The sequence below is a fragment of the Bacteroidota bacterium genome (genome assembly GCA_030706745.1).
Lineage (GTDB): Bacteria > Bacteroidota > Ignavibacteria > Palsa-1295 > Palsa-1295 > PALSA-1295.
In genome coordinates this window covers 1-57671 of record JAUZNX010000015.1, presented here as the reverse complement: position 1 = coordinate 57671, position 57671 = coordinate 1, and the positions used below count along the sequence as shown (strand labels likewise).

Sequence of the window (57671 nt, the reverse complement as noted above, 5' to 3'; positions counted from 1 at the left end):
AGTTGGGCATCAAGACAACTCCGGTGGCTCGCGCGGAGGATTCAAGTTTCTATTTGCTGCTGCGACGGATGGGACTGGAAGACAGGGGGCGATCTTCCGCTCGACCGATTCCGGAAAGACTTGGCAATCGGTTGCTGGCACGCCCCCACCGACATTAACTTGCTTCGCGGCCAATGACACCTATGTCTTCGCGCCGACGGTGCAAGGGCTGCTCCGGTCGGCCGATGATGGTGTGACGTGGTCCAATACAGCTCTACTTAGTGGAAATGAAGTGCTTGGCGTGACGGCGGTTGGTGGCTACGTCATAGCGGCGACCGATTACGGCATCTGGCGTTCGACGAATAACGGCGATAGCTGGACACGGGTATACGACCCTGGGTACGGCAACTTCGCCACCAATGGACGAGACATCCTGGCCAGTAATCCGGGCCTCGGAGTTATCTATTCACGGGATACTGGCCGAACGTGGACCGAGGTAGCAAGCACGATTCAGACTCGGGAAGTTAACGGCGTTGTGTTCGATAGTATCTATATGTATGCTGGCACATACCAGTATGGGATCTATCGATCCAGCAATCGTGGAAGTACCTGGCAGCAAATGCCACTGACATCCTACCCGTACTTTTACGGGCTTGCCACAATGGGTGACACCCTGTTTGCGGCCAGCGATCGCGGTCTCCTTCGATCCACGGATTTCGGATACTTCTGGACGCCGTTGGGGTTCAATAACTCATATACGCAGAGTGTACTCGCCATCAGCCGCCCATACATTTTTGTCGGTACCTTCGGCTATGGAGTGAGTATGACGTCGGACCAAGGGAAGACGTGGAGTACACTCGATACAGGTCTGACCTATAATGTCGTGTATGGATTGGGGATGAAGTAATAATAGACCGTCATGAGAAAAAAAATGTCGCTCGCAAATCTTCTTGCCGGTACCCTGCTATTCGCCGCGTCTTCGATTTCCGGTTGCAATTGCTCGTCGGATCCGAATAGCGGTGGCTCAGGCAATGGTAATGGCGGAGGCGCGTTTACGGGTGTATCGTATCTGTTCGCTGGTACGGACAAAGGCGTGTATCGTTCGAGCGACCAGGGTTCGAATTGGTCGCTCGTCTCCACGCAACCGACGGGCAGGGCCATGATGTGCTTTGTTACCAACGGCAAGTATCTTTATGGTGGCAGCACCGGCTTAGGCACGTTCGTCTCCACTGATAGCGGTATGACGTGGCAATCGACTTGCCCAGGTATCCAGACTGAGTATGTTTATGGCCTCGGCATGTTTGGCCCATTTGTCCTTGCCGGCACGGGCGGTTTGGGCGTGTGGCGCTCCTCCGACAACGGTGCAAACTGGCAGGTGTGGCAGTCTGGCCTTAGCCTCGGTGGGCCATACAACTCCAATCTCTCGTCGTTTGCCTCGATCGGGAGTTCGCTCTTTGTCGCGATGCAGACAGGCGGGTCGTGCTTTCGTTCGAACGATTCGGGACTCAACTGGGCGCTTGCGAACAATGGTCTCAATAGCCAGGGCGCATTCCAAATCCTGGCGATCGACACCATACTATATGCGGGCACGCCAGACGGCATATATCGGTCTAGTGACAAGGGTGGCTCGTGGCGACCCTCGAATGCAGGGATACAATCTCAACTCGTGCTTACGCTGCAACAGCATGGCTCGACCCTCTTCGCTGGGACGAATGCGAATGGGCTGTTTCGCTCGACCGACCTTGGTGCAAGTTGGGCGTCAGTGCATGGAGTGCCATCTTCCGTTCGCGCTCTTTTGGTGAGGGGTAACTCGATCTTTGCCGGCGGGATGGATAGTGTGGTGTATCGCTCCACGGATGATGGAGTCTCGTGGGCACATGGGAATGTTTTTCCCGGCATCCAAGGTGTCTATTCGCTTGGTGCCCAGTAGTAATTCAACTCTTTCATTCTTTGCTCATGCTCATGCGAGTTCTGCTTACCGTGACTGTCGTGGCGCTCCTTTCTCAAGGCTGCTCGCCTGTCTGTACCGTTCCGGATGCGGAAACGAACCTAATGATCCCAACAAGCGGACCTGGCTTCCGATATGTTTTTGCTGGTACGAACAGTGGAGTGTTTCGCTCGACGGATTCGGGAGCAACATGGCACGTCATGACTACCCCCGCAAAGACATTCGCCGCGGGCTTTGCCGTGGGTGGCAACAATCTATATGTAGCCACCAACTATGGTGTATTGCGTTCGATCGATGACGGACTTAATTGGGTGACTACCGGCGCCCTCCCTGGAACGGGGACGGAATCAGTGTACATATATGGTCCCTACCTTTTCGCTGGCACGCCGTCAAATGGTGTTTGCCGTTCTTCCGACTATGGCCAAACGTGGACACGATTCTTTTTAGGGGGCTTCCGGTGCTTCGCGAGCAAAGGACGCGATCTGATTGCCGGGACCGACGATGAAGGGTTCATTCTCTCGACTGATTCAGGTGCGAATTGGCAGCCATTCAATAATGGCTTGCCGACCATGAGTATTAGTGGAGTTGCAATCCAGGGCACGTATTTCATCGCTGGGACGGACAACCTGGGTCTGCTTCGGTCGTACGATCGGGGACTTACGTGGCATAGCATGGATCCGGGCACACCATATATCTCAACGATCTGGTCGAACGGCAACACGATGATCGCCGGAACGGACCGAGCTACCATACGCTCAACCGATGCGGGCCAGACATGGCAATACCTTGGCGATGCGTTTAGTGGAGTCGCTTCCTCGATCGCAGTAAGCGGGTCATTCATCTTTGAAGCTACGCGTGCAGGTGGCGTGAAACGGAGCACCGACGCAGGCGTGACATGGGAGAAGATCGACACTGGACTTACCGAATCATACATCTACGGGATCGGACTGAAATGAAAAACCATATGAGCCTCTCGTCTCTCGTTTTGACCGCTTGCCTGTTTGCAGCGGGATGTTCGTCTTCCACGGAAACGACACCGGGGGGCTCGACGAACGGTAGCACGCACCCGGCAGGATTGAGCGTCCCCAAGATGATCGACTTTGGTACAGTCCAGGTGGGGAGTTCGATGGACACGACGATCGTCTATCGCGATACGGGCTCGGTCGCTCTCGCGATTACTGGGCAGAGTATTGCACCGGAGGTCTTTACGACTCCCGATTCGCTCACGTTCTCAATACCGGGCGGGTCATCGCGGAGTGTTCGGTTTCACTTCATGCCGTCAGATGCTAACGATTACTATGGCTACGACAGCATTCGCACGGATGCAAAGACCTCAGATGGCAGACCGGTGAGCGTTATTGTTACTCTTCATGGGAAGGGCATCGCCACACCACCACCTCCTCCTCCAGGCATAACGCAGCCAGGCCTCGGAAGCATATTCATCTTTGCCGATAGCGGCTCGTCAGTGCCAGACACCGAGCGAATCGTTGCCCAGCACCTCAATCAATTCGGCAAGTCGGACGTCACGAGTTATGCTGCCGGAAGTTTGACAAGATATGCAAAATACGAGATCAACGGCGATTGGAGCGTCTATGAAGACAACAGGGAATCGGGGCTTTGGGATGGATTTGCCCGAAAGAGCCTCTGGAAGACCTATCCAATCGGATCGCAGGCAACGAACACTTACACTGTTTTCGATTCGAGCTACTCCAACGCGCAGGGGCTGATTCAAGGGACTCTGACCGAGAAGTATCAATACATCCAGACGGAAGAATTAGCGGTCGCAGGCGTAGCCGTGCACTGCATACTTATCCGTTACACCATGACGCAGAGCGTCACGAACGATAATTGGCAGGAAGTCCGAACGCTCTGGTATGCGCCCGCACTTGGTTGGGTCGTTCGGGATGAAGGGCATTACACCAATATCACCACCAACCAGCAAAGCTACTCCTTCCGAATGTTGAAGTCCTTCATTTTGAAGTAAGGAGTAATGCGTTGAATTCGTCGCGGAGCTTCCGAAGGTTTCGGTGAGAACTAAACTTTTCGTCCCAAGCTTCCTCTAATGAGTTTTCGAATCTATTTGTATTTCGTATGCGTCCCCGAACTTCAATCGCTTTTTCCTGTCTTCTGATGATCGTGGTGATTGCGGGCTGCTCAAGTAGTGCAGTCTCTCCGCCGGCCGTCACACGGACATTCACACTCTCCGCCGGATCGATCGATTTTGGATCGTCGCGCGAGGGATTGTGCACGGACACGCTGCATGGCATTCCAAAAGAAACCATTCTTACGATACAAAACACCGGTAGTGACACGCTCCGCATTGACTCCGTCACGAGTCAATCGGCCTCGTTTAGCGTGCTCTTTTCGTCATCGAAAGTTGCTCCGGGCGATACCGGTTCGATTCGAATCCGATTCTGCCCCACGACATTGGGAAGCGCCAGTAGCAGCGTAACCATGACCGATAATTCAACCAACGGAAATACTACCATCATCGGGATGATGGGCAATGGTGTTCGTTACTATCCGATGGTTGGATCCTATTTTACGTATGATTTCCAGCAGGTTGACACAGGCATGCACCCTATCGGAAGTCCACAAACAACAACGGTCAATATTATCGCAAGTGGGATTACGTATCAAGGCAAAACGAATGTTGAGCTGACATCTGACTCTACCTATTTCAAGATTGAGGACAATGGCGATTTGAGTATATGGAGCCTGGGATTTCCGACCTACCCTGCGACGGTCCTTGTTGACAGTGGCTGGCTGACACTTCCGGTTCAGACTCAAGGTCAGAATCTCCAGCTTCTGACCGACGATCGTAACTTCACTGACAGTGCGGGTGAGTCAATTGCGATGCATGTCAGAGATTCCGCCAGTTATATTGGCATGAGCTCTCTCGCCGTCGGTAGCCGGCAGTATTCGGCCATCGAAGTGCGTCTCACGGAATTGGCCTCATATGCCTCTGGCAAGGGTGAGCTTGGAATCTTCCGGGCATTTGACGGGTACTTTAGTCCCGAGATCGGTTTTGTGATTCAACAAGCAAGATTCGGAGGATCAGAAGTCATCGCAGGTAAAAGGGTCATTCAAAAGAAGGGATCGGGAGATTTTCGCAAGCTGAGGGCCTTCACGCTCAGATAGATTTGAGGACTGACAAGTATATGAGAATTCAACGGATTGCTTTGGTCGCGTCGTTTTTGGTTGTGGGTGGGATGTGGTGGAGTGGCTGTTCCTCCTCGACTGGTCCGGCAACATCTTCACGTGCCGGCACGCTCGTGCTGCCAACGACCATCGATTTTGGCGCAATGAGTGTCGGCCAGCTCCGTGACACCTTGGTGCCGTTTCAGAATACCGGTGGGGACTCATTGACGATTACCTCCGATGGCCGGAGCTCCGCGGATGAACTCGATACAAATTTCTTCAATCCGGTTGGAATTGGAGCCTATGGTTTTCGAGCAATGCACGTGCAATTCCAGCCTCTCGCGACTGGCCTTCGAACGGTACATGACACCATCCACTATTCCGTTGGTGGCAACGGGGCGCTGGCAGTCATGACGATTACCGCGAATGCAGAGGGGAGCGGCAACACTGGTGGTGGGACTGGTAGTCTCTTCGTCCCGGCAACCGTTGATTTTGGCATTCTGCCTGTCGGCGCCTGGCACGACACGACGATCGTGATTGCTAATAATGGGACCGTGGCGCTCACGATTACTTCGAGCAGTCTGATGAATGGTTCGGAAGCCAGAGACATGAGTTTCGCAGTCCCAATGACGTTGCAACCTGGGAGCTATCAGATTATTCACGTACAATTTAATCCGAATTCGATAGGCGTTCATGTCCATACAGATTCCATCCGCTATACGACTAATGGGACTAACGCCATCGCAACTATTGTCTATCGTGGACAAGGTGCAAACACGGGTGGTGGCACAGGCGGTGGCACCGGCGGCGGCGCAATTCCAGGACCGGGCAGCACCTTCACGTATGACACATGGCAAGTCGATACCAACGGCAATTCGAGCACGCATTCCGATTCGACTTATTCCATTGTCAGTAATTCCCTGGCATTTTCCGGCAAGACGAACGTGCTTGAAATGAGAGGGCCGGACGGCTCCCTGAGCTACTATCACGTGGAAACGAACGGAGACGTTTCGACCTATCTCGATCTGAGTCAGTTTGGGCTTCCGATCCCAGTCACTGCGAGTTGGTACACCATTCCGTTAGCAAGCCACAAAGAGATTACCCAGATTATCGATTCGGCGCAAGGCTTCGTGCTGAGTTCCGACGCGAAGTACCTTGCGTCGCCATCGGTCAGCGCTGCGAACCAGACCTTCGCAACGCAGCAAGGTTCGTTGAGCTTCACGGCATCGTATCAACTCGGACCAATCGCATTGCCACTCGGATCGCTCACCACGACGATCTGGTACGTGCCCTCGATCAAGTTCTACGCGAAGCGGATGGATGCACAATCAACGATCAGCGGTCTCGGCGGTACGGCGAAGAGTTCGTCTTCGAATTACCTCCTAAAGTCGCTTCAGGTAAGGTAGTGTAACAGGCAGGGGCACGCCACCCTCGGCGTGTCCCGCCAATCAACTCGTGGCTAACCCGCGCCTGGGCGCTTCACTCGTCGCGAAGATATTCTCGCGTACGATCTTCGCCAGCACATCGACAGCAGTGTCCACCTCATCGAGCGTGTTATAGAGATAGAAGCTGAGTCGGCAGCTTCCTTCGAGCATGAGCGCACGGTGTGCGAGACTGGCGCAATGGCACCCTGCGCGGGATTCCACGTCGAATTCGTTAAGCGCGTCAGCCAGATCGTATGGGCTGCGACCTTCGACATTGAACGCCACCAGTGACGTTCGTTTGGAGGCATCTAGTGGTCCATAGATTGTAATTCCTGGAATCGTCTTCATCCGCTCTAACGCACGTTCGGCCAGTGAACGAGTATATGCGGAAATCCGGCCCATTGCCTCGCGAACCGCTTCACGCTCGATCGGCTTGCCCGTCATAAAATATAGATCCTCTTCAGGACTCAAGGCGAGATCGAGCAAGATCCGAAGCGCCTGTGCAGATGCGATTGCGCCAAGGATATTCGGCGTGCCTGCACTGAATTTCCACGGCAGGTAATTATACTCGACGCTATCGACGGCTACTTCTTCGCTGAGGACCATGTCGCCCCCATAGAGGAACGGCGGCATCTGTTCGAGCAAGTTGTACTTCCCGTATAGAACCCCGACGCCAAATGGCGCAAGGACTTTGTGGAAGGAGAAAGACAAGAAATCCACATCGAGCGCTTCAACATCAACGTAGGTGCTTGGTACTAATTGGGCACCATCGATCAGCACATAGCTTCCGCTTGTGCCGTGAGGTTGGTTGTAATCGCTCGCGTGCGCAAGCTCCGTGATCCGTTTGACCGGATTCTTCGTGCCGAAGAAGTTGGAAGCGCCGCTCACCGCGACGAGCTTCGTCCGGTCATCAATTTGTGCGGCCAGATCTTCCATATCAAGTTCACCCGTGCGGGGATCGAAATCGACAACGCGCACTTCGATTGTACGGCCAAACTTTGGAAGAATCTCGCGGGCCAAACCATACCACGGCACGTAATTGGAGTTGTGCTCCATCATCGTAGTCACGATATTGTCGCCATCGCGAAATTCCGTCATGAGTGAATACATGACGGCGTTGTGCGCTTCGGTTGCATTTCGGAAGAGTGCAATATTGCTCGCGCTCTTTGCACCAAGGAATGCAGCGATCGTATCATAGGCCTCCTCGAAGAGATGTGTCATCGTCTTGGAGGCCGAGGATTGTCCACGATGGACATTCTCGTAGTCCGGAGCGAGCGCACGATAGAGATCCGCGAGTTTGGCGGGCGGCTGCGTACTGGCGGCGTTATTGGTTACAATTCGGCCTTTGGCGATAGACGGAAAGTGCTTCCGAATCGCGGCGACATCAAGCGTACACTCTGTTTCAATCACGCGAGCTAAAGTCTCCAGAATAACTGAACGTTCCCGTGGGGAATTGAAGAAGGGCGAGCCGATAAACTCCCGTCGGAATCTGGCTATTTCTTATGCTGCAGGTCCTGCGCCCACTTGAGATTGTCCTTTGCCATTTGATTATTTGGATCGAGGCGGAGGGCCTCTTCACCAGCTTTTTCGGCCTTCCAGTAAATCCCAAGTGCGTTATACGCGGCGCAAATATTAACGTAAGCGATCGCGATATTCGGTTCGATCTGGAGAGCCGCCTTGCAGTCAGCGATACATTTATCATAATACCCATTTTGGTAGTCCTCCATACTGCGCTTGAGGAAGCCCTCCACGGTCGTTGGTTCAGGTGCGGCTGGTATTTCGCTGCGCAACTTGGCAACGTGATCCTCAATCTGCTTTTGCTGGACAGGGTTAGGATAGTGGCTGAAGTAAATACTCTTCAACTCGGAGTATGTCGAATCGATGACACCGAGCTTCTGCTGCGGCATCACGTTCGCAATATAGTCCGGAATCAGGCTTGGATAATCTGGGATATAGGTCTTCAGATTACCGGCCGCTTTGAAGCGGCGGTTCAATTCCGAAAACAAGGCGGTGTCCACGTTCACAACGGTTGCGGTTTGCCAAACGCCGGGACCGGGCACGGCGAAATAGGCGACGTTCAAGAATTTCTGAGTGGGTGGCTCGCTCGAGAATGTGATAGCGCCAAATTTGAAGTGGACGCCCCGTTCGTGCAGATAGCTCATTGGAGCTGATTTCTCATGCCCGATCGGGCCGCGTTTTACGAGTGGCATGTGCGCCACGAAGCTATCGCATAACCCCATCTGGTCGATGCAATGCGAAAATTTTGCGTAGTACGTGATCATGTTCATGGCTGCGGGGCCCATCACGCTGACGGGCAATCCCCGAAAGAATGGCTCGTAGTACCGGCCAACATCCGAGTAGGCTTGCATGAGGCTAATGGGCTTGCCGTAGCTTTGGAATCGATTGGCGGTATAAAAGTATCGCTCATCGGCAATGTAGGTGGGGTGGTCTTCGTCCACCACACTCATCGTCCACTGCGTGGCTTGATCGGGGGTTGGGTTCATCGGCTTATCCGGCCGCAATCCTTCGAATATGAGTAGAGTCGCAAGCACGGCAGCAATGGGCCACTGGTATTTGCGAAAAAGGGAGTCTCGGCCGAGCGATCGCTCGATGATAAAATACGCAAGTGGCAGGATCGGGACAATGAACCGGCCAAACATGAAATCCCCGCCGACTTTCGCGACATACACGAATAGATAGATGAGAGTGAACACAGCCGCCCCGAAGACAGGAGAACCGATAGGATTGGAATCGTGGCCAACCGCCACGGTGGATTCTTCCATGTCTGCACGATGCTTCTTCGTAAATGCTACTCTCAGATAAACGAAGAAGGGAAGCAAGATGACTGCGATCGTTGCCGACCAATACACCTTGACGAAGAGGGAGATATAGTAAAAGCCCTCCTCGAAATAATTCAAGCCTCCAGATTTTTGGTAGTACGTGTTCGGAAAAATGCTTCCGTAGTAGCCGCGTTTCCAAATCAAGTATGGCAGGCCGAGCAGCAGCGAGGGAGCAATGAGCAGCAATAGACTCCGATTCCTGACCTTCGCGGTGGCCTTGGTCATTCTCAGTTTCAGGAAGAGGAGCGCTATCGCGGTCACTGTGAATAGCGCACCATCGGGACGAGTCAGCGTGGTCAGGATGAGCGTAACTCCAACCGAAAGAAGCCGCCAGTTCTCAGGGAGCTTCGAGTAGAACCACAGGTAGAACGCGAGCGAAATGAGGAAGGTAAACAGGGATGTCTCAAGCCCGCCGGTTGCAAAGGCGGCAGCTTCTCTGTTGAGACCCAGCAACAGGGCCGCAAGTGGGAGAAATACACGACCGGGACTTGGGGAGCGGTCGTTTTCCACTTTCGCAATGCGTAGGTATATCAGCAACGTGCCTGCGAAGGCGGCAATGCCCAGCCACTCGCCAGCATCCACCAGGTCGGCTCCGAACCATCCGGCGATCGATAGAATGACAAACCAAAGAAAGTCGGTATAGCCTTCTACACGCTCTCCCGCGTTATAAACGGGACCTAGCCCCGCGAGAAAATTTTCGACATAGCGAAATGTGATGAAGGCATCGTCCGATACCCATTTCAGATCGATGGCATGATATAGTCCAATTGCCAGAACTGCTAAACCGGTCAGCAGGCCGATCCAGGAGGCTGACATGTCGCTTTGCTCAGGCACTGAAACCGAAGGTGGGGTTGGGGACAATTCCGTCTTCATAGCAGGCACGGCTAACGAATGGGTATCGATAGAAGTTTTTGGCCGGGTGTGAGTCTTCTGAATCTTCCCCCTGCTTTCAAGGAGGGGGTGGTGGTTGTTCAACGATCATCCCGCATCCGCCGGCCCGTGGCCACTTGTTTCGTATTTTTGGAGAAATGCGCATATCCCTCAACTGGCTTTCCGAGTATATCAGCGTGCCGTTCATCGTGGGCGATGGACCCGTGGAACTGTCCGATCGGCTTACAATGCTCGGCATTGAAGTCGAGGCCATCGAGCGGCCGGCAGAGAAGATGGCGAAGGTGGTTGTCGGCGAGGTGCTCGAAGTCACGCCGCACCCGAACGCCGATAAGTTACGGTTAGCGAAGGTCAATATTGGCGCTGCAGAGCCGCTCCGCATTGTCTGCGGAGCGCCGAATGTTCGGGCTGGGCTCAAAGTACCAGTCGCGCTTATCGGCGCCGATCTCGGCGAGGGATTCGTGATCAAAAAGTCGAAGATACGCGGCGAAACGAGTGAAGGCATGATCTGCTCCGAACGCGAGCTTGGCATTTCGAACAAGCACGAAGGCATATGGGAGTTGCCGCTGGAGTTCGAGACCGGGGCGCCACTTGCCACTGCGCTCGGGTTGGAAGATGTGATTTTCGAGATTGGCATCACGCCGAACCGTGCCGATTGCCTGAGTCACATCGGGATCGCCCGGGAGATTCGAGCAATTACCGGAGAAATGCTGCAACTCCCAGAAATTAAAATCGCACCCACTGGTGGCGAAATTGCTGGTCAGGTCCGCATTTCGCTGCCCGAACCGGAGCTATGTCCGCGATATGTCGCGAAGCTCGTGCGCGGCGTGACCATTGCGCCATCGCCCGATTGGCTCAAGCGTCGCTTAGAAGCCGTTGGCCTTCGTCCGATCAATAACGTCGTGGATGTGACGAATTTTGTACTGATGGAGTATGGCCATCCGCTGCACGCCTTCGATTTCGATGTGGTAGAGTCGGGACAAATCGTCGTCCGAACCGCGAAGGGATTTGCGGATGAGTATGTCACACTCGATGGCAAAACGCGCAAGCTCCCGCCGGGCGCGCTGCTGATTACCGATGGGAAGAAGCCGCTTGGCATCGCCGGCATTATGGGTGGCGAGAACTCGGAGATTCGGGACACCACGCGCAACGTCCTGATCGAGTCTGCTTATTTCCAGCCGGCGAGCATTCGGAGGACGGCAAAGGCACTTGGCCTTTCGACCGATGCATCCTATCGCTTCGAGCGCGGTACTGATTTCGATGTGTTACGAGCGGCCGCGGAGCGCGCAGCACAGATGATCGTAGAGCTTGGTGGCGGCGAAGCGGTAGGTGGACTGGTCGACGAGTATCCCGCTCCGATCGCGCGAAAGGAATTTCGATTCCGACCCGCACGCGCGAATATGTTGATCGGAATGCCAACACCCGAAGCAAGAATACGCGAGATTTTTGCGCGGCTCGATATTGAAATTGCCAGTGCGCGACAGGACGAGTGGACACTTCGCTCGCCATCGTACCGAATCGATCTTGAACGCGAGGAAGACGCGATCGAGGAAGTTGCGAGACTGGTTGGCTATGACGAAATTCCGACGAGCGCGTTCGAGGGCGCTCCACTTGGTATGGCACGTGAGCCGTTGAGTCTCCGAGAGTTCGATGAGTTGCTCCGCTCCACGTTAATTGCACTCGGAGCGACCGAATGCGTATCTGTGCCGATCATCGCGCGGGCCGATGCCGCTCGATTCGATCCGGCGCCAGTGGCGCTGCTCAATCCACTGAATGCCGAGCGCGATCACATGCGAACGAGTATTGCGATCAACTTGCTGGATGCAGCGCGCGTCAGTGAGCGCTTTGGGGCTGGTGGCGGCCGCATCTTCGAGGTTGGAAATGTTTTTTCCTACGCCACGAAGCCGCAACAATTAGGACACGTGCTCGAAAAGACGCAAATCGGATTGCTCCTCTTTGGCGAGCAGGTTGCGAAATCGGCATACAACGCACAGGCAATCGCCTCCGACATCTTCGCCGTGAAGGGTCTGGTGAATCTGCTGCTCACCCGATGCGGTCTGCCGCAGCCAGCATTTCGACCGGCTGATGTGAGCTATCTGCATCGGGGCGAGTCCCTCGAAGTATCGGCTGGAGGAAAGATTGTCGGTACTATCGGGAAGCTTGATGCTGCCATTGCCAAGCAATATGATTTGCGACACGACGCATATTTGGCGCTGCTGGATCATCCGGTGATTTACGAACTTGCCCGCTCGGCGCGCGCGGAGCCCAAGCACGTCAAGCCGCTTCCGAAATATCCATCCATGGAGCGTGACATCGCGCTCGTGCTGGATCGCGGCATAGCGGCGCAGACTGTCGAATCCGCGATTCAACAGGCGGCGCCGGGCCTGCTCATCGAGAGCATCCGTCTATTCGATGAGTTTCAGTCCAAAGAGATGAAGGGGGCCAGAGAGCGGAGTCTTGCATTTCATTTGGTTTTCCGGTCGACCGAGCGCACGCTGGAAGAAAAAGAGGTGGACGAGATAACGCATTCGATAATAAAGCACTTAGAGGGAGAACTTCATGCGCGACTTCGTGCTTAAGGGGTAGAGAAACTGCGTCTCCATGACTCCTGTCGAATCCCATAGTATGACTTTAAGCGTGGCATTGAATGCCAACCGCGAACAACTTGCGCGCGCCTTAGCACGCTTGGAACGGCTCACTCGCGATGCCATCGAGACGATTACGCATCAGCGTCAGGAAAAGCACCAACTGGAGCGGCGGCTCTCAGACCTTACCAAGCTGGTCGAGCAGGAACGCTCGAACTTCCAGCAGCGCGAGTCGCTCCTGAGCAGTGCCAAAAGCGAGACCGAGGAGCGAGCAAAAGCCTTTACCGAGCTGAGTGCCCGCTTGAATGAGCAGGAGCGATTGCTCGCCCAGCAGCTCGAGACCATTGGCCGTCTCGAATCCGACCTGGACACCCGGGCCATGCAAATCCGCGAGCAGGAGTCGGCTGAAGCAGCATGGAGGCATGAGCTGGAGGAGTGGAGTGGAAAGGTCGAACGGCTCGAGGCGCGCTTGGCGGAGACCACCGCGGAGCGCGATGAGATCAAGAAACAATTTTACGAGCGTGAGCGGGAGGATGCGCAGTACGTGGTGCGATTGAGTCAGGAGGACCGAACGCGCGCTGCCAAAGCGGTCGATGCTCTGATTGATCAGCTTTCCATTCTCGAAACGCGAATCACACTGACCCAGGAATGAATACCCTCGCCTTTTCAAGGAGGGGGAAGGGGGTGGTTAATCTTTAAGTACGATCATGGCACAAACGATCAAGGTCACAATTCTGGGGACAGACTATCCGCTCCGCTCCAACGATGAAGCGCTGACACGGCAGTTGGCCGCCGATGTCGATGCCGAAATTCGCGAGTTGCAGGCAAAGCTGCCCTCACAATCCACGACGACGCTGGCGGTGCTGAGCGCGCTGAATTTTGCAGAACATGCCGCGCACGCCGGAGAAAACGAGCACCGAGAGCTCGAGCGTCTCACCAGCGAGATCGAGACCATGGCCGCCGGACTCGAGCGCGCACTCGAAGAACGATAAATCCGTCAGATTTACCGCTCGATTGAGATGCTGCGGGTTTGTGCGTAGCCGTTCGAGAGCATGCGAAGATAATACAATCCCGGCGGAAGCCCTGCGACATCAAGCGTGAAGCTATCGCGTGCGGATGTCGCGCGCATGTTCTGTCCCGGGTTGACAGCGCGGCCCAATACATCGTACATCTCGACACTCAGAGTGCCGGGGGCCGCAAGATCACCCGCCATCTCACTCGCACCCGCCACGCGGACGGTGATTTCTGACTGTGCTGGATTAGGTTGCACACTCACAATCTCGAACGGCGACTGGCCCGACATGGTGCGTAGCAGTGTCGTATTGCCGCAGCCGGTGAAGTCGATCTCCACCGAATCCGGGCCGGACACCGAAAGCGCCGCACAATCGCAGTTCAGCCGCTTGCCATAGAGATGCGCGGAATCGAGATAGACTTTTGCCGAAGAGGATTCGAGTGCCGTCCCGAATGTAATTGCAAGCAATTGACTTGGCAACAGCCGTGCGTCGCTCGTTAACCAGAGGTCGAGTATGTTGTTGTTCGTGCTGGAGCGCAAGACGCTCGAGCCAGGAGGAAGTTGAAGACTCTGGACATTCAACGCATCATCATAGCGAATCGAAAGATGCACCGTATCAATGCCGATTAGAGAAGCACCTTGAACAAAATAGTATACCGTTGCGGAATGACCGGCAGCAACCGTCTTCAACTTGGAGCTGTCCGCAAATGTGCAGGTGATTTTTGAATCGAAGTAGGGCATAGAATCCAGATTCAACTTCCAAAGAATAGCACTATCCGTGATAACGTCCACTGATTTCATGAAAACAATATGGGCTTTCGCATAAAATCTGGAACCCGATACCAATTTGTTAGTAGAAGACTGTCCACACTGGTACTGCCAGGTCTGTCCCTTATCTGTCGAATGATAGCATCCTTCTCCGGTGGTGCCATACAGATCGTTAAGATCACCCTTGATGCAGCCACTTGAGGACATGTAGCAATAGGGAAGAGGGTCGGGCGCAACATAGGGCAACGCGCTTAGACTATCCCAAGTCATACCCGCATCAGTGGAGCGAAGGACAGTACCATAGAACGTCAAAGCGAAAAAAATGCTGGTGCCCGGGATGGCCAGCGGTTGTAGGCTACCGCTATCAAGAGAAAGAGTCTGCCAACTGTGTCCACCATCGGTTGTCCGCAGCCAAGGGATATTATCAGGACGGTCACAATAACCGCCGGCTTGAATTCCAGTATCGCCATTGACGAATGCAAATCCGTGATTAGAACCGCTTCCGCTTTGAGCCGGCACCCATGTCAATCCTTTGTCCCATGAAACTGCCAATGAATAGCCGCTAGCACCCCCAATGGTTGCCCCTCCGCCATAAAAAAGTCCGTCCGATGTACTATCGTAATAAATACTCCCGGGATCAACCCCATTGAGGGGTGTGTCAAACCAGGACTCGCCTCCGTCGCTTGTCTTGTAACATCCGGAAGACTGCCCCTCAAAGGCGCACCAACCAGTCATGCTGTCCTTGAAGGTGAAATCGTAAGCAATACCAATTGGCGATGTTACAACTTTCCATGTCTCTCCTCCGTCAGTGGTCTTTAGTATTCTTCCATCAGCACCTGTGAAGCCAATGCGAGGAGGACCTGACAGGTCGAGAAAATAAGTGTATGCGTATGCATAGCGCTCGCCCGAACAAAGCACTCTCTTCCACTGTCCAAACAGGGCGCTATCAAAGCTCGTCATTCCGAGCAGGAGAATAAGTATGAACAAAAGAACGGGAGGAGGTGTACGTCCTCCCGTTTTGCATCCGCTTAATGTGTTGGGCGTCCGCATACCTTAAAATAGAAAGAGTGGTTGTCGTAGGCACAGCCAGCCAACGAACCAAGACGAATATGGACCAAGAATCGGTTAGGCTGATTGAATTTGTCGAGCGGTGTCGCGTTGGCAATATCACAGGTCCCGTATGCGCTCGGTGTTACTCCATCCTTAAGAGTCGAGTTATCCGTAGGAGGTATGAATTGAGACATCCCCGTGGTATCGAGATCCTCGAGAGTAACCGTAATGGAGCCGTCCTTAAGGGTATCGTCATGGCCTTGCCAATCCTTGAGCGTCAGCACGACGAGGTAGGTTCCCTTCGTCGGAGCAGAGGCCTTAACGACCCGAGCGCCAATTCCATCCAACAAGGTACCATTGGAATCTACGTGGCCCCAAGCAACGATCGTGTTATCGGAATAGGTTGCTCCAGGAATTGACTTATACGAAGTTTGAATTGGTATTGGCGGCTGAAACTGCATCTCCAGCGTATGTAAGGCTACGGAGTGGCCATTGTTTGAAAGTACCCACGAATTCGCACGATGCGAATCGTCGGTTCCACTTCCGAACATCGCAAGGGCGGAATCGCCATCAACAACATAATAACCTCCCGAAGATTGGGGTACATTATACCTGCCAGAAACGAACTGCGTGAAACCACTTGCGATTAGACCTTCACCGCCAGCAATCGACGCACCTTCTGCAGCGGTGTCGATAACATTATTGAACCCACCAGAAATCGTCCCTGATGGCGAATGTATCGAATTGGATTGACCACCGCCGATCGCGGCGTTCCCGCTCGGCCAATAGACATAATTGAGATAACCTCCTGCGATTGAGGACCAGTACGCGCCTCGCTCAATGGTGTTTTGTTGGCCACCCGCAATCACCGTATAGATATCATTGGCCGTATTCGATTCACCGCCGCCAATTGCGGATGCATCGGATTGATATCCGATTGTGTTCGCATGACCGCCTCCAATTGTCCCCCACTGTGTACTGTCGATCACATTGCCTAAACCGCCACCAATGACACTACTATTCCAATTTGGCGGACAGTACGTGCGCGATCCGCCGAGAATCTGATTCTGTTTACCACCTGCGATCGTCGAGTTGGTACAGTTTGCGATCGTGTTGGATGCGCCGCCGCCGATGGTGCTGGAATCAGAGCCTGTCTTGATTGTATTTGACGTACCACCGGCAATTGTAGCCTGGTTGACTTCGAACTGAATATGATTGGATTCCCCTCCGCCAATTGTACTGGCTCTTGCCGATTCGATGACATTCCCAACTCCACCACCCACAAAATTATCTTGCGGAATGATATCCGAAGTATCGAAGATCGCGTTGATAAATCCTCCCGCAATCGTATTTGCGTCTCCGTCAATCCGAATCTCATAGCCGCCGCCAATAGAATTCCAACCGAGCTGACTTGCGTTGATCTTATTACCCTCGCCACCAGCGACAACCGAAAAATGCGTGAGCACAGAGTTAGTGAGACCATACTCACCACCGGATAGAACTGACGCACCGCTGAGTCCCGCGCCGAGTGTGTTGAAACTTGAATCGGCAACGATATTCGGCGAAGTTGCGCCTTCTTCGTAGCGCATGACCCGTTTGTTGCCGCCGGTTGCTGTGGATGCATCATTGTGAACATGAATCTCGAACGCCATGCTGTCACGAGTGCCAAGATAGTTCACCGTATCATGCGTGCCGCTATTGCCTGTCAGGCTCCAAAAATTGCCGACCGCGCCGCCGGTTCCAGTGACGGCATCCCAGGAAAGGAAAACGTTACTGCCACTGACGCTGTCTGCTTTCAGGAATTGTCCTTCGCTCGCAACAACTCGCGGTAGCGTGTAGGAGATATTTCCGGATTGGATTCCTGCTTTGAACGAGCTATAGTTCGTGCCAGAATATGTAAGGCTATTGTTGGGTTCATAGAAGCGTAATTCGCGGGCCGTACCATCGACGTTTCCGACCCAAATGTTGATGTCTCCAAAATAGGCGATGTTCGGAAATGGCCCTGAAAGCAGATTCGTGAGGTCGGTCACACTGTCCGAAGCGTTGAATCCTACGCTAAAGTCGCTCAACTTGAGCGAACGTCCGCCCAGGATTGTGGAGTACCTTCCATCAACTTCGTTTTGTTTGCCTCCGATGATGGCGCTATATTCATTTGCGATAATGTTTCTTGCGCCGCCGGCTATGACACTATAGGCTTTTGAGACAGAGTTAGAATCTCCGCCGCCAATCGCACTTGAATTTCCCGTTATCCTGTTCGAATCGCCACCGGCAATGACGCTGAAATTGTTCCCATTATCCGACCCGTCATTGCCAGATCCGATCCTGTTATTCTGTCCGCTAATGATCCCCGAATGCTCGCCTTGGAGCAGGTTCGATTCGCCGCCGCCAATAATCGAAGAGACGGAGAAGAACGAAATGTAATTTTGTGTGCCTCCGACAATTGCATTCAATTGGCCCAGCACGCTATTCTGTGACCCACCCGAAATGGAAGAGTATGGAGAATTATATGCAGACAAACCAATAGGTCCCTTTCCGATTGCATTTGCGTTCCCTCCTAGAATTGAGGAATAATAGGATCCGACAATAATACTATCTCTTGAGCCTCCGCCGATGAATCCCCATCCTTCTTCAACAAAATTGGAATCGCCTGCGACAATGGCACTCGATTCATCCTCCCCATCAGACGCCTCGTGCTGACCCACTGTATTTCGCTTGCCCGCTCCGATGAATGAAATGCTATTCCATAGCATATTGCTTTCACCACCTCCGATTGCAGCGTTGTTGGCAAACGTATCGATCGTGTTTGACGATCCTCCAGCAACGATTGAATACTTGGCGTGGGCGCTATTGCCCTGACCCCCTCCTACAGTTGCATAACCCTGTGGAGGATCGGCAGTATTTCCACATCCTCCCGATACCGTATTCGTTCCATGTCCACCATCGGAATTTGTAGTGCAGCTATCAGGGGTGGATGTCGATCCAACCCCGACAACCGATTGGGGCTTTGCTCCTTTGCCCAGCGTACCGCCATCTGCTGCAAGCAAGATCGTGGATGAGGATGGATCAAACTGCGCTTGAAGGCCATTGCCCGCCGCGATATTAAGTGTGGTACCGTTGCCCGTAACCTTTTTGCCATTGACGCTGATCGAGCCAACGTAATCCGTCGCAAGCTTCGAAGCAGTGATCGAGCTGTCGGCAACATTTAGGGCAAATGGCACAGCGGCCAGCCGGGTGAAGGCAGCAGATACCTCGCCATTGATCGAGACTGAAATCCAAAGCGGCTTATTCATATCCGATGGTTTCGGCAACGGTTTGCCCGAGCCGAGCCCAATATTGAACACCCCATGTGTCACTTGCGTCACGAATTCGTCGGACCAAATCGGATGGTCACTGGACTCTTCGGTCCAAAGCGAAACAGCAATATGGAACGACCCGTCTCCCAGCAAGCCATCCGAATTCGTGATTGTGCCTTGGTAGCTAATGATCGGGCCACCGCTGGACTGCGCATGGGCCGTGTGACTAAAGAACAACGAAACGAGCAATAGCACGCAGAGTCTCTTCATAGGATTTCCTCCTAATTATTGGGTTAGAGCGTTTGACCTCCATGAGACGAACCCTTTGACAAGAACAACTCGGCAAAGAGCACCTTGTTACAGGCTATTCAACAAAACTTGGCTACAACGATACAAAGATACAACAATATTGACCCTCAATTGAGGATTTGACACTCGATTGAGGACTTGCAATTGCTGGCCGTTCCCATAACTTGACATCCGTGAATATCAAGCGGGTAGTCGGAGACAATGTCAGGTTTATAAGGGAGAAACGCAACCTCACCCAGGAAGACCTCTCAATCATTGCCCACATGAGTAAGACATTTATCGGCGACATTGAGCGGGCCAAGAAATCACCGACGACCGTCAGTCTCGCAAAAATTGCCAAGGCCCTTAAGATCGAACCGTACATCCTACTCATTCCCGATAGCTACAAGCAGTCCTAATCCTTCGGGAACTGGCAATAACGACTCTTGTTTACGTGTATGTTGTCCGGGTGCTTAATAGGCACCAGTTTGCTCGTTGACAAATGACTCATCGCGGCTCACGGGAGCGGGGAGGGCGTTCATTAAATGACAATTCAAAAGAGAGAATTTCTTCATGAATGACATCTGACCAAACCGCCAAATTCGTGCCGATTCGATAGTGATTATGAATATGAAATTCAAAAACAAAAATTTCAAGGGAGCTAACGCGGACTAAACTCCTATGGCATTAGCTCTGTTGATTTGGAAGCCTTGCCTTAAGGACACGACTACGAAATCCATGAGAGCGTGAGTCATCAACCGACCACCGGCGGTTCCGGCGGATTTGTGCAGATCGATCCGTTGACGATTCCGGCCAGCGTGCTTGGGTTTGGTCCGGGCATCCCGCTGGACGTGCCAGTGAAGCCGGAGCCGTCCAGCGAAAAGCGGCGGGATGCTGCGGAGACGCGTCAGCGAAGGGCCGACGCAGTCGATCTGGCACTGTTCGAGCAGGTCGCGCTGGAGCGGTCGGAGCAGGCATTCAGCGAGCTCTACGATCGCTATGCGCCGCGGCTTTATGCGATGATGCTGCACTATGTTCGCATCGAGGAGGACGCGCTGGATCTGATGCAGGACACGTTCATTCTGCTATGGGAAAAAGCGCCACTGCTGTATCGTGAGAATACGCATGCTCGGGCGGCCATCTATCATTTCGCACGCAACTGTGCGATCGATGCGATCCGGTCGCGTCGGCGGGGCAAGCTTCGGTTCGAGCCATTGCCGGAAGATCAGCCGACCCTGGACGATCTGTTGCGCGATGAGCGGACGCCGGAGAATAATCTGAACGCTAAGGAAGCGCGCGAGAATTTACGCGAGGCACTGCTGACGCTCAATGATTCGCAACGGACGGCAATCGATCTTGCATATTTTGGCGGTCTCACCCATGCGGAAATTGCCGCACGGCTGAAGGTGGCCGAAACCACAGTCGACTATGCGATCTACAGTGCGATTCGAAAACTTTCCAAAGTGTTGGCGCCTCGTTTTGCAGAGCCGGTCAAGCGCCGGAAAAAGGTTAAACGATTGCCGGAAGATCGGTTGATCAAGAATGAAATTACCATCACTCCATACGGAAATGAGTGACATCAACAATTTGGACACAGGGACGCGCTATATTACATTCGCGAGCATCTTCGAGGATTCGGATCTACCTGCTTATGTCGATGCTCAAGATCCGGACGATCCATCCGGATCGATGAATGGAGCGTTGGAAGCGATTGCGGTCTTGCCGGATATTCTTCCCCCAGCAGCACCGCCTCCATCACTAAAGGATCGCGTGATGGCACATCTGCAGGAGCCGATTGTGGCGATCTTCGTGCCACCACCGACGAGCGCTTAGAACGGGTCTTTGTTTAGGATGACTTGAAACGTGGATCCTTTGCCGGGTTCACTGGTGACCATGATCTTGCCATGATGTGCCTCGACGAGGTGCTTGACGATCGCAAGCCCGAGTCCGGTGCCTCCTGGCGAAGACCGCGACCGGTCTTTGTTGACGCGATAAAAGCGTTCGAACAATCGCGGCAAATGTTCTGGGGCGATCCCGATGCCATTATCGGAGACCCGTATCGTGACTTCATGCGGTGTGGGTTCTGAGTTGGCAAGTTCGATCTTGATCGAGCTGCCTTCGCCGGAATACTTGATCGCATTATCGACCAGGTTGATGAGGATTTGCTTGACACGATCCTTATCGGCGTAGGCCTGAACTTCGTGGTGAGGAAGCACATTGCCGGTGAAGTAGAGGTCAATATTCTTGGCTTTGGCAAGGATTTGAAGTTCGTTCGTCAACTCTCTCAAGAAGGGTTGAAGATCGAAAACGCGAAAGCTCATGCGCATTTCGCCAGATTCGATCCGGGAAATATCGATAAGATCGCTGAGCAAATTGTTGAGGCGCTCAGATTGGACATGAGCGCGTTCGAGAAAATCTCGGTTGACTTTTGGATCGTCGATCGCTCCATCCAGGAGCGTCTCGATAAATCCCTGAACGGCGAAGATCGGTGTTCGAAGTTCATGCGAGACGTTAGCGAGAAATTCAGATCGGACCCGCTCGAGTTTCTGCCGAGCCTCGCGATCACCTTCAAGTTTTCGAGCGATGGCGTCCATGGCTTCGGATAAGGCCTGAACTTCTTCCGGCGGCACGGCCAGCCGCGTGGTGCCTACAAACGACAAGTGGCCCTGAGAATCGACTTGAGGAATGAGGTTCTGGATAGGACGCACGAGCCGTCGGGCATGCCACAGACTCAGGATTATGGCCAGCCCGAGTGCGAATGGGAATGTGAATTTATCGGGTATGCCAATGCCGGGCAGCAAGAAGATAAGCAGGGTAATCCCGACCGCGAGTAGAATCGGGAAGACTGCGGCGGAGCGTCGGAGTGAGCGCATCAGCCTTCCAGCGCGTAGCGATAGCCTACGCCCTTGACTGTTTCGATACGCGAACCATATTTCCCAAGCTTCTCACGAAGCTTGAATATATGAACATCGACCGTTCGCTCGACGACGTACATATCGCGGCCCCAAACTTCATCAAGGAGAACCTCCCGTTTGAAGATGCGGCCTGGATGAGAAGCCAGAAAAAAGAGCAATTCGAATTCCTTTCGCGGAAAGGGAATCTCTGTTTCATCGACAAAGACCTTATACGATCCGCGGTCGATCTTGAGTCCGGGGGAGATAATCTGCTCGCGAGCAATCGTACCCAGTGCGACACGATCCGAACGCCGAAGAAGAGATTTAACGCGGGCCACAAGAACACGTGGAGAAACAGGCTTTTGCACATAGTCATCGCCGCCTAGCTCAAGCGAGACAATTTGATCGACTTCAGCATGGCGAGCGGTCAGAAAGAGAACGGGAATTGTCGCCGTCTTGGGATTCGCGCGAATGGCCCGACACGTATCGAAGCCATCCAACTCGGGCATCATGATATCAAGAATAACGAGCGCGACTGCCGAATGCTCAAGCTTTGCAAGCGCCTCTTTGCCATTGGCGGCCGTTTCGCAGATAAAGCCTTCCCGCGTCAGATTATACGAGATCAGGTCGCGAATATCGGGTTCATCGTCAACGATAAGAATCGTTTTACTCATGCGTTCGAATGATAATGATCGTACTGAAACAGCGAAGCGGTGTTCCATCGTGCGCTCATTTGACAAGCCTAATGATTTCGTAATCCTCCCATGACCCGGTCACCACTCTGGTAATGATTTGTTAACACAGAGATAACTGAAGCTTTACCGATTAAAACCCCCTTTGCTTCGTTGCATAACGCAATTACGCCAAGCCATTTCCATGACGATCGATTATCAGCAAGAGCGCGCAAGAGATAGAGTTCCACCCGGTAATGGTGGATTGCCGTTGTTGGCTGAATTGCCACAAACTCTTGAAACGTCGGTCAAAGTGCAAACAAAGAATCTTAACCTGTTCTATGGCATAAAGCAGGCGCTTAGGGACATTACACTCGATATACGCGAGCGGCAAGTGACCGCATTTATTGGCCCTTCGGGCTGTGGAAAGTCCACCTATCTTCGAACACTCAACCGGATGAACGATCTGATCCCAGGGGTTCGGATCACTGGCGAAGTCCGCATCGATGATGTTGATATATACCAGAAGGGACTCGATGTTGTTGAACTTCGTAAACGGGTCGGGATGGTTTTTCAGAAGTCGAACCCATTCCCGAAGTCTATTTTCGAGAATGTCGCCTACGGCCCGAAGTTGATGGGAGAACGGAACAAGGTACGCTTGGCAGAAATCGTCGAGCAAAGCCTTAAGCGAGCTGCGATTTGGGACGAGGTTTCAGATCGGCTGCATCACAGCGCCCTCGGGCTATCTGGTGGTCAGCAACAGCGGCTCTGTATTGCACGGGCATTGGCCGTCAATCCGGAAGTGATCCTGATGGACGAGCCTGCGAGTGCGCTCGATCCCATCTCAACGGCAAAAATAGAAGAGCTGATCTTTGAGCTGAAAAAGAACTATACGATCATTATTGTCACACACAATATGCAGCAGGCCGCCCGTGTGAGCGATGTGACGGCATTTTTCTATCTCGGAGAATTAATTGAAGCCGGAGAGACGCGCGAGATGTTCACGAATCCGGCAAAGAAACAGACGGAAGATTATATCACCGGACGATTTGGATAATATGGCCCGCGTTCACCGGCATTTTGAAGACGAATTGGATACCTTGCGCTCCATGCTAATCCGTATGGGTTCGCTTGTGGACGAGCAGGTCGAGACAGCGATCACTGCACTTCGGGAATTCAATGAAGAATTGGCTGCCTATGTCGTTGAACGCGAAGCGCGTGTTAACGAACTGGACTTGGCAGTTGAAGCTCAATGCCAGCGCATTTTTGCCACGGCTCAGCCAGTCGCGGTCGATCTAAGATTGCTACTCGCAGCGATGCGAATGAACAGTGATTTCGAGCGCATTGGAGATATCGCCGTTAACATCGCTGAACGCGTTGAGCCACTCGCGGGACATAGCGGGCTGATCGAGCGCGTAAAGGCACTGGATATGATCGCGACTGCGCGGCAAATGCTCACCGATGTGATTAATGCGTTCATTCACAGCGATAGTGCGCAAGCTCGTACGGTGTTCGAAAAAGAAGATCAGGTCGATGCGCTAACACGCGAGACGTTCTACAATCTGATCGACGCCATGAAATCCGATCCGGTGCTGATCGAGCCGGCGGCCCACTTGATGGCGCTCTTACGTCACGTCGAGCGTCTTGCCGACCACGCGACAAATATTGCGGAGGATGTGGTCTTTATCGCGGAAGCCAAGTTGCTGCGGCATCATGGAAGCGGACAGGGGACACTGTGAACGAGCCTCAAGGACTCGCATAGAGCAGGCTTCCATGTAGCCGCGAAGACCAATCAGCCCCCGAATGCGGCTAACCCCGTAATATCCTCGCCCAGTATCAGCGTGTGAATATCATGTGTCCCCTCGTATGTTTTAACTGATTCGAGGTTCATCATATGACGCATGATCGGGTATTCGCCAAGAATTCCATTTGCACCATGAAGATCGCGAGCAGCGCGAGCAATATCAAGCGCCATGGCGACGTTGTTCCGTTTGGCGAGCGAGACTTGCTGGGGTCGCATTGTGCCTTCGTTCTTGAGTGTACCCAATCGCCACACCAGGAGTTGCGCCTTTGTAATCTCCGTCAACATTTCCGCAAGCTTCAGCTGCGTGAGTTGAAAGCCGCCAATAGGACGACCCCACTGAATACGACTCTTCGCATAATCGACCGAACTCTCGTAACACGCCATTGCGGCGCCGATCGCACCCCAGGCAATGCCATAGCGCGCTTGGGTCAGGCAACTCAGCGGTCCTTTAATCCCCAGAGCGCCGGGCAGGAGATTCTCCTCTGGAAGTTCAACATCTTGAAAAACCAGTTCGCTGGTAACACTTGCCCTTAGTGAGTATTTGCCTTTCATCTCGGGTGCTGTGAAGCCTTTCATTCCGCGTTCAACTAAGAAGCCGCGAATATCTCGCGAATCATCACCATCCAACTTGGCCCACACGACGGCAACATCGGCAATTGTGCCATTGGTGATCCACATCTTGGCGCCGTTTAGAAGATAACCACTACCCGTCTTCTTTGCATTTGTTACCATCCCACCGGGATTCGACCCATAGTCTGGCTCCGTCAGTCCAAAGCATCCGATTGCCTCACCAGTGGCAAGCCGTGGCAACCACTTCATGCGCTGCTCCTCCGTGCCATAGGTAAAGATCGGATACATGACTAGCGAGCTTTGCACGCTTGCAAACGACCGCACGCCGGAATCGCCCCGCTCGAGCTCCTGCATAATGAGTCCATAGACGATGCTATCTAATCCCGCGCAGCCGTATTCTTCGGGAATCGTTGGACCGAGCAGACCGAGTGCACCGATCTTGGCTACAAGCTCTCGCGGGAAGCTCATTGCCTGACTGTGCTCCTCGATGATCGGGAGTACTTCAGTCTCTACAAATTGACGGACGGTGTTGCGGATCATTCTTTGCTCTTCAGAGAGCAGAGAATCAATATCGTAATAATCAACCAGCATCGGAGGAGGTCAGGGTTTGTGGGTAATAAGTGGCCAGTGAACACCGCAGGCTGAGGGGTCGTTACCGATTGTGCACCAAAGTTATTTGTCAGAGTCCATTTTTTTTCAGAATAGTTGAGAACAAAGTTGGCCGCGTTATGGTATTAATGTCGTCAAAACCTTAGTCTGTTGTCTGAAAACATGAAGAATGCTGCCCGAGTGTTAGCACTCGCATTTTCTATTTGTTCCCCGTTTACTGGCTGTAATTCTGGCGATAATCAGCAGAATAGCCACGCTGAGGCTTCCATGCAGGGATCCTCCGCTGGTGCGCCGGATCTCTCAATTTCTATGACGCCAGAGGCTGTTTCGCGAGGCCGAGCGACCTACATGTCAAGTTGCGCGGTATGTCATGGGACACAAGGCCGTGGCGATGGCCCAGCGGCGGCGGCCTTAGCCGCCAAGCCTCGCGATCACACGAATGGGGCCTATATGGACAAGCTCTCGAACTCGCACATATACAAGGTGGTCAAATTCGGCGGAGTGATGTTTGGCTATCCAGCCATGCCTGCACAACCCTCGCTCGGCGATGACGAAATAAAAGATCTGATCGCGTTTGTCCGGACGCTTAGCAGTACGTATAGGCGATCCTAATCCTATTTTGTATTTTTTAGCAAAAAGTCCCGCTCCTCGCGAGATAGACTATCGATTCCGGAGCGGCTGATTTTGTCGAGAATCATGTCAATCCGGTGCTCGACAGGCATGTCAGCTTCATTTGCAGTAGTCTTGTTATGCTCGAAACGAGAAAACACTGTGTCAGCAAAATGGTACTGCCGGTAAGTGAAGTGCAAGTAAAGCATCGCGCCAAATGCGCCGGCGAGCGGCGCGAAAAGGTTTGATGCGCTCGTATCCAATGCGAAGCCTGAGAGCGGAATGATCGAGACGACAAAGATAACGAGCGCGATAATCCATGCCTTGATCCAAAAGACCCCGAAGACCGAGATCTCGCGCTTCGGCCACATATAGGCAAAACCTCCAAGGACAAACATCGTGAGAATTCCAGGTCCCGCCAGTATGCCGTGTGGATCAAGTAAAAGAAAAACCAGTCCGGCGGCAACGAGCGTGACGACAAGCGCTCGCCAAAACCGATTCGAATGAATGATCTCCTCCAATTCACCCCCAAAGAACGCGATGAGCATACAATTCCATAGCAAGGTGAACAAGCTCCCGATCAGTGAATGGCCGGAGGCAATGAAGAAGAACGGGTAGGTCAGGATGCGCCAGATTTGGAAGCCATGAAGGACAGATTCTGCATATAGAGGCAAACTAGCAATCACAAGCGACGGTGAGATTAGCGAAAGCACAGTTGAGGCAATTAGCCCGATAATTAGTGCACGACAGACTGGCGGAAGATTTCGGAACATAGACTATTTGGTCTTAACGCGAAAGCCGTTCTCTTTGAGATATTCCAAGATGCGCGAAATGTGTTCGCCCTGAAGTTCGATCGTGTCCTGATACACAGTACCTCCTGCACTGACAAGATGCTTCAGGTCCTTGGCAAGCTTGTCTCGCATTTCAGTCGAAAGCCGTAGCCCGGCAACAATTGTCACGCTCTTGCCACGCCGAGCCTTTCGGTCGATGTAGAGTTGTACATCTTGTCCTTCGCCAATCTTCCGTTTGGAGGCACGAAGTGCTCTTTCTTTTTCAAGCGCGGCCGATTGCTCCGCAGTGAGCAAGCCAGATAACTGGGTCAAATCTGTGAGCTTCATTCTTAGTCAAAACGATTCTTCATTTCGTATAAGTCCAATAAGTCTCGCGGGCATCCTGAATTCAATTGATGCCTGCGGGACTTTTCACCATAAAACTAAAGTTTGCGTGCCGGATGCGGACACGGGCAATTTTCTATATCGTCTTAGGGGCGCTCATTTTGGGAGCGTTGCTAGTGCTCGATCTCGTCGCGCACTCGTATACTGCTATTCAGGGCGCCGTGCTCGAGCTAATCCGGGCGGGACTTCAGGGCGCGGCCATGTTATGGCTGGCTCGGGCTTTGGAAATTGTATTCTTTCGAACGTCATCTGTCAGTCGCCCTGAAGAAGCCCGCCGAGGTGCCGATTGGCCCGTTCGACTTGTGCAGCGATTTGCGATTATTCTTGGCGCGTCGGTTCTGGTTGCCCTTGCGCCTGCGCTCTTTACCCTCTCGGTTCGACATGTAACCGTCCCGGAGCCGTTCAAAATCGAGCCGGCGACCTTTCCAACCGTCATTTCCATCGATATTCTTGGTGCCATCTGGTTAATGGCTCTCGTCTTCGTGCTCATGAGCTTCTGGCAGATCAACCTCGTTCGTCAGTCGCCACGATTTGCGCGTCGGCGGTTTGTCGGATGGGCAATCACTGCTGCCGTTCTTGCCGTCTTTACGTTGTGGCAATCCGAGTCCGTTGTGCCGCGAAATGCCTTGACCTTGACGGTTTATACCGTACTGGTACTTGCCACCGGGCTTGCGGCTCTGCTACTTGGGTATCGACTAGCATGGCTCCCGCACGCATCACGAATCGGAAAGAGAAAGCTCCTCGCGTTCGCAGCGCTCGATGCCGTGTTGGCTGCGGCCGCATTAATAGCGTTTGGTGGTGATAAGTTATTTGCCGATGTTCTTTTCGAGCGTTACGCTCTATTTTGGCAAATGATTGCGGTAGCGACATTCGGTACTCTTGCGATCTATTTTGCGATGGTCTTTTTCAGCACCTTATTCTCCCTTTCGTCGACCGAGTTGGTCGAACGAAAGTCTGCCGAAGTTCAATCGCTTGCGAAGCTCACCCGCTTTTCATCGGATATTTTGTCGAGCGAACTCTTGCTCGATCTACCGAGGCTGGCGGAGCAAATTACATCGCTTGCTTGCGAAGCGACCGAGTCGGACTGCGCATGGCTCGAACTTCGGTCATCGGACGATCATGAGACACCAGTTCGTTGTTATATAGGAATTGGAGAGCGTGCGGCTGAGAGCATCATGGAGGAAGCCGAAGGATTTCCTGATGCCGGACGTCAGGTTTCCTCGCCTCGCGCCGAACTCGATCGGACACGACGCCCCATTATCTTTCAGCGACGCATTAGTACCCAGCAGTATCTTTTCCCCACGCCTGAGCAAGCTCGCGGAAATAAGGCACTTCATTCAATGGTCGCCGTACCGTTGCTTCGCAAGGATGAAGTGCGAGGTGGACTTTACGTCGCCAAAAACCGTGAGGATGGTTTTGACGATGATGACCTGACTGTCTTAACCGCTTTCACGGATGTTGCCTCTCTTGCACTTGAAACCGCGCGTCTGCTTCAGGACTCGATAGAAAAACAGAAATTCGATGGCGAACTCCGCGCGGCAAGACTGATGCAAAAAAGTCTGTTGCCGGAGCGATTTCCGAATGTGCCTGGCTTCGATATATATGCGATTAGTATTCCTGCCTATGATGTAGGCGGAGATTACTACGATGCTTCCACTCTCTGGGATGGCTCGACGATGATAACGATCGGAGACGTCTCGGGCAAAGGCATCTCTGCTTCGCTCTATATGGCCGAGACGAAGGGTGTCGTTCAGGCGTTAGCGCCGGTCATGGCGAACATGACCGAACTGCTCGAAGGAACGAACGAAGCCTTAATGCACAATTCGCCAACTCTGTCATCACTCCGGCGTTCGTTTGTGACTCTCGGGCTTATCGCATTTACGAAGCGAGGCGTAATGTATGCACGAGCGGGGCACACACCACTCCTTCACGTCCGTGCCGATGGCCAGTATCAATTTTATCAGCCACGCGGAATTGCCGTCGGTCTCATCCGCAGGCCGGATGTCGCTCAGACGATGGAAGAACTCAAACTCGAACCGTTGTTGGGCGATGTACTGGTACTGTTTAGCGACGGGATTACGGATGCGCGAAACCCCAATGGGGAGGAATTGGGTTACGACCGCCTCGCGCACTATGTGTCAGACAACCTGGATGTCAGCAACTCCCGCGATTTGACACTCAAAGTGCTGCAATCCGTGGCTGAATTCACACAATCGGGTAACTTTGACGATGATGCCACCCTCGTTGTTATGCGATGCATCGAGTAACAAAACGATTCTCGAATGAAGACCCATTGGCGGTATCCTCCGCGCCTTCGCACAGTGGGACCTAAGCACTTCAGAACATTAGTTTCAACACGTTGATATGAGAGACCGTATTCGAATTGCCTCCGGGCAGGGATTTTGGGGTGACCTGCCCAGTGCGCCGATTGACCAAATTCGTCGCTCTTCGGCCGAATCGCCCATAGACTATATGATGATGGACTACCTGGCCGAGGTGACGATGTCCATCATGCAAAAACAGAAGCTTCGCGATGGCCGCATGGGCTATGCGCGCGATCTCGTCGAGGTCATCGATGCCGTACTGCCAGATATCGTCGAGAAGAACATCAAAATTATCACCAACGGAGGTGGTGTGAATCCCGAAGGTTGCCGTGATGCGATTTTCGAAGTCGCACGCAAGCGCGGCATTCCGATTAAAGTCGGCGTTGTTCTTGGGGACAACATCCTGGATGATCTCGATTCGATGCTCAGTGCGGGTCATCAGCTCAAGAATATGGAAAGTGGCGATCCGCTTAGTTCTGTTCGCAATCGGGTCCTCTCGGCAAATGTCTATTTTGGCGCGTGGCCGATCGTCGAGGCGCTCCAGCAAGGAGCCCAGATCGTCGTCACTGGCCGCACAACGGATACAGGACTCACGCTCGCTCCGATGATTCACGAATTTGGGTGGAAGCCCGACGATTGGGACAGGCTCGCCGCCGGTACCGTTGCGGGCCACATCCTCGAGTGTGGTGCGCAGTCATCCGGCGGAAATTTTTCAGCCGATTGGAAGTCTGTCCGAGATATGGCTCACATCGGCTTCCCAATTGCCGAGGCTTATCCCAATGGCGATTTTATCATTACAAAGCATCCAAAAACCGGCGGGCGGGTTTCGCGCCAAACGGTTGCCGAGCAACTGCTCTATGAGATCGGCGATCCGCGCGATTATATCACTCCTGATTGTATCGCGGATTTCACGAGCATTCAGATTGAAGACAGCGGCAAGGACCGCGTGCGTGTCCATAGTATTAAAGGCAGAGCCGCAACAGATTCCTACAAAGTCTCCATGTCTTACAACGATGGTTTCTCTGCTCAGGGAACACTCACGTACACATGGCCGGACGCAATGCACAAAGCGCGGCTTGCCGATCAAATCCTCAGAACGCGTCTGAAAGACGCTGGATGTACTTATGATGAGATGCGCACCGAATTTTTGGGTGTAAACTCATGTCACGGTCCGCTTACACCGGTGGATTTCGATGAAGTGCAAGAGGTCGTGGCCAAGTGGGGGGTCCGAGGACAAGACAAGAAGGCCATCGAGCGATTTGGTAAGGAAATCGCGCCGCTCATCCTGACCGGTCCGCCAAGCGTGACCGGATTTGCAGGCGGTCGTCCAAAACCGAGTGAAGTCGTGGCATACTGGCCGGCATTGCTAGATAAGAAGGCCGTGCTACCGCGTGTGGTGGTGCAGCAGGCGTGACGACAGAGATTGGAATTGACGTTGCGAAGGCTCGCGCACTGCTGGAGCGCGGCCTTGTCGTGGCGATTCCGACCGAGACAGTCTACGGCCTGGCGGCAAATGCGCTGGACACTGAGGCTGTTCTCCAAATCTTCGAAATTAAACGTCGGCCACGCTTCGATCCTCTGATTGTGCATGGTGCCTCACCTGATCAGCTCACGGATTATGTGAGGACTTTCCCGGAATGGGCCGTCATACTCGCAGAACGCTTTTGGCCGGGTCCACTCACACTCGTTCTTCCAAAGCGAGATAGTATTCCCGACATCGTCACTTCGGGATTGGATGCCGTCGCGCTTCGAGTGCCGAACCATCCGATGACGCTCGATCTTCTTTCACAACTGGACTTTCCCATTGCGGCTCCGAGTGCCAATCCGTTCGGGTATGTGAGTCCTACGAGCGCGGAGCATGTGCTCGATCAACTGGGTGGCGAAATACCATACATTCTCGATGGAGGTGAATGTATAGTTGGGCTGGAGTCTACCATCGTTACTGAGAGAGATGGTGAGATCGTAATCTTACGCCTCGGCGGGGTTGCTGTCGAAGATATAGAATCGCTACTTGGTCCCGTTCGCCTTCAGGTTCAGGCGTCTTCCAACCCGATTGCGCCTGGAGGACTTGAATCACATTATGCACCGCGTACTCCTCTGAAACTGGGTAGGATCGATCTTGAACGCTTCGATGCAGAGCGAGTCGGCATACTTAGCTTTCAAAGGCGCTTTAAGGAGGTGCCAATCGGCCATCAAGTTGTCCTATCTCCGGAAGGCAGTTTGCACGAAGCGGCGAAGAACTTGTTTGGGGCCATCCGATACCTTGATTCACTTGGCATGCAACTGATTTTAGCCGAACCGCTTCCAGAACTCGGCCTCGGACGTGCAATCAATGACCGGCTTCGACGGGCTTCGGCAAAAGGAATGAATTGGCGGGGGTAGTCCTCGGGAGTATACTCCCGACGTCACACGTTTCTGCTCCACGTGCCAGAAATACCTGAAATCGAGCATCCAAAGAGGCTTACATTGTCTGAACGACAACGCGAGGACATGCTACGCGTTAACGAAATCTTCTACTCGATTCAAGGGGAAGGTTCTCGCGCTGGTGAACCTTGTGTCTTTGTTCGCATGACGGGGTGTGGTTTGCGCTGCTCTTATTGTGATACGGAATATGCGTTTTACGACGGAGAAGACCTCCTCATCACAGATATTCTCGGTCGGATTGAGGGGTTCAACTGCCACCTTATCGAGTTGACAGGTGGCGAACCTTTGGAGCAGGAAGGGGTGTACCCACTGATGCAGCGACTCTTCGAGCATGGATATGAGGTGATGATCGAAACCGGCGGCCATGTCGATATTTCGCGTGTCGATCCGAGAGTCAAACGTATTGTCGATCTCAAGACACCATCATCGGGAATGGTGAAGCGAAATCGATACGAGAACATCCTGCACCTGACGAAACAAGACGAGGTGAAATTTGTAATCGGATCGCGAGAGGATTATGAATGGGCACGTCAGCAACTTGTGCTATATCAACTACGTAATTGCGTAGGGACTATTCTTTTTTCGCCGGTCCAAGGTGAACTCGATCTCGCGGCATTAGCAGCCTGGATCCTTGAAGATGGGCTGCCCGTCCGCCTGCAAACGCAGTTGCATAAACTAATTTGGCCGGGAATATTAAAAGGGGTATGACATCAAGCAAACCTGAACTTGTCGTTTTTCCAAATCCGTATCCAAATCGGGAGTACGTCGTGACGCACACGAATCCGGAGTTTACCTCTGTTTGTCCGGTGACGGGCTTACCTGATTTTGGAGAGATTACAATCGTCTTCGTGCCGGATAAGCTCTGTGTCGAACTGAAGGCGCTAAAATATTACTTCATCAGCTTTCGAAATCGAGGTATTTTTTACGAGGCTGTAATCAATGAAATTCTTGAAGATTTGGTGAGTGCTCTTGATCCACGATGGCTGGAAGTGACCGGCGAATTCTCCACACGCGGCGGGCTGCACTCGAACGTGGTGGCGAAGTATACGAAAGGGGAGAGCCCGGTGCCAATCTCCGATAGAATTACGATTACGAAACTTGAGAAAGCGATACAATGAGACTCAGAGAACGGGCCGCAAAATTCATCTGGCGTCGTCGGTTCCATCTGTCTCATCCAGGCGCACTAGTATAATGCTTACCCATATAGCGAAAGATTTCCGCTGGGAGATGGCGCACCGTCTGCCCGAGCACGATGGCGGCTGCCGGAATGTCCACGGTCACTCATACTGCATGTGGATCGAGCTCTCAGGTGAGCCCCAATCCGCAGGCATGGTCCTCGACTACTTCGATCTTAAAAGGATGGTTGATCCAATGGTCGCCGAATTAGATCATGCTTTCCTATGCACCCGCTCCGATGTGCTCATTTCTGATTTCTTACGTGGAAGCGGGCTTAAGGCCGTCTATGTCGATTGGCCGACGACGGCCGAGAATATTGCCCGCTGGTTTTTCGAGCGACTTAGCCTCACATTTGCCTCGATGAAACATTTGCGTGAACTCCGCGTGCGTATTCAGGAAACGGAACGGACGTATGCTGAGGTGTCCGGTCCGCTGTAATCCGCATGAAATCAATCGTCTTACTCTCCGGCGGGATGGACTCGACCCTCACGGCAACCATTGCCCGTAATGAGTCGCGAAATCTTGCCGCGCTTCACCTGAACTATCGTCACCGAACCGAGAACCGAGAGTTGCAGGCCTTTCACGATGTGGCGGATGTCCTCGGCATTCGGGAGCGTCTTGTGGTTGACATTGAATTTTTGCGGGAGATTGGTGGATCGAGCTTGACGGATGCGAGCATCGCGGTGACACTCGCCGATCTTCACGCTTCAGGTATTCCAAGTTCGTACGTTCCGTTTCGCAACGGAAATTTCCTGGCGATTGCCGCGAGTTGGGCGGAAGTGATCGGAGCGAATCAGGTGTACATTGGTGCCGTCGAGGAAGATTCATCGGGCTATCCAGACTGCCGGCGGTCTTTTTTCGATGCATATGAACGCGCGATCGAATTAGGTGTGAAGCCAGATACACGCATCCGCATAATGACACCAGTGATCCATTTGCAGAAGAGTGAGATTGTTCGCGAATCGGTTCGGCTTGGTGCCCCAATCGAGCGGACATGGTCGTGCTACCAGTCTGAAAATCTGGCTTGCGGCGAGTGCGATAGTTGCGCGCTTCGCCTTCGTGGGTTCGCAATGGCCGGAGTGGAAGATCCGATTCAGTATAGGATTAGGCCCCGCTACTCATGAAATCAGGAGTAGGCTATCGGATATTGGTCATCCCGGTCGTGATGTCAGCGATCCTGCTCATTCCATTCCTGGTGCGTGCCCAGACCCCTCCAGGCACCACCGACACATCTACGAAAGCACCCGCTCCAAAGCAAGTCCGCCCCGGATTCGAGCTGCCGGATTCGCTTTACATCTCCGCCGACACGATTCGTGGTGATGTCGATACGATTGTTCGCTACACCGCGAAGGATTCGACTACATTCGATGTCGCCAGAAAAACGATGACGCTGGTGAGTAACGCGGTCGTTCAATTCCAGAACCGCGAGCTCGATGCGCATACCATTGTGATGGACTTTCAACACAACACATTGACGGCGTACAGCGCCGATGTCGATTCGGTCGTAAGCGCATCCCTTGCACTTCGGCGGCGGATCATACGTGATACGAACCGCACGAAATCGCGTGGTGCGCCAAAACTTACAGAAGGTCCGACGACGTATGAGGGCGAAGTGATCGTCTACAATTTCAAGACTAAGCACGGGACCGTGCAGCTTGGCACAACCGAACTTGAGGGTGGATTCTACTATGGCGAGAAGATTAAACAAGTCGCACCGCAAACGCTATTCGTCGAAAACGGACGCTATACTACCTGCGATGCGCCGGTCCCACATTATTACTTTGAATCGCCCAAGATGAAGGTCGTTATGCAGGACCAAATCTTTGCGGAGCCGGTTTATCTCTATGTAGCGGATGTTCCAATTTTTGCGCTTCCCTTTGGCGTCTTCCCGAATCACGGTGGTGGACGTCATTCCGGAATTATTGCGCCGAATTATCAAGTAACAGGGGACCGTGGCTATGGTCTGACACATCTTGGCTATTACTGGGTTTTCAATGATTATCTCGATGCCGCTGCCCAAACGGACCTCTATACCAAAGGCGGATATAACATTGATGTCCGTGGCGAATGGATGAAGAAGTACCTTCTGAACAGCCCTGCTTCGCTAAGACTTGGCTATGGGTTCACACGGTTCAATAGTGTTGATCCCTATACGAAGAATTGGCTTGTGCAAAGTTCGCTGCCGAATCTTATTTTGGGGTATGAGACTGCTCTCTCCGCGAATCTCAGTTTCCAGAGCGACGGCTATTTTCAGGATAATGCTCGGAATCAGAGAGACTTCTATACCCAGAATGTCTCCAGTAACGCGAGTTTCAATACTGGATGGTCTGATTTGGGAATGAATCTTGGCATTGACTATAATCGTAATCAGGACCTTAATAATAGCACGTATGACGAGACGAGTCCCTCGCTGAATTTTTCGAAATCGACCTGGTATCCGTTCGCTTCGACTGAAGGCGAAACGGTTGATCCAACTTTGTCCTCACTCGGGATTGGGTACTCCCTGAATGCGGACCGTCAGGTAAGCAGGCATATCGGCGGCAATGTTCCACTACCCACTGATACCAGCCATTGGTTCACCTCGGAGCATTATGGAGTACTTCATAATCCTTCTATTGGGATTTCACCGAAGTTTGGTCATTTCACGGTCAACCCGAGTTTTAGCTATTCAGAGGCGTGGATGTTCAAACAGCATCATCGAATTTATGGCACTCAAATCACTTACGATAGCCTGACCGGCAAGAACGACACAGCGATAATCTTCACGCAGGATACCACCAGTGGCTTTAACAGGCTCTACAATTACAATATGGGCATCGGCGTTTCTACAACGCTCTATGGCATTGCAAATATAGGTGCGTTTGGAATTCAGGCGATCCGCCATACCGTGCAGCCTTCCATTAGCTTTTCCTATCACCCGGATTTGTCCTCCCAAAATTATGTAGCCTATATCGACCCCCAAACGGGACAGTTGCAGCACTATAATATTTATGAGGGCGAGCTGAATGGGGGGCTGGTTGGTATCGGGAAGAATGCAACTCTAGGAATGAGCCTGGGCAACAACTTCGAAGCCAAAGTCGAGCGAAATGTTACGAAAGACTCAACGACGATCGATCACCTGCAATTGCTGAATCTGAATGCGTCGAGTGGTTACAATCTTGCGACGAAAATACTCAGTCCCTTCTCGATCTCGACGTCATCTTCAATTGGTACATTCCTCTCAATGAGTGGTACTGTGAGCTATTCCTTTTACCCTGTGAACTCGTATGGGCAGGATAGTACCGATGCGACACTTATCTCTCTGCACCAAGGCTACCTTCGTCCGACCAATGCATCTTTCGGCTTAAGTGGCAGTTTTTCGAGCGCGACGACAGTTGAGGGTGACAACTATGATTCGTTGAGGCGGTTGTTCAATATCACCAGTCCGGATGATGAGCGCGCACTGATGTTGGGCGGGTATTTTCCTGGACCGTTTATTAGCGTACCATTCCGGCCCAAATGGAATGTAAATTATGGTCTGACATACTCGCAATCTTATACAGCCAATCTGGTTGGCAATTCCATTATTTCCACCCTTCAACGCAATTTCGGCGCGACGACCTCGCTCTCACTAACACTAACCAAGAACTGGCAATTCACGACCACCGCTTCCTATGATCTTACGGAAGGTAAAATCATTATCCCGGAACTTCGTATTCATCGTGACTTGCATTGCTGGGAAATGGACTTTTCATATCGCCCGCCGGGATCTCGCATCTCGGGATTCAATCTTGAAATCCGAATCAAGGCGCCGCAGTTGCAGGATGTGAAGCTTACGCGAACTGAGAGCACATATGGACAATTCTAAACCGGTTGTCAGTGAAGGCAAGAGGATGATAAGTCGTGGTAAGACGCGAACCATGTCCCACGTTCTTCCAGCTATAGTTGCTCGAACAGGAGCAATTCTCCAGAGTCTCAGTGTCACTTCGGATTCCAGTGTTATTGTCGGTGTCAGTGGCGGCCCGGACTCCGTTGCACTTGCGCACGTGATGTTGCAGTTGAAGTTGCGCGGAAGGGTTGGCGAGGTGTTTCTTGCGCATATCAATCATGGCTTGCGCGGATCCGCCTCCGATGCCGATCAGACTCTCGTTTCGCAACATGCTAAAGAGTGGAATTTACCCAATGCAATTTGGCAAGCGGACACCACAGCTCGTGCACGTGAAGAAAGAAAAGGAATCGAAGAGACCGCCAGGAACATTCGCTATGAGTTCTTTGAAGAATTAGCCGTGAGGCACGGTGCGCAATTCATTTTGACGGCGCATACCGCAAACGATCAGGCAGAGACAGTCATAATGCATGCTGTACGTGGAGCTGGCGTGCGCGGGTTGGCCGGGATACCACAAATGCGGAAGCTCGGTGCCCTTAGCATTATCCGACCCTGGCTTGGAGTAACGCGAGATGAGATCGAGGAGTACTTGCTCGATCAGAAACTTCGGTTCAACCGTGATGAATCGAACGAGGAGCTGAACTACCAGCGAAATCGCATCCGGCATACAGTAATTCCTGCACTCATCGAAGCCTATCCCGACCGCTCCCCCGTCCGCGCACTTGCCGGATTAGCTCATCGAATGGCCAAGTTAGATAACTTCCTGGCTTCATTGACCCAAGAAAATCTGGAGATGCTCCTGCAACCAGATGGATCGATCAACTTAAGTGGACTGCGCAACTTGCAGGGGTTTCTACTCCACGGCGTGGTTGAAGCCTGGGTTAATCTCAAAATAGGGTGCTACCGGCTGACCGAAATTGAGACGCGCAAGATCGAGCGATTCCTGGCTTCAACTTCTCGTCGCACCGAACTTCGAAATGGCGTTTCACTCCTTAAGAAGAAGGATGCCGTACTAATCTTCTGCAAAACGCAATGACCTGATTCGTCGTTGGCTATTTGTCAATCAAGTCTATGAAAATATTTTACAGCGTTGCGTTCCTAATTCTGCTTCCTTTTGGCGCCTTCGGCCAATGGCATCAAATTCCTGGCCCCCCAGGCGCAGGACCCTATTGCTATGATACGCTTGCAGGTTCCAAGGGCAGCCACATTTATGCCGGTACCGAAGATGGCGCATGGCGTACGACCGATCATTTTCAGACTTGGAAACGGGCTGGCCTTGCTGGGAAAACGATCACGGCACTTGCAAGCATCTTCGTACCGCTTCAAGGGGATGTGCTTTTTGCAGGTGCTGATTCAGGTGTGTATCGCTCGCTTGACAGCGGGTCGACCTGGCAAAATGTCTTGCCGGATTCCAAGCAATCATCCTATATCGCCCTGATCCCGAAGGGGCAAGCGATCCTCGTGGTGCTAACCAATGACGATACGAACGATTGTGTTTTTCGATCATCGGATTTGGGAGATCATTGGAATCGCTTTGCGAAAGCTCCACCGGGTTCTGACGCATATTCTATCAGTGCCGCAGTGCCATGCGGAGGATATCTATTCGTGATTAATGGAGGCCCCTTTGTTTGGAGCCTTCCATTTGCTGGAGGAGGTTGGGGCCAGACGGGTTATTCTTCTACGCAAGGGCCGATGTCACTCGCAACGTTTGGCACGAACTTATTCGCTGGAAGCACAGGACGTGTCGATCTTTCGACCAACTTCGGTCAGTCTTGGGTTACTCCGATCAACTATGGTCTCGATTCTAACATAGACGATATCGGTCAACTTGTGGTGAATGGTCTCACGATGGTGGCCGGTACATCCAATGGCATCTTCCTCTCTACCGATGGTGCTCGATCATGGACATCGGTTGACGGTCAGGGTGGCTATCCAGATTACTACTCGACAGGTGGCGGCGGAGCCTATGGACTGACCTACGTGAGTGGGTCGTTTCTTTCAAGTGAGGAAGGGGGATTGTTCCAATCTTCCGATGGTAAAGCCTGGCAGTATGTGCCGCAAGGTATTCATGCCTCGTTCATCGCGAATGTTGCCTCATCCGAAGGTACTCTATTCGCTAGCACCGACTTCGGACCCGGCAGCGCCATCTTTCAAAGTTCGGATCGCGGATTGACATGGCTGACCCCCGCTACGATTGAAGGTGCCAGCACCTTTTATCATTTGCTCGGTAACCTCTACGCTGTTGGAGATGGCTCCGTCATCTGGCGGTGGAACGGTACCTCCTGGGAAGCGCTTGCATCGCCCGCATTGACTCCAACCCTGACTGCGATTGGAGATACATTGATTTTAGGATCTGCTACGGGTGATGCGTTTGAGTCATTGGATAATGGCAGTTCCTGGCAGGCCTTGTCACCAATACCCGAACAGGTTCCGTTTGCAGTTGAGGCAGTGATAACATTTCGCGATACAGTTCTCGCATTAACCCTGCAAGCAGATACTATTTGGCGCCTCTGGCGTTCTCCCGACGCTGGAAAAACGTGGAGTGATGCTGGCATTCTTCCCTTGACCGGTGGATGGCTTGTAGCTTCCGCTGTTACCGAATCAAGAATGTGCTTGTGTTTCGGCGATGAAATTCTGACATCGATAGATGGTGGCGCTAACTGGTCAAGCATCAATCTGATGGCTTCATCTGCTCATACCATCGGATCGAAAATATTTCTGACGTTAGCGTACAATCCTTCTCCCGCTGATAACGGCCTCTTCGTTCTGGATCAGAATCTGACGCAGCTTATCCCAGAGTCAACGACCGGTCCGATGCAGGCCTTCGGGATCGACAGTTCAACCGCCTATATCGGGACAGTTCAAAACGGACTCTGGGCTGTGCCACTTTCGAACATCCCGTTGAGCGTCCCAATGCATGCGGCAATTACGCTCGGGGAACTTTGCATCTATCCAAATCCAATGGCATCGAACGCCACCATATCACTTGACCTTACGACGCGAGGGCACGTCACGCTTCGATTGTATGACGAGGCCGGCGCCCTGCGGGCAGTCATCTATGATGGCTCGATCGAAACGGGTCATACCGATCTTCCGCTTTCAATGAACAATCTGCCAAATGGCAGCTATGTCGTCATCGCTGATGGGGACGTGCAAGCCATTGGCCGCATCGTGATCGAGCGCTAAGTCGTCCGCGCGATGCGGCCACCGAAACTGTCGCCGCGCTCGCGCTCCTCGCTGATGTGACTTTCAGAAGTCGCTCGCGTAGTCACTGCGTCAGTAGCGGCTTGGACGACTGCACGGTTGCCACTCATCCGCATAACCGTGACTGCCGTGCCGGGTGGAAGGAATTCGCCACCGGTCACAGCATCGATCTTCCGATCACCCAACAGCACGATCCCGGCCGGACGCAACATTGTTTGTGCGATGCCGCTCTTGCCAATGATCAGTGCCTCTTCGGCAGCATAAAATCCTGTATCGGCCGTCGTCGCCTCATTGCGGAATTTCCTAAGCCATAACGATTTCGGCGCATATTTGATGATGACGTATCCAAGCACAATTACTCCCGTGAGTGCTATCGCGAGTGTGACAAAGGTTTGCGTCATTCGATCGGGTGTTAGAGTCCTGAGATCGCCGGCCAGTGCCAGAAATAGCCCAAACGCTACTCCGGCAATACCGAGAACACCGGCAAGTCCAAATGTTGGTACTGGCGAGATCTCGATCAACAATAACGTCAAGCCGGCAAGGAATAGCACGATCGCGATCAGCGGCGCAACCGAGGTGATATATTGCCCGCCAAAGAACAGCACGAAGGCAGCAATAGCGGCGATCGTAATTGCGCCGAAGTGGCCGGTCTTAATCGTATAAAACACGCCGGCCATGCCGATCATGATGAGCAGCGAACTGACAAGGCCCGAAGTCAGGAACCGAATCAGCTTGTCACCAAATCCTTCTTCGGAATTTACAATATCCGTTGCACTGATTCCAACCGCTTGAAGCGCAGCCGGTACCGTCTCGGCCTTCGCATCGGCGTAGCCGACTTTAATCGCGTCTTCCTCCGTCAGCGTTAACAGCTTCCCTTGCGGGACACTGATCTTGTATGATGAGTCGAGTCCAATCGATTCGTCCACCATTGTCTCGGCAATTCTTGGATCGCGATGGTTGCGCTCGGCAGTCGAGCGCATCTCAGCTCGCATGTAGGAGTTGACCTTCTCGGATGCCTTCTCGCCTGTCTCATAGATCGGAGTAGCGGCTCCCATCGTCGAGCCACTCGACATTACGATCTTCTGCGCAGCCAGCGTGATCAGTGCGCCCGCTGAAATCGCCCGCTTATCGACGAAGGCAACGGTCATCGGGACCTTCGCATTCAAAATCAGATCCCGAATCTTCGTCGCGGCGTCTAATCGTCCGCCGAATGTATTCACATGCAGCAGGATGACGGCATGGGCCTTCTCCGCCTCTTCAACCGCCCGCTGAACATACGAGACCATCCCAAGATCGACTTCAGTCGCGATCGAGATCACGTGGACTTTTTGAGTCAGAGGTTGCTGCGATGCGGCCGGCCTGGCCATCAAAAGAGCCGCACCAGAAATAAGAAGAAAAATGAAAGTCTTCATATCGCAATCGACACCAAACCGCCTACTGTAATTCCGTGGTAGGTAATCCGGTCGTTTGGGAAGTCTTTCATTCGATACAAATATCCTATTTGAAAACAGGTGCCCAAAGTTAAAGTAACGCTTTAACTCTCTCTTTTGAATTGTCATTTAATGAACGCCCGGTCCCAGCCAAGCGCGCGCGAACGGATTTTTCAATGAGCAATAGGTGCATATCACCCTGCATGTAATATACCATATGCAAGTGTGATTGGTACTCGACTCTCAAATTATTTTTGGACAAATCGCAAAATTAATTCGTATATTAGCGGCGGTTACTTCGGACGACGCTCGTCCCGATGCCTGCTCTGGCCCCGATTTCGTGTTCCCGCCAGCCCTGACACCGGCTCCCTCCGCCCGTTCCGATTCGTTCACACCCTAACATATTGAGTCATGAGAAAAGCTAATAGTTTTCGGGGGGGCACTGCCTCAGTCCGCGTTTTGCATCCGTTCGTGCCATGATTATCGCGCTCGCACTCGTTGCTGCTTGCTTTGCCGGAGCCAGAGGGCAATCGAACTTGGAATATCAATTCCGGCAACAGTTCGTCAACGATGGCTCGCCTACTGGCGTCAAGTACAGCACGGATGATAATGCGCCCATCCTTTCGATGGACTGTCTCGCTGCGAACGGCTCGGGACAATGGACGATCAGTTCTACCCCTGGAAGCGTGCTCACGACATTTGGTGCCCCTGGCTATGAACCGACGTTCGGTACAGGATGGTACTTGCTTGCCAACGGACTTTACGAGCCATCCAGCTACTACAACGCCAGCGACCTGCCACACCATCCCAGTTGCATTCCGCCTGGCGTCGTCCAGAGCGGGCCGCTGAGCGCCCCAATGCCCACAAAGACCGAGGTGACCGCCAACCTGGATGGCGCGGTCGATTACGTGTGGCCCGACCCAGTGGGACAGCACTTTTTCATCGACGAGTTCACATCGAGCGATCAGGATTTCTCGCTGGCGTTTTGCACAAATCCAGCGCCACCGATGAACGTGGTAACCAGCGCGATCCACGCCTATGCGGCGGTGCCGACCAGTTCACCTTGCGGCTGCCCTGGGCCAAACTGCACGCACGATATTTGGACGACGACACCGTATCAGGACGAATATCAGATAGCGTCCGATGCCCGCTATATCTACATCGTCTGGTGTACGCATACGCAAATCTGCGTTTCACCAACGAGCGAGATTTGGGCCACTGTTGTGGACCGCACGACGCAGCTTCCCGTTTTCGGATGGCCGCAGTATGTCGGCAGCGGCATGAAGCCGACCGTCGCATGCGACGTGCGGAACAACCGGACGGGAGCCATCCCGACATTCAGCGTTGCCTGGATTGACAACACCCCTGCCCCAAGCATTGAACGAATAGATTATGCCGGCGCATGGGGAGCGCTGCTCGTATTGCCCAACACCTACATCGATCCCGCGACCGGCTTGACGGTCTGGTTCGACCATGCGTTACACGCGCGAGTGCTCGTCAGCAGCGCTCCGTTTGCCGCTCCAACGATTTCCGTGTACGCCATCGTCCAGGTCGATCCGATCGTGGGCCATAACGCACTTCTGTTCTATCGGCCAGCAATCGCACCGGCTCCTGTCGCGGACTATGTCGATGGTGCGCTGCTGCCACCCGCCTCGCCGATTGGCGCCCCTAGACCCATCATCGATAATTTCATCACTGCATTTGCAAACCCCTACGATTATACCGATCGTCATGATGGCGGAACAGGTCCGGACCAGTTCCATTGCCTGTATCAACTGTCTGACAATACGACCGGCAAGAATCCGCTGGTTATCGTCGAAGGCCATGATAATGGAGCATTATTCCCTGCTGGCACAACGGATGTCCGGCTCGTGCTGAATAGGACCGGGACCACGTTGCTGACCGACCCGACTTCCTACGTTGCCGCGGTAAACCAAATGGGCATTCACGTTCACTGGCGGACCGGCGATGGTGGCGGAACACATTACTACGCACGCGACACGAGCCGCGCCTTCGATGAAGATGTGGAAGAGAATACCCTCGTGACCGATATTTGCACGGTCACCGATGGGTCTGCGACGGGCAGCAACCACGGCGGCACCACCGGCGCGACCATCCTCCAAAACAAGACGATGGCCATTTGGACCGATCCCAATTATGGGTTCTCGCTGACGGCTGTATACTCGGGCCTTTGGCAACCGCGCTTGCTCGGCAGCGGCACCACGATGGCCGCCATCGACCGGCACGTCGGTCAACTCGACTTCCTTGCCGACAATATCAGCTTGAACGTCGGCGGCACAAGCGAATTAGTAAATGGCAGTCCCGGCCACTTAACGGATGTGCCATATTTCTATTTCAATTTCCTCGGGTCCAATCGCGGTGGCTCTCAGGGTGTCGTCGTGCATGGGATGTGGGATTACTATGGGCTGCTTTCACAGCACGATCCTACGACACTTGCTGCAACGCTCATTGCTTCCCCCTTTACGGATGGCAATCTGGAGCCTGACTCAAGGTGTACTGGCTGTTTGGTCCAGTATGACGTTGAGGAAATTGGCGGTGGAGCAATACAGGTTGCCACCTTTAGGGACGCATCCTTCGCCGATCATCCGGGAGTTCTGACCTTGCACGGTGGCGCAAATTTCTGGACAGGCGAATGGACATCCCTCACTGTAGCTCCTGACGGGAGTGGCATGTCGGGAAATATTGACGTTTTGTATGATGGCAACGTGTGGCCGAGCGACAACAGCAGGACGCCTACAGGGTTGCCTGACACAACAGGGATCATGTCACTGCATGGCCAAATCACTTTGACTCGTGCAAGTCAGTCAACGGCGTACAGTTCATCTGCCGATTGGGCTGCGAACTGGGCGGCCGGAGGATGTATCCGAGGTCACATACCCTATTACAGTACGGTCGACGTGACGAATCCCGTCAATGCAAATTACCAGGCTACTGGAGTCATACTCTACGTGGATGAGGGCTGGAGTTCTTACGACCATGCGACTGCCCCGACCCAGTTCGACGCGCAAGACTTCAATTTTTTCAATTCTAGCAATATGGCTTCCTCGGAGCTTCGATTTGGGCACAAAGATCCTACCGATCTCGCATGGGGCGGCGACGGTGGGAATATTGCCTTCACCGGTGGTGTGGCCGATGCGATTGAGATACATATGATTGACCCTTATCCAGGCGAGATGCGAGACTTGACCCGGTATGCAACCGACACATACCAAATTGAGAATATGACGTTTAACAATTTGCGAGGGTACACGATACTGGCCGAGAATGATCAATATACTTATTCGACTATTGGCGGCTATCCGGCGCCGGGTTATCCCCATATCACAATATCAGGAAATCATTTCGAGGCATTTTCACCCAATCAAGCATTCCCTCATACCTCCAGCGGTCTGCCTTTTCCAGTCTATGGGATATATATTCGGAGTTTCAATAGTGAAGGATACGACGGCTCTCAAATCGGACCGATCGACATTTTCGATAATCACTTCGAGTATAATAATTGTGATCAGAATGTTGACGTGCAAGATGAACCGCCCGTCGCGATCATTCTTGAAAACACCACGGCGAATGTTGAAGGCAATACTATTACTGACTACGGATTTGCATACGGAATTTTTGTACGAGAACTCGTTGCAGGTGGCCCCTATACGACAATGTCATACCCTTTCATATGCAACAACACCATACAGTACTTGCAACTAGAGAGCGAGAAAGGGTGTGGCACAGGCGGCTTCAATTGGGGCGGAAGAGGGATAGTCTCGCGTTATGGAGGAGGTTACTTAAAGTTGAATACTTTGAGTAGCAATGATGTCGGCTATTTTGGTCTATTTGCCGATAGGTCATTTCTCATCTTCAATAACATATATGACAATGTGGACTATGAAATTGAATTGTGGAATTCTTCGCGGCCCAACTTAACCGGGGTCCATGGCCCAACGGATGATTATGCGGCGTATAATGAAATTTACGGGCCCTCATCCGGCAATACCGTTGCTGCTCCTTTTCCGATTCCTATCTATATTTCGGATGGTACCTCTAATATATTCGTAGGTAAGCTTCTGAGTGGGTGGACTAACTGGGGTGAGAACGATCTTTACTCTACATCAACTGGTTCGTACAGCCCTGTGATTCATACCGACGCAACCATCAATCTTGGTAACATCGATAATAACTTCTGGGGCTATGGTGTTTATCCCGATGCATACACGTCTGCATCTCCGTGCTACCAGTGCGTTTGGAATAGTGGCACTGACATAAACGCGGAGGCGGAAATACCTCCGCTTCACCCACCATACTACACGATTACCTTTTCGGCCAACCCTACTGGTCGGCGAACGGCGCCCACAATTACATCGCGCCCGTCTGTCAGTTGTGGCACCGGTTGGGGTGGTGGCGCAGCCGTTAAACAGCTCCCCAATCCCCAGAGCAAGAAAGCACCGGAGTGGGCGGATACCGCCCAAGCTTGCAATGACATGTTCTGGTCAGGTGATTATTTGGGATCAGAATATCATGAATGGCAGAAATCCTATGACACACTCAAGCGGTTCATCGAAACTTGCTCGTACAACGTTAGTACTCCTCAGGCATTTAGGGACATGACGAGTGCGGTGACACATCTTTATGGGCCTTACGGCGGTGTGATGCGCGATCCATATCTTAAGTGGCTTGAGTCTGTACTCTATTTGAACACTCGGGATCAGGAATATTTTTGCGCGGACGTCGAGCAAATCATGGGATCGTTACCATTGCCGAACGATACAACGCCCGGAAGTTTTTCGAGAGGGACAAATATCAGCTTGGCGGTCCTCGCGTGGCTTATCCACAATACTACATGCGATACTCCAGCCTTGAGACAAGAGTATGATTGGTCGCGTGAAGCTCAGCGCGAGCAATGGGCGAACAATCCTTCTGCCTATAAGCTGGATACTACTCTGCCGACGATGCAGCAGCTTGGCTTAGACTCACTTTTGGCGATCCACTTTAAATACGCCTGGGTGCCGAGCGGCGGAGATTTTGGCAAGCACGTCTCGTCGTACTCGGTATCGGAGAACCCGCTGCATGACGTGACGACGCTTCGGTTCGATCTCTCGGATGCGGAGTATGTGCGCGTGGAGGTCTTCGATGTGATGGGCAACAACACGCCGTGCCCCTCGCTTCAAAAGACGGGGGATGGCTTGTTCGAATCGGGCCAGCACCAAATCCCAATCGACTTCTCGCGCTGCGCCTCGGGCACGTACTATCTCCGCATCACGCTCGGCACTGGGGAAGTGCGGACGATTAAGTTAGTGAAAGAATAATTCGGAATTGAAGTGTCTCAAAGCCCCTTGCCTGAGTGGTGAGGGGCTTTGTTGTTTTGCCGCCGAATTATGAAGAGGCTCTCTCCGTTCCCATATTGTCGCTGCAACCAATCATCAAACCTGATCATCCGTGCTATCTCTTCAATTTCTTGGCGCAGCCGGACAAGTGACCGGCTCGAAGTACTTCTTACGCACCGCGACCCATCGCGGCGTCTTGCTCGATTGTGGACTCTTCCAGGGCGGTCGAGCGCTCCGTGAAATGAACTGGACTCCATTTCCGGTGCAGATCTCGGACATCGCGAATGTTGTGCTGACCCACGCGCACCTCGACCATACCGGATATATCCCACGTCTTGTGAAATCCGGTTTTGCCGGACAAGTCTGGTGTACACCGGCAACGCACGAGGTCACGCAGTTTATTTTGCGCGATAGCGCGCATCTGCAAATGGAGGACGCGCAGTCTGCCAACCGGCATCATTACTCCCGTCATAAGCCGGCACTTCCGCTGTATGATGACATCGACACAGAACGCGCGCTCGGATTCTTCCACGTGCAGGAACGTCATACGAAGAAGGTGCTGCCGGATTCGATCAGCTTCGAGTATTCCAACGCGGGCCATATCCTGGGTTCGTGCTCGGTGCTGATGGAGAAGCGCATCGATGGCCCGAATGATAATGCGACTGGCGCGGTCCGCGTGCTCTTCTCCGGCGATATTGGCCGCGAGCATCCGATCTATCTCAAAGTCAAAGAGCCGCCGCCGGCCGCCGATTATGTCGTCTGCGAATCGACGTATGGGGACAAGCAACATGCGAACATCGATCCGACAGAGGAGCTGTATGGGATTATGAAGGACGTGTTGGCCTCGGCGGCCGTGCTGGTCATTCCAGCGTTTGCAGTCGATCGCGCGCAGGAATTGATTTACTGTTTGAATGCGCTGATTCGTGATAAGCGAATCCCGGCGGTCCCGACCTATGTTGATAGCCCGATGGCCACCTCGGTCACTGCGCTGTACGAGAAGTATCCTGAGGAGCACACGCTGCTGACTTCCGAGATGCAGGAGCCCGACAAGAATCCTCTGTCTTTTCCCTCCCTGCATTTTACACAGACCGTGGAGGATTCGAAGCGTCTGAATCAACTCAAAGGCCCAGCGATCATCATCAGCGCAAGCGGAATGGCCACCGGCGGACGCATCATGCATCATCTGGCGAACCGGTTGCCGGATGAGAATACGATCGTTCTCTTCACAGGGTATCAAGCCGAAGAAACACTCGGGCGGGATTTGCTCAATGGTGCCCAGACAGCGACGATCTTTGGCGAGCATATTCCTGTGAAAGCACGTATCTTGTCACTCACGAATTTCAGTGCCCATGCCGATCAGCGGGAAATCATCGCTTGGCTCCGCCAAATTCCCAAACCGCCGAAACGGCTCTTTCTGACTCACGGAGAGGATGGTCCGCGTACCATACTCAAAGGCGTCATCGAGAAGGAGCTTGGATGGAATGTATATCTTCCAAAGTTAAATGAGATCGTCGATCTAACGGTGTAGTGAATTAGCGCGCGTTTTGAGATTGAGATCACCGAGGTTTATGATGCAGATCCGGACCAGGGCATTTGTAATACGTCGCTCGACCGTATTATCGCTGCTCCTCCTTGCTGGCGTGATCTTTGGCAGCCAGCCCGCATCCGCACAACTGTTTGGTGTGACCGGAGCGAATCATCCAGAATTATTCTGGCAAGAGATCGAGACCGATCATTTCGTGATCGTATATCATCAGGGCCTCGATTCCATCGCGCGAATCGCGGCGCCGATTGCGGAGGAAGTCTATCGGGTCGTCACGACAAATCTCGAGACAGAGATGTCTGGCAAGGTCCGGATTTATCTTTCTGATAACGACGAGGAACGCAATGCCTTCGCATTTATGGACGACTACATTTTCGTCTGGCTGCGCGGCATCCTGGATGATAACCTCTTTTCGCTGCGTGCAAGTGGCACTTCGAAGTGGCTGCGCTCGGTGCTCTCGCATGAGTTCACGCATATTGTAATTGCCCGCGCGACACATACCTGGCTCGATGTGCTTGCCCCAGAGCCCAAAGTGCCGCGATGGTTCAACGAAGGGATGGCGCGGTACATGGAGCCCGACGGCTGGACAAACGATCTCGATGTTCCGCTGCGCATTGCCGCAGTATCCAGTAAGCTCGATCTTGGGTCGGATGACTTCCTTGCCGGCACGCTGATCTATGAGGGCGGTCAATCGCTCGTCCGGTATATTGCGTGGAAGTATGGCGATAGCTCGCTTGCCAGAATTATCAAGCATGGCACGCGTGGCCTGGTGCCGTATGATTTCGACGAAGCTGTTCACGGCGTAACGAAGCATAAGCTGGGTGAGATCATGGAGGAGTGGCACAAGTCGCTCAATGTGTATTATAACACTGAGTTTGGCCAGAAAGAAGATGTCGAGGACATCGCCCGGAAGATCCCATCGGGTCTGGCGGTCGTTGGTGCGGCCAGGCTGGCACGGGATGGCAAACGGATCGCAATTCTCGGTAAACGAACGATCGAAGAATCGACGAAGCTTTTCATACTCGATAAGGATACTGGCAGCTCCGCGAAACTGCTAACCGCCGAATCGGGAATTGAACCATATCTTTCATGGTCGCCGGATGGCAAGCAGCTTCTCTTTTCGAAAATTCGTTTCGGCGATCATGGCGATCTGATTTACGATCTGTTCACATGTAGTACCGAGTCCGGAGACTTGACGCGCATTTCTTCGAATCAGCGGCTTGAATATCCCGATTTCTCGCCCGATGGCCGAACCATCGTGTGTGCGCAATTCCGGCGCTCTGGATCCGATCTTGCCTTGCTCGATGCGGATGGGGAGCACATTCGCAATCTCACGCACTTTGATGACGACAACATCGAGGTCTATTCGCCGCATTGGTCGCCTGATGGGAAGCATATTGCCTTCAGTATCTTTCGCAAAAATGGGATGCGGGATGTGGCCAGTGTCGATGTGGCTTCTGGAGCGGTTGCGTATCTCACGAATGACTCGATCAACGATCGTTATCCGGTCTGGATGCCAAGTGGTGATTCAATCATCTTTCTCTCCTTTCGTAATGGGCTGCCGAATTTGTACGTGATCGATGGACGAGACGGACAGAGTGGACGCTCTGGACGGCAACTGACCGACGCTGCTTCCAACGTCCTTGCGTGGGACGTGCGTCAGGATTCGGTTCTCATCACTTCGTTCGCATCGAGAAATTCCGTGCAGATGTATTGGCTTACCACGAGCCGCACAATTCGAAGTGCCCCGTTGCCGCCACTTGCCACGAAATACACGGCGTGGAGAACGGTGCGGTGGCCACTCATCACGCGAGCGCCAGATTCGATTCCTTCAACCATCACAGTCGGGCCATACGAATACAACTCGCTGGGACATATTCATCCGTTGCTCATCCTTCCGCTTATCGGCTCCGACCTAACACACACTGGAGACGCTGGCACTCAGTGGGGTGGATTTACACTCATGTCGGATGAGATGCAAAAGCATGCTCTGCAAGCCTACGGACTCTACGGTGATGTGAGCAAAACATTCTCATACGGCGTCGAGTATGTGAACAATCAACTTCTGCCCAGCATAATCGCAGGCACATCGAACTCACTCGATTTTTGCGATGTCCTCTCTGACGTTGCATATTACGAACAATCCCATCGAGCCAATGTTGGGCTGAATCTGGCGCTTCATACACCGAACTCGTTGACGAAGCTTCACAATCTATTCTTCGGCGGCCAATGGATGAAGCTCGATCCATGGAATACCATCGAGTTCGATTCGGTGCCGGCTGCGCATCGTCCGATATCGGTACAACTTCTCGAACTCACTGCCAGTTATGCATTCGTGTCACCCTTAAGCGAGCTGCGACTCGAGGCGCAACATAGCGACAAGAAACTCGCGAGTGATTTGACGCGAACACGGTTGCGCGCAACAATCCGGCAGGCGTTCTCCGGCGAGGATGAGCGTAGTCAAATTGCCTTTAGCGGCCGAATCGCAGCCGATCTAGGAGACGAGTTACCGCAAGACTTCCTCGGGTTTTACAAGTATGATAATTTTGAAGAGGGCTTCAATCTTACGGGCATTCATACACTCGATCGGCTGCGCGGTATTCGTCGCTATTATTATGGTAATCGGCTGGTAATGGGATCCGTTGAGATCGTTCAGCAAGATAAGATATTCAGCGGCCTAGTGCCGATCCTAAAAGCTCTCTCACCATCTCTTGTCGAATTCTTCGATATTGGTTCGACCTGGTATGCGGACGCTCCAACGAATAATCCCAATGTGACCATTACTCCACTCTCTAAAACAGAGTGGCTGAAAACCGCCGGCGCTGAACTTCGTAGCGGACCGTTCGAAGGTGGCGTTGGCTGGGAGCTGGTGAAGAACTCCTCGGCGGACTGGTTCTTCCGGGTTACCACTGGCTTCTGAAGAAATATGGGATTCGCCACAACGATGGCTTATCCCAAAAACTTATTCTGCTCTTTCTGTAGCTCTTTGATGAGATAGCGGAGGCGCGGGTTCTGGGAGCCGTGGGCGAGCGGGAAGTAGTGCTCGGTCGTCTCCATAATATACTTGATCGGATTCTTCTTTACGTTGAACTCCAGGCAGCGATAGGTATCCAAACGGTCAGCGAGCTTTAGCATCCGCGCGTCCTCGCTCGACTGCATCAGCCGCTCGACATATTCGCGCTCGACCCAGTCCTTCATTGGACCAGTGGCCTTGATGTCCTTCGTAAGCTTTTGAACGAGATAGCTTGTGTACGATCCGAAATTCAGTTCGATAATCTCTGGCGTAAGCACGTTCGAATCTTCCAGAGCATCATGGAGTAATGCCGCGCAGATCAGCGGAGGATCGAAGTGATTGAGTTCTTCGATAAAGATTTTTGCGACACGGCTTGGATGCCAGAAGTATGGGGTACCGTCCAGACGTTTTTGGAATTCGTGAACGCTCTCGGCCATGTCGTAGGCATCGAGCACTTTATTGACATCGACCGCGTCCATTCCTCGCTCGCGGAGCATCGATTCGAGATCCTCGCGGGAGAGAAATGTTAGATTATATTTTGGTATCCCTTCTTCAAGTCGCATTCGTTGTCCGCGCCATGTGGCGTCATCATCAAACTTAGACGTTGAACCTAAAGTGCATAATATCCCCGTCCTGCACAAGATACTCTCGGCCTTCGCTTCGGAGCAATCCCGCATCGCGGACAGCAGCCTCTGACTGAAGCCGAATAAAGTCGTTAAACCGCATGACTTCGGCTCGAATAAAGCCTTTTTCAAAATCGGTATGGATGACAGCCGCCGCTTCTGGTGCTTTCGCACCTTTTCGAACGGTCCAGGCTCGAACTTCTTTTGGTCCAGCCGTGAAGTATGTCTGGAGACCCAGCAGATCGTAAGCTTCGCGCACCAGCGCATTGAGCCCCGGTTCCTTTAGTCCAAGCTCGTGCAAGAATTGTGTACGGTCTTCCTCCGGCAATTCGACCAATTCCATTTCGATCTTGGCGCAGACGGGTACCACGCGGGCCCCTTCCTTTGAAGCAATCTCGCGCACTGTCTCGATGTAGTCGTTGCCATTCACGACGCCGGCTTCATCGGTGTTCGCAACATACAGAACTGGCTTTGAGGTGAGAAGATAAGTATCACGCATCCATTCTTTCTCATCATCATTGGCGATGGGGAAGTATCGAGCGAGTCTACCCTTGGCCAAATGTTCGCGCAGACGTTCGTAGAAGTCCGCTTCGGCCCGAGCCTTGGGGTCGCCGGTCTTCCCCTTGCGTTGTGCGGCGTCCGATTTTTTGTCAAGCGTCTCGAGGTCCTTGAGAATCAATTCTGTTTCGACGACTTCGATGTCTCGCCGGGGGTTGATATCCGCATCGACGTGGATCACATTCGGGTCATCGAAGCATCGAACGACATGCGCGATGGCATCGACTTCGCGAATATGGGAGAGAAACTGATTCCCGAGCCCTTCACCTTGTGCGGCGCCCTTGACGAGTCCGGCTATATCCACGAACTCGATTGTGGCCGGGACTTCGCGAGCAGGATTGACGATTTCGGTCAATTCGTGAATGCGCGTGTCTGGCACCGGTACGATTCCAGTATTCGGCTCGATCGTGCAGAATGGGTAATTCTCAGCGGCAGCCTGGCTGGATGCCGTGATCGCATTGAATAGCGTGGATTTGCCAACATTCGGAAGACCAACAATGCCGCAGCGTATTCCCATGAAAAAGTGCTAAGTCCGATCTACTAAGGTGAGGAATGATGGCATTGGTGTGTGCCATTGTCGAAAGACCGGCGCACCATGATTTGTTCCGGAAATCATCATTTGGGTGAATCTTGGCGAGGCACCGAACGCGTTCGCCGGGCCGTGAGGCCAAGCGAGTAGAAGAGCCCGCCATCCTTGGTGGAGAGCTTGAGCTGTTGGCCAGCGCCCTCCCAGGTCATGATGCGATAGACATTATGGTACTTCTCCGGAGTGCCATAGAGCTTGTCAAGCGCGGCGCTCGTGTGGTTGAACGCCATTTGCGCGTGCGTGGAATCCCGCTGCTTTGACACAAAGAGCAGCTGGGTGACTTCCGGTCCTTCAACCGAGACTCGAAACTCCCCCGAATCATGCAGGCATTCACCTTTGAAGGAAATGATGCTCGCTCCATCTCCACCACCCCAGAGGATTGTATCCAGTGGAGCGTGGGAATATAGGATAATCTCTCGAGTCAACATCCCTGGTCGAAGTCCATGCAACTCGAACGGTTTCCCAGGTTGCGCGAAGGATGCGTCCGTCACTAGAAGGCTCAAAGCGATTAGGCCGATCAGTCTCATGTGTCCTATCAAAGCTTAGTCAAGTTTCAGGCTTCTGGCAATTGCCCGGAAGTATGCGTACTGCAGTTGCTGATTCGGCATATCCATTGGTGCGAAGAGCAGTAGGATCGCCCGAGGTGTCAGAAATGCCGCGACATAGTCCACTGTACTGTCGCCGGTTTTCGAGACGAACTCATACCCGCCGCGGATATACTTACGCGTGGCAAGGTCATCAACTTGAAAATCGCCAATCGAACTCGTGGCGACTCCCTTTGCACCAAATGCCATTTCCGCCTTCATGCGGAAGTTCCTCCAGGTCGCAGAGTCAATTGTCCCCACCAACGTCGGCCGCATGGAAAGTGACATTGCCACCTTCTTCGGTTCCAGTGGGTCGCGGAAGATCAACGAGTACGTGCCGGTGGAGTCGAGTGTTTCGATGCCGCCCCAGGCCGGGTTCGTTTCGATTGAGAAGGGGAGCAGCGAGGGCTGGAATGGTCGACGTAAGGTCGGAGCACCAGGACCTGCCGTTGGGTCGTGAACATACGTAAGGCGTGCCGTATGATATTTCTGGACGTCCATTTCGTATTCGAACGGTCGAGAGTCGAGTAGGGTCTTGCGGTCGCGAGACCAGACATCGATAAGGACGAAGTATTGCGTCTTCGGGAAGCTCAGCAGCACCAGCGGCTCATGCGGCTCATAGCCACGAAGGGTATCGTTAATGTAGAACGCCGGCTCCGTCACCGTATCTTCGCGAACACCCAGCATCCCAAGCTCCGGAAACCGGACGACAATCCTGGTATTCACGGTGTCCAGCACTTGCAGCACAGCAGTCGGATAGGGAAACGTGTTCGACGTATCGCCTTCGGAGCTGCCCAAACCGGCGATCCGATAATATTTTGACGGAGTCGCGAAGGGCGAGACCGCTAATTTCGGCACCGGCTTCTTCTTCCCCTTTTGAGGCCGCTGTGCCATTGCGGGGCTCACCAGCGAAGGCCCAATACCTACTAGCCCTATTAAAACCCAGAACCGTACATGCATGACATTGTATCAACGTCATGCTGGATGCACGGTTCCGGGTTGGCTTCGTAGTACTGTTCTATTGTGCTTAAGAAATCTTCACCAGGCGGATCGCGATCAGCACATGATCGTCGATATCCTTCTGATGGCTCGTATCTCGCGGATCGAACATCGTCCCATTCAGCAGTCCTTCAATGTGGAACACGAGTCTCGGATCGAACTGGAAGGCCAGCGTCATGGATGACCCACCTGAGATCACGATATTATTCAGATCGCTGAACTGGTTGTCGTGGTCCTTAAAGCGGAGCGTGAAATTCTTCGAGGAAATCGAGCGATTGCGGAAGTACGTTCGCACGCCATTCGAAACCGTGTAGCCATCGATAACGACCGTGTACGTCTGGTTTCCGCTTACAAAATCAGGATAGGCCGCCAGGATCGCCGCATCGGCCGCATCGTTCTGGTTAGGCTTGTGAAGCTCGAACTTGACGCGATCGTATGTCCCGGCAGGGATTGTAACCGTCGTAACCACATGGGTTCCAGTCGAATCGAACACCATGACGAACGGACCGGTCTTGATCTCCGCATCATGATCGTCCTTCGATGTGTCCTCAACATCCGAATGCAATTTGATGTCCTTGATGAACACCTGAACTCGCGTCACGACGATCGACGAAAATGTCAAATCCGTTGGGACCTGGCCTTTGACGACCATTTGGTTTACGTCCGAGGTGGCTAGCTGCGATTGCATCGTGACCGTCCCATCGTTCGTGGAAACGCTCGTGGTGCTCGAACAGCCGCCAACGAGCAGAAGCGCTACTGCAAAGGATACTGGAATGAAAATAAATGGAAAATTTCTTCGTAGGAATAACATAAGCTCAAAGTGGAATAATGGTAATCTCACTTTGCATTATATGCCGAAAGCGTGCCAATGGCCTGTTCATCTTATTACAGGCCGATCTGCTTCTGTAAGCGGAAGCGCAATCTGCCAAGTCCCCGACGGGATCGATCGCCCCGCCAGCCACGGATTCAGCACTTTCACATCTTTATACAGGTATCCCATTCCAAATGCCCAATCCGAAATCGATGCAATTGGTCCGGTCACCGATGCATATTTCACCGCTGGCGTGTGATAGGGCTTCAGGTGACCGAAGTCCAGACCATACTTATCGCCATGTGTCATCAGCTCTTTGAGTGCCGCGATACGAAACACATAGCGCATCGTCTCATCGTTCAGATTCAGATTCCAGTAACTCTCGGCGTGCTGCCATTGCATCGCCGTCGCCACGTTGTCCTCGCCCATGTTGTAACCAGCGGCGACAAGCGTCCACGTCGAGAACATCGACTTCATATACTTGAAGTAGGCAATCGCCGCGCGAGTCGCTTTCTCCGGATCGAGCCGCTCGTCGATCAAGTCATCCACGCGCAGACCGAACCGCTGCGCCGTGCCGGGGATGAACTGCCAGAAGCCATTCGCATTCGCCGGCGACTTGATATTCGCCAGACCGCTCTCCGCAACGGCCAGATATTGCAGGTCCGTTGGCAGACCCGCATCTTCCAACATTTTGTGGATCATCGGGAAGTATCGCCCCGACCGATTCCACCAGATGACGAGCGCGCTCGCGTTGTTCCAGTTGTAGTAGAACTCGCGCTCGAACCGCTCGCGCATTTCCCAATTCTCCAGCGGCACTCGCTCGCCGAAGATCGAGACCTCCTTCGGCAATTCGAGATCGGTGATGCTTCGGCCACCGGCAAAGGGTCCCGGCGCGTAGCCGGGTTCACCGAAGGGAGGTGCGGCTTGCGTCCGCGATATTTCGAGCGCGTTATGCCCCGCACTCCACCGGTCCACGACCATCAGCGCGAGCAGCACGCCTACGCTCACCACCACACCCAGCGCCAGATTCCGAATACTTCGCGTCACGAGTTCGAACATAGTTAGCTTCATCGCTATTCAACAATCGGGCTCATGGCATAGTCTCACCTGGTCATTCCTGCCCTACTGTTTCTGCCGTGTCACTGAGACACTATATATTATTTTGTATTTGATTTTCGGAAGTGTTTCATGAAACGGTCGCGGTGTCACTTGGACAGCAATGATCTTTCGCATTGCAAAGATGCCTATTTTGCTTCAAATTCGTTATTCGTAATTCGTAATTCGTAAATTGACGAAGAGACTCCCCTCCACCTAATATATAACCTACGGTATCGCATATTTTCGATGAATTCTGCAAATAATCGCAGGGACGCTAGAATAAAGTGCCGGAGGCACGATGTACCCGCAGCCCAGGGTGAAGCGAAGCATCGCCAACGATGCGAAGCGGAACCCTGGGTCACGTGAGTGGAAAAATTTATTAGCCCCGGAGGGGGCGGTGTACTCCGCCCCTTGTATACTGCTCACATTCTGTAGCAGCCTTTGTTACGGTATATAAACCGCAACAGACGGAGTGTAGCAGAAGCGTGGTGAACTTCACCGTTCCTTAGCGGCGATACTGTTAGATGCATTATCGACCCTGTTCCGGAG

44 protein-coding genes (1 of these 44 running past the window's edge) are annotated in these 57671 nt (G+C 52.9%); 28 read left to right on the top strand and 16 right to left on the bottom strand.

Annotation, left to right across the window (positions count from 1 at the left end; genetic code table 11):
* The 6 genes from Q8902_13800 to Q8902_13775 form a co-directional block, all read left to right on the top strand.
* Positions 1-886, top strand: the 3' portion of a protein-coding gene (locus Q8902_13800) for a hypothetical protein (GenBank protein ID MDP4200632.1). Its footprint begins 125 nt before the window's first position; only the last 886 of its 1011 coding nucleotides appear in the window; the start codon falls outside the window, past its left edge; it ends in the stop codon at positions 884-886.
* Positions 887-898: 12 nt separating this feature from the next.
* A complete protein-coding gene (locus Q8902_13795; protein MDP4200631.1) occupies positions 899-1909 on the top strand; it encodes a hypothetical protein in 1011 nt (336 codons plus the stop codon).
* A 32-nt stretch (positions 1910-1941) separates the two neighbouring features.
* Positions 1942-2883, top strand: a complete 942-nt coding sequence (locus Q8902_13790) for a hypothetical protein (GenBank protein MDP4200630.1) — start codon at positions 1942-1944, stop codon at positions 2881-2883.
* A gap of 8 nt (positions 2884-2891) precedes the next feature.
* Positions 2892-3911, top strand: coding sequence for a hypothetical protein (locus Q8902_13785; protein ID MDP4200629.1), 1020 nt, complete (start codon positions 2892-2894; stop codon positions 3909-3911).
* 107 nt (positions 3912-4018) lie between these two features.
* Positions 4019-5068, top strand: coding sequence for a DUF1573 domain-containing protein (locus Q8902_13780; protein MDP4200628.1), 1050 nt, complete (start codon positions 4019-4021; stop codon positions 5066-5068).
* A 20-nt stretch (positions 5069-5088) separates the two neighbouring features.
* Positions 5089-6474: a choice-of-anchor D domain-containing protein gene (locus Q8902_13775; protein MDP4200627.1), complete on the top strand. Its 1386-nt coding sequence runs from the start codon at positions 5089-5091 to the stop codon at positions 6472-6474.
* A 42-nt stretch (positions 6475-6516) separates the two neighbouring features.
* On the opposite strand, the gene Q8902_13770 is transcribed toward Q8902_13775, so the two are convergent.
* Positions 6517-7902, bottom strand: coding sequence for a cysteine desulfurase (locus tag Q8902_13770; protein ID MDP4200626.1), 1386 nt, complete (start codon positions 7900-7902; stop codon positions 6517-6519).
* Between the two features lie 83 nt (positions 7903-7985).
* Positions 7986-10205: a hypothetical protein gene (locus Q8902_13765; GenBank protein MDP4200625.1), complete on the bottom strand. Its 2220-nt coding sequence runs from the start codon at positions 10203-10205 to the stop codon at positions 7986-7988.
* Between the two features lie 155 nt (positions 10206-10360).
* On the opposite strand from Q8902_13765, the gene pheT reads away from it, so the two are divergent.
* Genes pheT through Q8902_13750 form a run of 3 tightly spaced genes read left to right on the top strand, consistent with a single transcriptional unit; the run spans position 10361 to position 13797 of the window.
* Complete coding sequence (pheT, locus tag Q8902_13760) at positions 10361-12799, top strand: phenylalanine--tRNA ligase subunit beta (GenBank protein ID MDP4200624.1); 2439 nt, start codon at positions 10361-10363, stop codon at positions 12797-12799.
* Between the two features lie 46 nt (positions 12800-12845).
* Positions 12846-13457, top strand: coding sequence for a hypothetical protein (locus Q8902_13755; GenBank protein ID MDP4200623.1), 612 nt, complete (start codon positions 12846-12848; stop codon positions 13455-13457).
* Between the two features lie 55 nt (positions 13458-13512).
* On the top strand, positions 13513-13797 hold the full coding sequence (locus Q8902_13750; protein MDP4200622.1) for a cell division protein ZapA: 285 nt from the start codon (positions 13513-13515) through the stop codon (positions 13795-13797).
* An 11-nt stretch (positions 13798-13808) separates the two neighbouring features.
* Here the strand turns inward: Q8902_13750 and Q8902_13745 are convergent, their stop codons facing one another.
* Complete coding sequence (locus Q8902_13745; GenBank protein MDP4200621.1) at positions 13809-15572, bottom strand: T9SS type A sorting domain-containing protein; 1764 nt, start codon at positions 15570-15572, stop codon at positions 13809-13811.
* Positions 15573-15613: 41 nt separating this feature from the next.
* Complete coding sequence (locus Q8902_13740) at positions 15614-19198, bottom strand: hypothetical protein (protein MDP4200620.1); 3585 nt, start codon at positions 19196-19198, stop codon at positions 15614-15616.
* Positions 19199-19410: 212 nt separating this feature from the next.
* Between Q8902_13740 and Q8902_13735 the strand changes: the two genes are divergently transcribed.
* The 3 genes from Q8902_13735 to Q8902_13725 all read left to right on the top strand — a co-directional run bounded on the left by Q8902_13735 (position 19411) and on the right by Q8902_13725 (position 21049).
* Positions 19411-19635 (top strand): helix-turn-helix transcriptional regulator, encoded by a 225-nt coding sequence (locus tag Q8902_13735; protein ID MDP4200619.1) that lies wholly within the window; start codon positions 19411-19413, stop codon positions 19633-19635.
* A gap of 327 nt (positions 19636-19962) precedes the next feature.
* Complete coding sequence (locus tag Q8902_13730) at positions 19963-20793, top strand: sigma-70 family RNA polymerase sigma factor (protein MDP4200618.1); 831 nt, start codon at positions 19963-19965, stop codon at positions 20791-20793.
* The gene (locus tag Q8902_13725; GenBank protein ID MDP4200617.1) at positions 20786-21049 is read left to right on the top strand and encodes a hypothetical protein; all 264 of its coding nucleotides are present in this window, start codon (positions 20786-20788) and stop codon (positions 21047-21049) included. The genes Q8902_13730 and Q8902_13725 overlap by 8 nt, the downstream gene beginning before the upstream one ends.
* Here Q8902_13725 and Q8902_13720 read toward each other — a convergent pair.
* Entirely contained in the window at positions 21046-22089 is a 1044-nt protein-coding gene (locus tag Q8902_13720; GenBank protein ID MDP4200616.1) for an ATP-binding protein, read from the bottom strand. The two genes, Q8902_13725 and Q8902_13720, sit on opposite strands and share 4 nt — an antisense overlap.
* Positions 22089-22784: a response regulator transcription factor gene (locus Q8902_13715; protein MDP4200615.1), complete on the bottom strand. Its 696-nt coding sequence runs from the start codon at positions 22782-22784 to the stop codon at positions 22089-22091. The genes Q8902_13720 and Q8902_13715 overlap by 1 nt, the downstream gene beginning before the upstream one ends.
* A 202-nt stretch (positions 22785-22986) precedes the next feature.
* Here Q8902_13715 and pstB point away from each other — a divergent pair, with 202 nt between their 5' ends.
* Both pstB and phoU read left to right on the top strand, forming a co-directional pair.
* Positions 22987-23838 carry a phosphate ABC transporter ATP-binding protein PstB gene (pstB, locus tag Q8902_13710; protein MDP4200614.1) on the top strand — a complete coding sequence of 284 codons (852 nt, stop codon included), beginning with the start codon at positions 22987-22989 and terminating at the stop codon, positions 23836-23838.
* Position 23839: 1 nt separating this feature from the next.
* Positions 23840-24520, top strand: a complete 681-nt coding sequence (phoU, locus tag Q8902_13705) for a phosphate signaling complex protein PhoU (GenBank protein ID MDP4200613.1) — start codon at positions 23840-23842, stop codon at positions 24518-24520.
* A 53-nt stretch (positions 24521-24573) separates the two neighbouring features.
* On the opposite strand, the gene Q8902_13700 is transcribed toward phoU, so the two are convergent.
* Entirely contained in the window at positions 24574-25746 is a 1173-nt protein-coding gene (locus tag Q8902_13700) for an acyl-CoA dehydrogenase family protein (GenBank protein ID MDP4200612.1), read from the bottom strand.
* Positions 25747-25926: 180 nt separating this feature from the next.
* On the opposite strand from Q8902_13700, the gene Q8902_13695 reads away from it, so the two are divergent.
* Complete coding sequence (locus tag Q8902_13695) at positions 25927-26376, top strand: cytochrome c (protein MDP4200611.1); 450 nt, start codon at positions 25927-25929, stop codon at positions 26374-26376.
* A 2-nt stretch (positions 26377-26378) separates the two neighbouring features.
* Here the strand turns inward: Q8902_13695 and Q8902_13690 are convergent, their stop codons facing one another.
* Together Q8902_13690 and Q8902_13685 are read right to left on the bottom strand one after the other, a co-directional pair.
* Complete coding sequence (locus tag Q8902_13690) at positions 26379-27146, bottom strand: rhomboid family intramembrane serine protease (GenBank protein MDP4200610.1); 768 nt, start codon at positions 27144-27146, stop codon at positions 26379-26381.
* Positions 27147-27149: 3 nt separating this feature from the next.
* Positions 27150-27491 (bottom strand): stress response translation initiation inhibitor YciH, encoded by a 342-nt coding sequence (locus tag Q8902_13685; GenBank protein ID MDP4200609.1) that lies wholly within the window; start codon positions 27489-27491, stop codon positions 27150-27152.
* Between the two features lie 113 nt (positions 27492-27604).
* On the opposite strand from Q8902_13685, the gene Q8902_13680 reads away from it, so the two are divergent.
* From Q8902_13680 to Q8902_13635, 10 genes are all read left to right on the top strand, one after another.
* Entirely contained in the window at positions 27605-29815 is a 2211-nt protein-coding gene (locus Q8902_13680) for a SpoIIE family protein phosphatase (GenBank protein ID MDP4200608.1), read from the top strand.
* A 97-nt stretch (positions 29816-29912) separates the two neighbouring features.
* Entirely contained in the window at positions 29913-31286 is a 1374-nt protein-coding gene (locus tag Q8902_13675; GenBank protein ID MDP4200607.1) for an acyclic terpene utilization AtuA family protein, read from the top strand.
* Positions 31283-32254, top strand: a complete 972-nt coding sequence (locus tag Q8902_13670; protein MDP4200606.1) for an L-threonylcarbamoyladenylate synthase — start codon at positions 31283-31285, stop codon at positions 32252-32254. Before Q8902_13675 ends, Q8902_13670 begins: the two co-directional genes overlap by 4 nt.
* Positions 32255-32362: 108 nt before the next feature.
* On the top strand, positions 32363-33004 hold the full coding sequence (locus Q8902_13665) for a radical SAM protein (GenBank protein MDP4200605.1): 642 nt from the start codon (positions 32363-32365) through the stop codon (positions 33002-33004).
* Entirely contained in the window at positions 33001-33414 is a 414-nt protein-coding gene (queF, locus tag Q8902_13660) for a preQ(1) synthase (GenBank protein ID MDP4200604.1), read from the top strand. The genes Q8902_13665 and queF overlap by 4 nt, the downstream gene beginning before the upstream one ends.
* Before the next feature lie 73 nt (positions 33415-33487).
* A complete protein-coding gene (locus Q8902_13655) occupies positions 33488-33910 on the top strand; it encodes a 6-carboxytetrahydropterin synthase (protein MDP4200603.1) in 423 nt (140 codons plus the stop codon).
* Between the two features lie 5 nt (positions 33911-33915).
* Entirely contained in the window at positions 33916-34596 is a 681-nt protein-coding gene (gene queC / locus Q8902_13650; protein ID MDP4200602.1) for a 7-cyano-7-deazaguanine synthase QueC, read from the top strand.
* Positions 34593-37319, top strand: coding sequence for a putative LPS assembly protein LptD (locus Q8902_13645; protein ID MDP4200601.1), 2727 nt, complete (start codon positions 34593-34595; stop codon positions 37317-37319). The genes queC and Q8902_13645 overlap by 4 nt, the downstream gene beginning before the upstream one ends.
* A gap of 52 nt (positions 37320-37371) precedes the next feature.
* Positions 37372-38373 (top strand): tRNA lysidine(34) synthetase TilS, encoded by a 1002-nt coding sequence (gene tilS / locus Q8902_13640; GenBank protein MDP4200600.1) that lies wholly within the window; start codon positions 37372-37374, stop codon positions 38371-38373.
* 35 nt (positions 38374-38408) lie between these two features.
* Positions 38409-40523, top strand: coding sequence for a hypothetical protein (locus Q8902_13635; GenBank protein ID MDP4200599.1), 2115 nt, complete (start codon positions 38409-38411; stop codon positions 40521-40523).
* On the opposite strand, the gene Q8902_13630 is transcribed toward Q8902_13635, so the two are convergent.
* Positions 40520-41953, bottom strand: a complete 1434-nt coding sequence (locus tag Q8902_13630) for an NfeD family protein (GenBank protein MDP4200598.1) — start codon at positions 41951-41953, stop codon at positions 40520-40522. The two genes, Q8902_13635 and Q8902_13630, sit on opposite strands and share 4 nt — an antisense overlap.
* 494 nt (positions 41954-42447) lie before the next feature.
* Here Q8902_13630 and Q8902_13625 point away from each other — a divergent pair, with 494 nt between their 5' ends.
* The 3 genes from Q8902_13625 to Q8902_13615 all read left to right on the top strand — a co-directional run bounded on the left by Q8902_13625 (position 42448) and on the right by Q8902_13615 (position 51770).
* Positions 42448-47289 carry a hypothetical protein gene (locus Q8902_13625; GenBank protein ID MDP4200597.1) on the top strand — a complete coding sequence of 1614 codons (4842 nt, stop codon included), beginning with the start codon at positions 42448-42450 and terminating at the stop codon, positions 47287-47289.
* Between the two features lie 130 nt (positions 47290-47419).
* Positions 47420-48835, top strand: coding sequence for an MBL fold metallo-hydrolase (locus Q8902_13620; GenBank protein ID MDP4200596.1), 1416 nt, complete (start codon positions 47420-47422; stop codon positions 48833-48835).
* A gap of 40 nt (positions 48836-48875) precedes the next feature.
* The gene (locus tag Q8902_13615; GenBank protein ID MDP4200595.1) at positions 48876-51770 is read left to right on the top strand and encodes a hypothetical protein; all 2895 of its coding nucleotides are present in this window, start codon (positions 48876-48878) and stop codon (positions 51768-51770) included.
* Positions 51771-51799: 29 nt separating this feature from the next.
* Here Q8902_13615 and Q8902_13610 read toward each other — a convergent pair whose 3' ends face one another.
* The 6 genes from Q8902_13610 to Q8902_13585 all read right to left on the bottom strand — a co-directional run bounded on the left by Q8902_13610 (position 51800) and on the right by Q8902_13585 (position 57095).
* Positions 51800-52426 (bottom strand): HD domain-containing protein, encoded by a 627-nt coding sequence (locus tag Q8902_13610; protein ID MDP4200594.1) that lies wholly within the window; start codon positions 52424-52426, stop codon positions 51800-51802.
* A 34-nt stretch (positions 52427-52460) separates the two neighbouring features.
* The gene (ychF, locus tag Q8902_13605) at positions 52461-53561 is read right to left on the bottom strand and encodes a redox-regulated ATPase YchF (GenBank protein MDP4200593.1); all 1101 of its coding nucleotides are present in this window, start codon (positions 53559-53561) and stop codon (positions 52461-52463) included.
* A 98-nt stretch (positions 53562-53659) separates the two neighbouring features.
* On the bottom strand, positions 53660-54157 hold the full coding sequence (locus Q8902_13600) for a hypothetical protein (GenBank protein ID MDP4200592.1): 498 nt from the start codon (positions 54155-54157) through the stop codon (positions 53660-53662).
* Between the two features lie 15 nt (positions 54158-54172).
* Positions 54173-55108 carry a hypothetical protein gene (locus Q8902_13595; protein MDP4200591.1) on the bottom strand — a complete coding sequence of 312 codons (936 nt, stop codon included), beginning with the start codon at positions 55106-55108 and terminating at the stop codon, positions 54173-54175.
* A 133-nt stretch (positions 55109-55241) separates the two neighbouring features.
* Positions 55242-56024, bottom strand: coding sequence for a hypothetical protein (locus Q8902_13590; GenBank protein MDP4200590.1), 783 nt, complete (start codon positions 56022-56024; stop codon positions 55242-55244).
* A gap of 66 nt (positions 56025-56090) precedes the next feature.
* The gene (locus tag Q8902_13585) at positions 56091-57095 is read right to left on the bottom strand and encodes a lytic transglycosylase domain-containing protein (GenBank protein MDP4200589.1); all 1005 of its coding nucleotides are present in this window, start codon (positions 57093-57095) and stop codon (positions 56091-56093) included.
* Positions 57096-57671: the final 576 nt, after the last annotated feature.

Bases quoted from the DNA above. Each gene is read 5' to 3' on its own strand.
- Q8902_13795 (MDP4200631.1), top strand. From the start codon at position 899: ATGAGAAAAAAAATGTCGCTCGCAAATCTTCTTGCCGGTACCCTGCTA.
- Q8902_13790 (MDP4200630.1), top strand. From the start codon at position 1,942: ATGCGAGTTCTGCTTACCGTGACTGTCGTGGCGCTCCTTTCTCAAGGC.
- Q8902_13785 (MDP4200629.1), top strand. From the start codon at position 2,892: ATGAGCCTCTCGTCTCTCGTTTTGACCGCTTGCCTGTTTGCAGCGGGA.
- Q8902_13780 (MDP4200628.1), top strand. From the start codon at position 4,019: ATGCGTCCCCGAACTTCAATCGCTTTTTCCTGTCTTCTGATGATCGTG.
- Q8902_13775 (MDP4200627.1), top strand. From the start codon at position 5,089: ATGAGAATTCAACGGATTGCTTTGGTCGCGTCGTTTTTGGTTGTGGGT.
- Q8902_13765 (MDP4200625.1), bottom strand. From the start codon at position 10,205: ATGAAGACGGAATTGTCCCCAACCCCACCTTCGGTTTCAGTGCCTGAG.
- pheT (MDP4200624.1), top strand. From the start codon at position 10,361: ATGCGCATATCCCTCAACTGGCTTTCCGAGTATATCAGCGTGCCGTTC.
- Q8902_13755 (MDP4200623.1), top strand. From the start codon at position 12,846: ATGACTTTAAGCGTGGCATTGAATGCCAACCGCGAACAACTTGCGCGC.
- Q8902_13750 (MDP4200622.1), top strand. From the start codon at position 13,513: ATGGCACAAACGATCAAGGTCACAATTCTGGGGACAGACTATCCGCTC.
- Q8902_13740 (MDP4200620.1), bottom strand. From the start codon at position 19,198: ATGAAGAGACTCTGCGTGCTATTGCTCGTTTCGTTGTTCTTTAGTCAC.
- Q8902_13725 (MDP4200617.1), top strand. From the start codon at position 20,786: ATGAGTGACATCAACAATTTGGACACAGGGACGCGCTATATTACATTC.
- Q8902_13720 (MDP4200616.1), bottom strand. From the start codon at position 22,089: ATGCGCTCACTCCGACGCTCCGCCGCAGTCTTCCCGATTCTACTCGCG.
- Q8902_13715 (MDP4200615.1), bottom strand. From the start codon at position 22,784: ATGAGTAAAACGATTCTTATCGTTGACGATGAACCCGATATTCGCGAC.
- pstB (MDP4200614.1), top strand. From the start codon at position 22,987: ATGACGATCGATTATCAGCAAGAGCGCGCAAGAGATAGAGTTCCACCC.
- phoU (MDP4200613.1), top strand. From the start codon at position 23,840: ATGGCCCGCGTTCACCGGCATTTTGAAGACGAATTGGATACCTTGCGC.
- Q8902_13700 (MDP4200612.1), bottom strand. From the start codon at position 25,746: ATGCTGGTTGATTATTACGATATTGATTCTCTGCTCTCTGAAGAGCAA.
- Q8902_13695 (MDP4200611.1), top strand. From the start codon at position 25,927: ATGAAGAATGCTGCCCGAGTGTTAGCACTCGCATTTTCTATTTGTTCC.
- Q8902_13690 (MDP4200610.1), bottom strand. From the start codon at position 27,146: ATGTTCCGAAATCTTCCGCCAGTCTGTCGTGCACTAATTATCGGGCTA.
- Q8902_13685 (MDP4200609.1), bottom strand. From the start codon at position 27,491: ATGAAGCTCACAGATTTGACCCAGTTATCTGGCTTGCTCACTGCGGAG.
- Q8902_13680 (MDP4200608.1), top strand. From the start codon at position 27,605: ATGCGGACACGGGCAATTTTCTATATCGTCTTAGGGGCGCTCATTTTG.
- Q8902_13675 (MDP4200607.1), top strand. From the start codon at position 29,913: ATGAGAGACCGTATTCGAATTGCCTCCGGGCAGGGATTTTGGGGTGAC.
- Q8902_13665 (MDP4200605.1), top strand. From the start codon at position 32,363: ATGCTACGCGTTAACGAAATCTTCTACTCGATTCAAGGGGAAGGTTCT.
- queF (MDP4200604.1), top strand. From the start codon at position 33,001: ATGACATCAAGCAAACCTGAACTTGTCGTTTTTCCAAATCCGTATCCA.
- Q8902_13655 (MDP4200603.1), top strand. From the start codon at position 33,488: ATGCTTACCCATATAGCGAAAGATTTCCGCTGGGAGATGGCGCACCGT.
- queC (MDP4200602.1), top strand. From the start codon at position 33,916: ATGAAATCAATCGTCTTACTCTCCGGCGGGATGGACTCGACCCTCACG.
- Q8902_13645 (MDP4200601.1), top strand. From the start codon at position 34,593: ATGAAATCAGGAGTAGGCTATCGGATATTGGTCATCCCGGTCGTGATG.
- tilS (MDP4200600.1), top strand. From the start codon at position 37,372: ATGTCCCACGTTCTTCCAGCTATAGTTGCTCGAACAGGAGCAATTCTC.
- Q8902_13635 (MDP4200599.1), top strand. From the start codon at position 38,409: ATGAAAATATTTTACAGCGTTGCGTTCCTAATTCTGCTTCCTTTTGGC.
- Q8902_13630 (MDP4200598.1), bottom strand. From the start codon at position 41,953: ATGAAGACTTTCATTTTTCTTCTTATTTCTGGTGCGGCTCTTTTGATG.
- Q8902_13625 (MDP4200597.1), top strand. From the start codon at position 42,448: ATGATTATCGCGCTCGCACTCGTTGCTGCTTGCTTTGCCGGAGCCAGA.
- Q8902_13615 (MDP4200595.1), top strand. From the start codon at position 48,876: ATGATGCAGATCCGGACCAGGGCATTTGTAATACGTCGCTCGACCGTA.
- Q8902_13610 (MDP4200594.1), bottom strand. From the start codon at position 52,426: ATGCGACTTGAAGAAGGGATACCAAAATATAATCTAACATTTCTCTCC.
- ychF (MDP4200593.1), bottom strand. From the start codon at position 53,561: ATGGGAATACGCTGCGGCATTGTTGGTCTTCCGAATGTTGGCAAATCC.
- Q8902_13600 (MDP4200592.1), bottom strand. From the start codon at position 54,157: ATGAGACTGATCGGCCTAATCGCTTTGAGCCTTCTAGTGACGGACGCA.
- Q8902_13595 (MDP4200591.1), bottom strand. From the start codon at position 55,108: ATGGCACAGCGGCCTCAAAAGGGGAAGAAGAAGCCGGTGCCGAAATTA.
- Q8902_13590 (MDP4200590.1), bottom strand. From the start codon at position 56,024: ATGTTATTCCTACGAAGAAATTTTCCATTTATTTTCATTCCAGTATCC.
- Q8902_13585 (MDP4200589.1), bottom strand. From the start codon at position 57,095: ATGAAGCTAACTATGTTCGAACTCGTGACGCGAAGTATTCGGAATCTG.